42 protein-coding genes and 2 pseudogenes (1 of these 44 cut by a window edge) are annotated in these 50457 nt (G+C 73.0%); 32 read left to right on the forward strand and 12 right to left on the reverse strand.

The features are described 5' to 3' along the window. Together cbiQ and K313_RS0108195 are read left to right on the forward strand one after the other, a co-directional pair. A protein-coding gene (gene cbiQ, locus K313_RS0108190) for a cobalt ECF transporter T component CbiQ (protein ID WP_029211210.1) crosses the window boundary here: on the forward strand, positions 1-744 show its 3' portion. 60 nt of this gene lie to the left of the window's left edge; the window shows 744 of its 804 coding nt (coding positions 61-804); its start codon lies beyond the left edge, outside the window; it ends in the stop codon at positions 742-744. Beyond that, positions 741-1625, forward strand: coding sequence for an energy-coupling factor ABC transporter ATP-binding protein (locus tag K313_RS0108195; protein ID WP_029211211.1), 885 nt, complete (start codon positions 741-743; stop codon positions 1623-1625). The genes cbiQ and K313_RS0108195 overlap by 4 nt, the downstream gene beginning before the upstream one ends. Positions 1626-1867: 242 nt before the next feature. On the opposite strand, the gene K313_RS0108200 is transcribed toward K313_RS0108195, so the two are convergent. Both K313_RS0108200 and K313_RS0108205 read right to left on the reverse strand, forming a co-directional pair. Next, positions 1868-2824: an aminoglycoside phosphotransferase family protein gene (locus K313_RS0108200; RefSeq protein WP_156911242.1), complete on the reverse strand. Its 957-nt coding sequence runs from the start codon at positions 2822-2824 to the stop codon at positions 1868-1870. Beyond that, the gene (locus K313_RS0108205) at positions 2821-3948 is read right to left on the reverse strand and encodes a ferritin family protein (protein ID WP_029211213.1); all 1128 of its coding nucleotides are present in this window, start codon (positions 3946-3948) and stop codon (positions 2821-2823) included. Before K313_RS0108205 ends, K313_RS0108200 begins: the two co-directional genes overlap by 4 nt. Before the next feature lie 195 nt (positions 3949-4143). Between K313_RS0108205 and rimP the strand changes: the two genes are divergently transcribed. From rimP to truB, 7 genes and pseudogenes are all read left to right on the forward strand, one after another. Beyond that, a complete protein-coding gene (rimP, locus tag K313_RS0108210; protein ID WP_029211214.1) occupies positions 4144-4668 on the forward strand; it encodes a ribosome maturation factor RimP in 525 nt (174 codons plus the stop codon). Then, on the forward strand, positions 4668-5711 hold the full coding sequence (gene nusA, locus K313_RS0108215) for a transcription termination factor NusA (protein WP_029211215.1): 1044 nt from the start codon (positions 4668-4670) through the stop codon (positions 5709-5711). Before rimP ends, nusA begins: the two co-directional genes overlap by 1 nt. Before the next feature lie 73 nt (positions 5712-5784). Beyond that, entirely contained in the window at positions 5785-6102 is a 318-nt protein-coding gene (locus K313_RS0108220; protein WP_051274059.1) for a YlxR family protein, read from the forward strand. Positions 6103-6270: 168 nt separating this feature from the next. Beyond that, on the forward strand, positions 6271-9327 hold the full coding sequence (infB, locus tag K313_RS0108225; RefSeq protein WP_029211217.1) for a translation initiation factor IF-2: 3057 nt from the start codon (positions 6271-6273) through the stop codon (positions 9325-9327). Between the two features lie 220 nt (positions 9328-9547). Then, the gene (locus K313_RS0108230; protein ID WP_029211218.1) at positions 9548-10591 is read left to right on the forward strand and encodes a TRM11 family SAM-dependent methyltransferase; all 1044 of its coding nucleotides are present in this window, start codon (positions 9548-9550) and stop codon (positions 10589-10591) included. A 65-nt stretch (positions 10592-10656) separates the two neighbouring features. Continuing rightward, a pseudogene (rbfA, locus tag K313_RS24465) lies at positions 10657-11088 on the forward strand (30S ribosome-binding factor RbfA); the annotation flags it as partial. Positions 11089-11320: 232 nt separating this feature from the next. Next, entirely contained in the window at positions 11321-12289 is a 969-nt protein-coding gene (truB, locus tag K313_RS0108240) for a tRNA pseudouridine(55) synthase TruB (RefSeq protein WP_029211220.1), read from the forward strand. 21 nt (positions 12290-12310) lie between these two features. Here the strand turns inward: truB and K313_RS0108245 are convergent, their stop codons facing one another. Beyond that, positions 12311-12949 (reverse strand): GntR family transcriptional regulator, encoded by a 639-nt coding sequence (locus K313_RS0108245; protein WP_029211221.1) that lies wholly within the window; start codon positions 12947-12949, stop codon positions 12311-12313. Between the two features lie 97 nt (positions 12950-13046). Here K313_RS0108245 and K313_RS0108250 point away from each other — a divergent pair, with 97 nt between their 5' ends. The 7 genes from K313_RS0108250 (at position 13047) to K313_RS0108280 (ending at position 20358) form a co-directional block, all read left to right on the forward strand. Further along, on the forward strand, positions 13047-14387 hold the full coding sequence (locus K313_RS0108250; protein WP_029211222.1) for an MFS transporter: 1341 nt from the start codon (positions 13047-13049) through the stop codon (positions 14385-14387). Further along, positions 14384-15637 (forward strand): alpha-hydroxy acid oxidase, encoded by a 1254-nt coding sequence (locus K313_RS0108255; protein WP_376786238.1) that lies wholly within the window; start codon positions 14384-14386, stop codon positions 15635-15637. The genes K313_RS0108250 and K313_RS0108255 overlap by 4 nt, the downstream gene beginning before the upstream one ends. Positions 15638-15807: 170 nt before the next feature. Beyond that, a complete protein-coding gene (locus K313_RS0108260; RefSeq protein WP_029211224.1) occupies positions 15808-17652 on the forward strand; it encodes an AMP-dependent synthetase/ligase in 1845 nt (614 codons plus the stop codon). 138 nt (positions 17653-17790) lie between these two features. After that, positions 17791-18504: an FMN-binding negative transcriptional regulator gene (locus tag K313_RS0108265; RefSeq protein WP_029211225.1), complete on the forward strand. Its 714-nt coding sequence runs from the start codon at positions 17791-17793 to the stop codon at positions 18502-18504. A gap of 9 nt (positions 18505-18513) precedes the next feature. Beyond that, on the forward strand, positions 18514-19473 hold the full coding sequence (locus tag K313_RS0108270; RefSeq protein ID WP_029211226.1) for a bifunctional riboflavin kinase/FAD synthetase: 960 nt from the start codon (positions 18514-18516) through the stop codon (positions 19471-19473). Between the two features lie 79 nt (positions 19474-19552). Further along, complete coding sequence (locus K313_RS0108275) at positions 19553-20071, forward strand: DUF4442 domain-containing protein (protein ID WP_019284259.1); 519 nt, start codon at positions 19553-19555, stop codon at positions 20069-20071. Then, entirely contained in the window at positions 20068-20358 is a 291-nt protein-coding gene (locus K313_RS0108280; protein ID WP_029211227.1) for a hypothetical protein, read from the forward strand. The genes K313_RS0108275 and K313_RS0108280 overlap by 4 nt, the downstream gene beginning before the upstream one ends. Positions 20359-20452: 94 nt before the next feature. Here K313_RS0108280 and K313_RS0108285 read toward each other — a convergent pair whose 3' ends face one another. Then, the gene (locus K313_RS0108285; protein WP_029211228.1) at positions 20453-20974 is read right to left on the reverse strand and encodes a CGNR zinc finger domain-containing protein; all 522 of its coding nucleotides are present in this window, start codon (positions 20972-20974) and stop codon (positions 20453-20455) included. A 97-nt stretch (positions 20975-21071) separates the two neighbouring features. On the opposite strand from K313_RS0108285, the gene K313_RS0108290 reads away from it, so the two are divergent. Both K313_RS0108290 and K313_RS24865 read left to right on the forward strand, forming a co-directional pair. Beyond that, positions 21072-21668, forward strand: coding sequence for a LysE family translocator (locus K313_RS0108290; protein WP_084412611.1), 597 nt, complete (start codon positions 21072-21074; stop codon positions 21666-21668). 6 nt (positions 21669-21674) lie between these two features. Next, positions 21675-22097 (forward strand): annotated as a pseudogene (locus K313_RS24865) (cupin domain-containing protein); the annotation flags it as partial. 313 nt (positions 22098-22410) lie between these two features. Here K313_RS24865 and K313_RS22280 read toward each other — a convergent pair. The 3 genes from K313_RS22280 to K313_RS0108310 are packed head-to-tail and all read right to left on the reverse strand — an operon-like array spanning position 22411 to position 26102. After that, complete coding sequence (locus K313_RS22280; protein WP_084412601.1) at positions 22411-23280, reverse strand: SGNH/GDSL hydrolase family protein; 870 nt, start codon at positions 23278-23280, stop codon at positions 22411-22413. A 27-nt stretch (positions 23281-23307) separates the two neighbouring features. Further along, positions 23308-24885 (reverse strand): AAA family ATPase, encoded by a 1578-nt coding sequence (locus tag K313_RS0108305; protein WP_029211232.1) that lies wholly within the window; start codon positions 24883-24885, stop codon positions 23308-23310. Then, positions 24882-26102 carry a toxic anion resistance protein gene (locus K313_RS0108310; RefSeq protein ID WP_029211233.1) on the reverse strand — a complete coding sequence of 407 codons (1221 nt, stop codon included), beginning with the start codon at positions 26100-26102 and terminating at the stop codon, positions 24882-24884. The genes K313_RS0108305 and K313_RS0108310 overlap by 4 nt, the downstream gene beginning before the upstream one ends. Before the next feature lie 91 nt (positions 26103-26193). On the opposite strand from K313_RS0108310, the gene K313_RS0108315 reads away from it, so the two are divergent. From K313_RS0108315 to K313_RS23905, 3 genes are all read left to right on the forward strand, one after another. Then, on the forward strand, positions 26194-28290 hold the full coding sequence (locus K313_RS0108315) for a TIGR03960 family B12-binding radical SAM protein (protein ID WP_029211234.1): 2097 nt from the start codon (positions 26194-26196) through the stop codon (positions 28288-28290). Positions 28291-28471: 181 nt separating this feature from the next. Then, positions 28472-28933, forward strand: coding sequence for a GNAT family N-acetyltransferase (locus K313_RS0108320; protein WP_029211235.1), 462 nt, complete (start codon positions 28472-28474; stop codon positions 28931-28933). A 74-nt stretch (positions 28934-29007) separates the two neighbouring features. Then, positions 29008-29172, forward strand: a complete 165-nt coding sequence (locus tag K313_RS23905) for a hypothetical protein (RefSeq protein ID WP_169516831.1) — start codon at positions 29008-29010, stop codon at positions 29170-29172. Between the two features lie 34 nt (positions 29173-29206). On the opposite strand, the gene K313_RS0108330 is transcribed toward K313_RS23905, so the two are convergent. Then, a complete protein-coding gene (locus K313_RS0108330; RefSeq protein WP_029211236.1) occupies positions 29207-29743 on the reverse strand; it encodes a YbaK/EbsC family protein in 537 nt (178 codons plus the stop codon). A 72-nt stretch (positions 29744-29815) separates the two neighbouring features. On the opposite strand from K313_RS0108330, the gene K313_RS0108335 reads away from it, so the two are divergent. The 3 genes from K313_RS0108335 to K313_RS20520 all read left to right on the forward strand — a co-directional run bounded on the left by K313_RS0108335 (position 29816) and on the right by K313_RS20520 (position 34855). After that, positions 29816-32686 carry an FAD-binding and (Fe-S)-binding domain-containing protein gene (locus K313_RS0108335; protein ID WP_029211237.1) on the forward strand — a complete coding sequence of 957 codons (2871 nt, stop codon included), beginning with the start codon at positions 29816-29818 and terminating at the stop codon, positions 32684-32686. 155 nt (positions 32687-32841) lie between these two features. Continuing rightward, on the forward strand, positions 32842-34077 hold the full coding sequence (locus K313_RS0108340) for an MFS transporter (protein WP_029211238.1): 1236 nt from the start codon (positions 32842-32844) through the stop codon (positions 34075-34077). Further along, positions 34052-34855 (forward strand): helix-turn-helix domain-containing protein, encoded by an 804-nt coding sequence (locus K313_RS20520; protein WP_084412613.1) that lies wholly within the window; start codon positions 34052-34054, stop codon positions 34853-34855. Before K313_RS0108340 ends, K313_RS20520 begins: the two co-directional genes overlap by 26 nt. A 36-nt stretch (positions 34856-34891) precedes the next feature. On the opposite strand, the gene K313_RS0108350 is transcribed toward K313_RS20520, so the two are convergent. The 4 genes from K313_RS0108350 to K313_RS0108365 form a co-directional block, all read right to left on the reverse strand. Beyond that, entirely contained in the window at positions 34892-35809 is a 918-nt protein-coding gene (locus tag K313_RS0108350) for a sulfite exporter TauE/SafE family protein (protein WP_029211239.1), read from the reverse strand. 186 nt (positions 35810-35995) lie between these two features. Then, positions 35996-36787 (reverse strand): GNAT family N-acetyltransferase, encoded by a 792-nt coding sequence (locus tag K313_RS0108355; protein ID WP_029211240.1) that lies wholly within the window; start codon positions 36785-36787, stop codon positions 35996-35998. Positions 36788-36989: 202 nt separating this feature from the next. Next, entirely contained in the window at positions 36990-38369 is a 1380-nt protein-coding gene (locus tag K313_RS0108360; RefSeq protein ID WP_156911244.1) for a hypothetical protein, read from the reverse strand. Next, the gene (locus tag K313_RS0108365) at positions 38366-39142 is read right to left on the reverse strand and encodes an ABC transporter ATP-binding protein (protein WP_084412615.1); all 777 of its coding nucleotides are present in this window, start codon (positions 39140-39142) and stop codon (positions 38366-38368) included. The genes K313_RS0108360 and K313_RS0108365 overlap by 4 nt, the downstream gene beginning before the upstream one ends. A 154-nt stretch (positions 39143-39296) precedes the next feature. Between K313_RS0108365 and K313_RS0108370 the strand changes: the two genes are divergently transcribed. The 8 genes from K313_RS0108370 (at position 39297) to K313_RS0108405 (ending at position 50362) form a co-directional block, all read left to right on the forward strand. Next, positions 39297-40064 (forward strand): TIGR03936 family radical SAM-associated protein, encoded by a 768-nt coding sequence (locus tag K313_RS0108370; RefSeq protein ID WP_084412603.1) that lies wholly within the window; start codon positions 39297-39299, stop codon positions 40062-40064. 375 nt (positions 40065-40439) lie between these two features. Then, the gene (locus K313_RS24190) at positions 40440-44507 is read left to right on the forward strand and encodes an Rne/Rng family ribonuclease (RefSeq protein WP_029211244.1); all 4068 of its coding nucleotides are present in this window, start codon (positions 40440-40442) and stop codon (positions 44505-44507) included. A gap of 226 nt (positions 44508-44733) precedes the next feature. Then, positions 44734-45042, forward strand: a complete 309-nt coding sequence (rplU, locus tag K313_RS0108380; RefSeq protein ID WP_029211245.1) for a 50S ribosomal protein L21 — start codon at positions 44734-44736, stop codon at positions 45040-45042. A 46-nt stretch (positions 45043-45088) separates the two neighbouring features. Continuing rightward, positions 45089-45343 carry a 50S ribosomal protein L27 gene (gene rpmA / locus K313_RS0108385; RefSeq protein ID WP_019284283.1) on the forward strand — a complete coding sequence of 85 codons (255 nt, stop codon included), beginning with the start codon at positions 45089-45091 and terminating at the stop codon, positions 45341-45343. A gap of 108 nt (positions 45344-45451) precedes the next feature. Next, on the forward strand, positions 45452-46975 hold the full coding sequence (obgE, locus tag K313_RS0108390; RefSeq protein WP_029211246.1) for a GTPase ObgE: 1524 nt from the start codon (positions 45452-45454) through the stop codon (positions 46973-46975). 6 nt (positions 46976-46981) lie between these two features. Then, entirely contained in the window at positions 46982-48115 is a 1134-nt protein-coding gene (gene proB / locus K313_RS0108395; protein ID WP_029211247.1) for a glutamate 5-kinase, read from the forward strand. Positions 48116-48295: 180 nt separating this feature from the next. Further along, on the forward strand, positions 48296-49594 hold the full coding sequence (locus K313_RS0108400; protein WP_029211248.1) for a glutamate-5-semialdehyde dehydrogenase: 1299 nt from the start codon (positions 48296-48298) through the stop codon (positions 49592-49594). Between the two features lie 66 nt (positions 49595-49660). After that, positions 49661-50362, forward strand: coding sequence for a class I SAM-dependent methyltransferase (locus tag K313_RS0108405; protein WP_240483959.1), 702 nt, complete (start codon positions 49661-49663; stop codon positions 50360-50362). Positions 50363-50457: the final 95 nt, after the last annotated feature.

Here is a 50457-nt window from a genome sequence, read left to right on the forward strand (position 1 = left end):
GGTGACAAGGCGCTGCTGAGCCTCGGGCTGGTGCTCGTCGCGCTGGTCCTGCCGCCGTGGCCCGCGTCGCCCCTGGTGGCCCTGACCAGCGTGATCGTCATGGTCGGGCCAGCGCGGGTGCCGCCGTCCCTGGTCCTGCGTGCCCTGCGCGCGCCGATGGCCTTCATCGTCGCCAGCGGGCTCTCGGTGGCGGTCAGCGTCGGCGCCCAGGCACCGGGCGAGGGAGGGGCCGGGCCGTCGGCATACGGCCGATGGGGTCCGCTCGCGGTCACCCCCGAGAGCCTCGAGGCAGCCGTCGGGCTGACCGCGCACGCCGTGGCCGGCACGCTCGCGGTGCTCGTCCTCGCCAGCACCACACCCATGGTCGACCTGCTCGCCGCGCTGCGCCGGCTGCGCGTCCCGGACGCGTGCGTGGAGGTGGCGTCGCTGACCTACCGCCTGCTGTTCGTCCTCATGGACGCCGTGCGCTCGATCCGCGAGGCCCAGGCCGGACGGCTCGGCTATCACGGGCATCGCGCCTCGCTCCGCTCGGCCGGGATGCTCACCGCCGCCGTGCTGACCCGGTCGTGGGACCGGGCCCGCCGGATGGAGGAGGGGCTCGCGGGTCGCGGCTACGAGTCCGCGCTGGTGACCCTGCCCCGCGAGCAGCAGCGGTCCGGTGGTTTCGTCGCCGTGAGCCTGGTCGTGCTGGCGCTCCTCGTCGCGTCCTCGATGGCGGTCTCCACGCTGGGGGGCGGGTCGTGAGCCACCGCGACGACTGCCGGCACCCTCCGCTCGCCGGGTCGGCCGAGCGGCTCGTGGCACGTGGGCTGCACGCCGCCTATCCCGGCGGACCTCCCGTGCTCGTCGGGGCGGACCTGCTGGTCAGGGCGGGGCGTCGCACGGCGCTGCTCGGCGCCAACGGCTCCGGCAAGACGACGCTGCTGCGCTGCCTGGCCGGTGGCCACCAGCCGTCGGGCGGTGAGGTGGCGGTCGACGGGGCACGGGTCGACTACTCCCGCAAGGGGCTTCGGTCCCATCGGCAGCGCGTGCAGCTCGTGCTGCAGGACCCTGACGACCAGCTGTTCAGCGCCGACGTCACCCAGGACGTGTCCTTCGGGCCGATGAACCTCGGGCTGCCCGTGGGTGAGGTGCGCGAGCGGGTGGCCGAGGCGCTCGCCCTGCTCGGCATCGAGCACCTGGCGGACCGGCCGACGCACCAGCTGTCCTACGGCGAGCGCAAGCGGGCCGCCACGGCGGGGGCCGTCGCCATGCGCCCGGCGGTGCTGCTGCTCGACGAGCCCACGGCGGGCCTGGACCCGGCCGGCGTCGAGGAGATGCTCGGCGCGCTGGCCCGGCTCGAGGAGCACGGCACCACCGTCGTGCTCGCCACCCACGAGGTCGACCTCGCGCTCGCGTGGGCCGACGAGGCCGCGGTCGTCGTGGACGGCGCGGTGACGCAGGGCCCGGTCGAGGACGTCCTCGGCGACGACCTGCTCGTCGGCCGGGCCAGGCTGCGTCGACCGTGGGCGCTGGAGCTCGCCGACCGGCTCGCGGGGTCGGGCCTGCTCGAGCCGGGCGTGCGGCCGCGCGACGTGGACGGGCTGGTCGCCGCGCTCGCGGGACGGACCGCGTCCACGGCCTGAGGCCCGCACGCCTCCCGCCTCCCGGCACCGACGGGGCTGGTGCGTCGAGGGGACGCAGCTGGCTGGTGCGTCGAGGGGACGCAGATGTCGGTGCGTCGAGGGGACGCAGATGTCGGGGACACGCCGTGCAACGCGACGTTCGAGACCCCTCGCCGTCCGCCGATGCCGCCCGCCGATGCCGCCCGCCGATGCCGCCCGAGCGCCCCAGCCCGCGCCAGAGGGCGCCCGGTCAGCGCGGCCGGTCAGTCGCGCATGGCCTTGATGATCGCGACGGCCTGGGTGATCCGGTCGTGGCCACCCGGCTCGCGGGCGGCCCACCACGCGTTGTCCAGCTCGCGCAGGATCGTCCACGCGCGGGCCCGGGCGGGGTCGATGCCCGCCGCGTCGCACGCGTAGTCCACGCGGAACCGCAGGTGGTTGCGCAGGTTGTGCGCGCGGGCCGCCTCGTCCCAACGGTTCCACAGCAGCGGGGCGACGGTGAGGGCGAGCTCGCCGGCGACGGGCTTGGGGTCGATCGCCAGCCAGCCGTCGACCGTCCCGGCACGCGTCGTGCCCGGGTCGGGCACGCGCAGGACGTTGGCGTCGTGCAGGTCGCCGTGCACCAGCCGGGCGTCGACGCCGGGGTCGGCCGCGAGCTCGGCGGCCAGGTGGAGGCCCTGGTCCACGACGCGGGGCGGGACCGGTGGGGGTGAGGTCGTCAGTCGTTCGCGGATGCGCCCGCACCAGGCGCTGGCCGTGCCGAGACGCGCGATGGCGGGTCGGTCGAGGAGGGCGTGCAGGCGTCCCACCGTCTCGCAGGCGTCGAGGACGGGCTCGCGCCCCAGGTCTCGCTCCGGGTCGAGCCGTTCGAGCAGCAGGGCCCAGCGCGCGGGGTCGGCCGCCAGCAGCCGCACCGCGCCGGACCCGTCCCACGCGCGCAGGGCCAGGTGCTCGTGCGCGGCCTCCGCGTGCGGCCAGCTCACCTTGAGGGCGGCCGGTGCTCCCCGGCGCAGGACGGGTATGACGACCGCGCACTGCCCGTGGCGGGGTCGCCCGTCCACGGCGAGGTCCTGCTCCGCGAGCAGCTCGTCGAGGACGCCGGGCAGGCGTCGCAGCCAGGTGTCGCCGTCGACCGCGTCCCGGACCGACTCGTCCGCCGGGCGGCCGGCCATCAGGGCGGTCAGCGAGGGAGGGACGAGGTCGCGGGTCGTGTCGCTCACGAGGCCAGCCCCGGGAAGGCCCGCAGCGGCACCCCCCACGCAGCCCCGGCCGTCACGGTGTCGACGACCAGCCGGGTCGTGGTGGTCACCGCCTCGGACGACCCCGATCCCGCGGACCACGTCGTCCCGCACGCCGTCTCGAGCGTGGTGAGGGCGTGGGTGACGAGCCGACGGGCGGCCGCCGCGTCGCGCACGGGGAAGGGCAGGGGATAGCCGGCCGGCGGCGCCCCGGTCGAGGCGCCCCGCGACTTGAGGCGCACCACGACGCCCGCCACCCGGTCCAGCTCTGTCGCGAAGGGGGCGCGGGCCTCGGCCGGCGTGCGGGCGGCGGCCACCTCCAGGTGGTAGCGCGCCCGCCGGTGCGCCGCCAGCAACCCGGCGTCCGCGGGCGAGGCGGTCTCGCCCCAGGCCGGCCAGGACGGGGGCGCCCCCAGGACGGCGGCCAGGCGCGCCCGGCACGCCGCGAACGACGCCAGCAGCGGCAGCTGGCCGGCGTGGGCCGTCGCGAGCTCGGCCAGGGCCGCCGGTGACACGGCGCCGGCCTCGGCCCGGGCGACGGCAGTCCGGTCGGGCGGGGCGGTCGGCGTCGACCCGTTCGGTGTCGACCCGTTCGGTGTCGACACGGCGGAGGCCGACGCCGACGCCGACGACGCGGCCGACACCGTCGACCCCGCCGACGATGCAGCCGACGCCGACGACCCTGTCGCCGCAGCCGACACCGTCGACCCCGCCGACGATGCAGCCGTGGAGGAGGCCGTGGGGGAGGCCGCGGGGGAGGTGCGTTGCGCGTCCGGCACCCGGCGGTCGCGCAGCACCTGGTCGAAGGTGCGGGCCTGGACGGCGTGCAGGCGCGATGCCGTCACCCCGTCACCGGCCAGGCCGGTCGTCATACGGCCGAGGTCGGTCGACGCGCGCCAGGCGGCGAGCAGCAGCGCCTCGTCCTCGGTCGGCTCGCGGGTGGGGATCAGCGGCACGCGAGGGGCGTCGTCCTCCAGCCGGACCCGGCAGGCGGTCAGCAGCGCGAGCGGGGCGAGGGAGGCGGCCGTCAGCAGCGCGCGCCGCGAGGGCACCCCGGCGACGTCGCGCGGGGTGAGCGGGGCGGGCGGGGACGACCGGTCGACCATGGCTGCGATCCTGCCACCCGGGCACGGGGCGCGGACGACGTGACACAGCCCGAGAGCACCGGACGCGTGCTGTCATCCCGCTCGCCCGCTCGATAGAGTTCCAGCAGGGCCGATGGCATAGGGTGTGGACTTTGCCGGGCCCCGCGCACAGACGTGCCGCGGCGCAGGCGCACATCACCGAAAGCGGAGGCAACGATGGTCACCCGGAGCACCGAGCAGGACGTCCGCACGCTGCTGGACCCCGCGCTCGCCGAGCTGGGGCTCATGGTCGAGCAGCTCACCGTGCAGCAGGTGGGCAAGCGCCGCCTCGTGCGACTGACCGTCGACACCGACCTGGTGACCACGCCACCCGCCGACGAGACCACGGCCGTCGAGCCGCTCGACCTGGACCTGGTGGCCGACGCCACCCGACGCGTGAGCGAGCTCCTCGACGAGTCCGAGGTCATGGGCGAGCAGCCCTACGTCCTCGAGGTCGGCTCGCCCGGCGTCGACCGGCTGCTGACCGAGCCGCGACACTTCCGGCGCAACGTCGGTCGGCTCGTCAAGGCCTCGACCCCCGACGGCCAGGTCACCGGGCGCGTCGTCGCCGCCGGCCCCGAGCAGGTCACCCTCGAGGTCACCACCAAGGGTTCGTCGTCGACCCGGCAGCTCGCCTATCCCTACATCGCCCGCGCCCAGGTGCAGGTCGAGTTCACCCGCGCGACCGAGGAGAAGAACTGATGGACATCGACATGGCGGTCCTGCGGATGCTCGCCACCGAGCGCGAGATCCCGCTCGAGGTGCTCGTCAAGACCATGGAGGACGCGATGCTCCTCGCGTACTCCAAGACGGAGGGGGCGGCCCGCCGTGCCCGCGTCGAGCTCGACCGCAAGTCCGGCAAGGTGACGGTCTGGGCCCTCGAGGACCTCGAGCCCGTGGCCGAGGGCGAGCCGCGCCCCGAGCCCAGGGAGTATGACGACACCCCCGCCGACTTCGGGCGGGTCGCCGCCTCGACGGCGCGCCAGGTCATCCACCAGCGCATGCGTGACCTCGAGGACGAGTCCGTGCTCGGCGACTTCCGCGGCAAGGAGGGCGACATCCTGTCCGGCGTCGTCCAGCAGAGCTCCAACCCGCGGGTCGTCCAGGTGGCCCTCGGTGGGGGCGTGGAGGGCGAGCTGCACGTCTCCGAGCAGGTGCCGGGTGAGCGCTACGTCCACGGCGACCGCATCCGCTGCTACTGCGTGAGCGTCAAGCGGGGCAACCGCGGCCCGCAGATCATGTTGTCGCGCACCCACCCCAACCTCGTCCGCAAGCTCTTCGCCCTGGAGGTGCCCGAGATCGCCGACGGCACCGTCGAGATCGCGGCGCTGGCGCGCGAGGCCGGGCACCGCACCAAGATCGCCGTCATCGCCAAGGCCCCCGGCGTCAACGCCAAGGGCGCCTGCATCGGGCCGATGGGAGCCCGCGTCCGCGCGGTCATGACCGAGCTGCACGGCGAGAAGATTGACATCGTCGACTACTCCGACCAGCCCACCGAGTTCGTGGCGTCCGCCCTGTCGCCGTCCCGGGTGCTGTCCGTCGAGGTCGTGGACCCCAAGCTGCGCGCCGCCAAGGTCGTCGTGCCCGACTACCAGCTGTCGCTCGCCATCGGCAAGGAGGGGCAGAACGCCCGCCTCGCCGCCAAGCTGACGGGCTGGCGGATCGACATCCATCCCGACACCCCCGTGGGTGGCCGGCAGGCACCGGCCGACCCGGGCCCCGCCGACGCCGAACCGGGTGCCTGAGGCTCCCGGCCCGCCCGGCGAGCAGGGCTCCCCGCACGGCACGGTGCGACGACACGCCCGGGGACACGGTAGGATGGATCAGTCCGGTCGCACGACCACCACGACCTCGCCCGCCCCGGGTCCCGCCCGAACGTGCGTGGGCTGCCGTGGTGTCGGTGACCGGGCGGCTCTCCTGCGAGTGGTGGCGGAGCCGGACGAGCGTGGATCCCTCCACGTCGTCCCGGACCCGCTGCGACGCAGGCCCGGACGTGGAGCCTGGCTCCACCCGGACCCGGCCTGCCTGGAGCTCGCCGTGCGCCGCAAGGCGTTCGGGCGTGCCCTCCGTGCGGACGTCATGACCGACGTCGCCGCGCTGCGGGCGTGGGTGGAGAGCGAGCACGACCGGCCCTGACGGCACCCGTCGCCGAGGCCGTGACAGCACCGTCCGAGAACCGAAAGCGGGTTTGACGCTATGAGCACCCGATGAGTACTCAGCGATGAGCATGCCCCAGCACTAACGACGGTCCGTGACCGGCGGAGGACCTCTCCGCGCCCGCCCGGACCGAGATCAAGGAGAATTGTGGCTAAGGTCCGGGTCTACGAGCTCGCCAAGGAGCTCGGAGTCGAGAGCAAGGTTCTGCTCGAGCACCTGAAGAACCAGGGAGAGTTCGTCCGCGCGGCGTCCTCCACCATCGAGGCGCCGGTCGTGCGCCGCATCCGGGAGTCCTTCCCGGCCGAGCTCGCCGGCGGTTCCGGCGGCTCCCCCAAGACTGCCGCGGCGGCCCCCAAGCCTGCTGCTGGCACCCCGTCCCGTCCGACGCCGGGACCGGCCAGGAAGGCCGCCGCCCCCGCCGAGGAGAAGCCGGCGGCCCCGGCTGCTCCGGCTGCCCCGTCGTCCGCGCAGGAGACGCCGGCAGCCCCGGAGGCTCCCGCCGCCGACACCCCCGCTCCGGCCAAGGCCGCCCCGAAGGCGCCCGCAGCCGAGGCACCGGCGCCCGCCGCCGCCCCTGCTCCGGCAGCCGCTGGCGCAGCCCCCGGCCCGCGGCCGGCACAGCCTGGTCCCCGACCGGCTGCTCCCGGCCCGCGCCAGCCGCAGACCTCCGGCCGCTCCGGCGGCCAGGGTGGTCAGGGCGGTCGTCCCGGAGCTCCTCGCCCCGGCAACAACCCGTTCGCGTCCTCGCAGGGCATGGGTCAGCGTCCCGAGCGCACCGAGCGTCCGGAGCGCACCGACCGCCCTGAGCGCACCGACCGCCCCGAGCGGACCGACCGTCCCGAGCGGACCGACCGCCCCGAGCGGACCGACCGTCCCGCTCGTGACGGCGGCGCACCTCGTCCCGGCGGGGCTCCGCGCCCCGGTGGTGGTCAGGGCTCGGCCCGTCCCGGCAACAACCCCTTCGCGCCCTCGCAGGGCATGCCTCGCCCCCAGGCGCCGCGTCCCGGTGGCCAGGCCGGCGCTGCCGGTCCTCGTCCGGGTGGCCCGCGTCCCGCGGCGCCTCGTCCCGGCGGTGCCCGTCCCACGCCCGGCGCCATGCCGAGCCGTTCGTCCGTGCCGCGTCCCGGTGAGCGTCCCGCCCGTGGTGGCGGCGGCGGTCGTCCCGGTGCGCCCGGTGGTGGCGGCGGCGGCTTCGGCGCGCGTCCCGGTGGTGGCGGCGGCTTCGCCGGCCGTCCCGGTGGCGGTGGTCGTCCCGGCGGTGGCGCCGGTCGCGGCGGCACCCAGGGTGCCTTCGGTCGCGGCGGCAAGCCCGCCCGCGGACGCAAGAGCAAGCGCGCGAAGCGTCAGGAGTTCGAGCAGATGCAGGCGCCGTCCATCGGTGGCGTCTCGGTGCCCCGTGGCGACGGCTCGACCGTCGTGCGCGTGCGCCGCGGCTCGTCGCTGACGGACTTCGCCGACCGCATCAACGCCAACCCGGCGTCGCTGGTCACCGTGCTGTTCCACCTCGGTGAGATGGCGACGGCGACGCAGTCGCTCGACGAGGACACCTTCAAGGTGCTCGGCTCCGAGCTCGGCTACGACATCCAGGTCGTCTCGCCGGAGGAGGAGGAGCAGGAGCTCTTCGCGTCCTTCAACATCGACCTCGAGGGCGAGGAGTACTCCGACGAGGAGCTCCAGGCCCGTCCGCCGGTCGTGACCGTCATGGGTCACGTCGACCACGGAAAGACCCGCCTGCTGGACGCGATCCGCAACGCCAACGTCATCTCGACCGAGGCCGGCGGCATCACCCAGCACATCGGTGCCTACCAGGTCGCCGTGCAGCACGAGGACCAGGAGCGCAAGCTCACGGTCATCGACACCCCCGGTCACGAGGCCTTCACGGCCATGCGTGCCCGTGGTGCCAAGGTCACCGACATCGCGATCCTCGTCGTGGCCGCGGACGACGGCGTCATGCCGCAGACCATCGAGGCGCTCAACCACGCCCAGGCCGCGGACGTGCCGATCGTGGTCGCCGTCAACAAGATCGACGTCGACGGCGCCAACCCGGCCAAGGTCCGCCAGCAGCTGACCGAGTACAACCTCGTCGCCGAGGAGTACGGCGGCGAGACGATGTTCGTCGACATCTCGGCCAAGCAGGGTCAGAACATCGACCAGCTGCTCGAGGCGGTCCTGCTCACCGCGGACGCCGCCCTCGACCTGCGCGCCAACCCCGAGACCGACGCCCGCGGCGTGGCCATCGAGGCCAACCTCGACCGTGGTCGCGGTGCGACGGCGACCGTCCTCGTCCAGCAGGGCACCCTGCGGGTCGGCGACGCGATCGTCGCCGGATCGGCCCACGGCCGCGTCCGCGCGATGCTCGACGAGCACGGCAAGCAGGTCAAGGAGGCGACCCCGTCGCGTCCCGTCCAGGTGCTCGGACTCGCGTCCGTGCCCCGCGCCGGCGACACCTTCGTCGTCGCGCCGGACGACCGCACCGCCCGCCAGATCGCCGAGAAGCGCGAGGCCGCGGACCGCCAGGCCAGCCTGGCCAAGTCCCGCAAGCGCATCTCCCTCGAGGACCTCAACGAGGCTCTCGCGGCCGGCAAGGTCGAGACGCTCAACCTCATCCTCAAGGGTGACGCGAGCGGTTCGGTCGAGGCGCTGGAGGACGCCCTCCTGCAGATCGACGTGGGCGAGGAGGTCGACCTGCGCATCATCGACCGCGGCGTCGGCGCGATCACGATGAACAACATCAACCTCGCCGTCGCCTCCAACGCGGTCATCATCGGCTTCAACGTCCGCGCCGAGGGCCAGAACGCCGAGTACGCCGACCGCGAGGGCGTCGAGATCCGCTACTACTCGGTCATCTACCAGGCGATCGAGGAGATCGAGGCGGCCCTCAAGGGCATGCTCAAGCCGGAGTTCGAGGAGGTGGAGCTCGGCACCGCCGAGATCCGCGAGATCTTCCGCTCCAGCAAGTTCGGCAACATCGCCGGATCGATCGTCCGCAGCGGCGAGATCAAGCGTGGCGCGAGGGCTCGCATCACGCGCAACGGGGTCGTCGTCTCCGAGAACGTCGAGGTCGCCGGCCTCCGACGCTTCAAGGACGACGTCACCGAGGTGCGCGAGGGCTTCGAGTGCGGCATCAACCTGGGGTCCTACAACGACCTCCAGCTGGGTGACCTCATCGCGACGTACGAGATGCGCGAGAAGCCTCGCGACTAGTGAGCTGGTGAGACTGCGGGGACGAGCGGGCCGGACCTACCATCCGCCGCTCGTCCCTCGCGGCTCCCGGCCTCTGCCTTCATAGTCGGGCGGAGGTTGGGCGGTGGCTGGCGTCGGGCCCTGTCGGGACGGGACGGGCTGGGTCTGGCGGGAGCAGCGAGGCACGAGCTGCGGATGGAAGGCCCGTCCCGACAGGGCCCGACGGACACGAAGGACGACGATGAACTCCTACCTGGCGCTCGTGGCGCCTTCGCACAACCGGGTGTATGCCGATCGGGCGCCCGCCCTCATGGCGGCCGAGCTGCGTTGTGTCGCTGATGCGCTCGTGCCGGACGGCGTCATGGACGTCGCGCCGGTCGAGGTGGCGGGGGTCGACTACCTCGGGTTCGAGACGGCGGCGCCGCTGACCGGCGACCCGCTCCGCGCGGTGTCGGCGCTGTCCGGCATACAGGCCCTGTATCTGCGCGAGGGCGACGAGCACGCTGCCCTGCTGAGGCCGGTCGCGCTGGAACGACCGGACCGGTTCCCGAGCGACCTGGTCACGATCCTGAAGTACCAGGGCAAGACCAACGAGCAGTTCACCCGGCTGCTGCTGACCGTCACCGCCATGGCGACGGCGTGGCCCGAGCGCTACCTCGACGGCACCATGACGGTCCTGGACCCGATGTGCGGTCGCGGCACCACGCTCAGCACCGCCATCACGCTCGGGCTCGACGTCACCGGCATCGACCTGGACGCCAAGGACCTCGAGGCCTACCAGGCCTTCCTCAGCACCTACCTGCGCCAGCACCGGGTCAAGCACAAGCTGACCTCCGGAGGCATCCGCCGCAACGGCAAGACCCTCGGGCGCCGCTTCGACGTCGAGCTGGCCGCCGACAAGGACGACTACAAGGCGGGACGCGTGCAGCGCGTGACCTACCTGGGAGTCGACACGACCAGGCTGCAGGGCCTGCTGCCCGCCGGGCAGACCAACGTGATCGTCACCGACACGCCCTACGGCGTCCAGCACGGCAGCCACGGCGACCGCCTGGCCCGCAGCCCGCTCGACCTGCTCGACGAGGCGCTGCCCGGGTGGGTCCGGGCGCTGCGCACCGGGGGCGCGGTCGGGCTCGCGATCAACCGGCACGTGGCCCCCCGCGACGACGTGACCGACCTGCTGGGGCGACATGGCCTCACCGTGGTCGACCAGGGTGGTTACGGTGGACTCCGTCACCGCGTCGACGCCTCCATCGACCGCGACATCGTGGTCGCCCGCAAGGGCTGACCCACGCACCACGCCCGTCGGCACCCCCGCCGGCGGCGTCCGACCCATCACGAAGGGGCACTCTCATGGCAGACCCGGCACGCGCCCGCAAGATCGCCGACCGCATCAAGGTCGTCGCGGCCGAGTATCTCGAGTACCGCCTCAAGGACGAGCGCCTCGGCTTCGTCACCATCACCGACGTCCGCGTCACCGGTGACCTGCAGCACGCCTCGATCTTCTACACCGTCTTCGGCTCCGACGAGGAGCGCGAGGGCACCGCCGCCGCCCTGCAGGACAACCTGGGCCGGATCCGGTCCTACGTCGGCAAGGCCCTCGGCATCCGGCTCACCCCGAGCCTGGAGTTCATCGCCGACGCTCTGCCCGAGACGTCCTCCCAGCTCGAGGACGCGCTGCGCAAGGCACGCGAGCGGGACGAGGAGCTGGCCCGCCAGCGCGCGCAGGCCGCCTACGCCGGTGACGCCGACCCCTACAAGAAGCCCGTGGGCGCCGACGACGAGCTGTCCGGGGTGGGCGCGGCACCTGCCGACTCCGCCGGCGACGTCACCTCCGCCAGCGACGTCACCTCCGCCAGCGACTCGGACTCGGTGGACGGCTACATGGCCGTGCCCCCGCCCGCGTCCGTCAAGGACGGCGGCGTCGACGCCGAGGAGGCCTCCCAGCTCGAGGACGTGGCCGCGCTGGACCTGGTCGACCAGGAGGAGGACGCCGCCCAGGGCACCGGGCGTGCCGATGGCTAGGAGCCGTGACGCCGACGGACCCGACGGCCTGCTCGTCGTGGACAAGCCGGCCGGCTGGACCAGCCACGACGTGGTCGGGCGGGTCCGCAGGCTGGCCGGCACCCGCAAGGTCGGTCACGCCGGCACGCTCGACCCCATGGCCACGGGCGTCCTCGTCCTGGGGCTGGGGCGCGGCACCAGGCTGCTGACCTTCCTGGTGGGCTGCGACAAGGCCTACGACGCGACGATCCGCCTGGGCCAGGCGACGGTCACCGACGACGCCGAGGGCGAGGTGACGGCGACCACGCCGGTGGACGGTGTCACCCCCGAGCGCGTGGCGGCCGCGGTGGCCGGGCTCACGGGCGCCATCGAGCAGGTCCCGAGCGCCGTGTCGGCGATCAAGGTCGACGGGCGCCGCTCCTACGCCCGGGTCCGGTCGGGCGAGGACGTCGAGCTGCCCGCGCGCCCGGTCACGGTGTCCCGCTTCGACATCCACGACCAGCGCGTGGCGGGGGAGACGGCATACGACCTGGACGTGAGCGTCGAGGTCTCGTCGGGCACCTATGTGCGCGCCCTGGCGCGCGACCTCGGCTCGGCCCTCGGCGTGGGTGGTCACCTGACCGCGCTGCGCCGCACCCGCGTGGGCGGCTACGCCCTGGACGTGGCGGCGGACCTCAAGGGCCTGACGGCGGCGTATGACGCCGCGCGCACCCGCCTCGGCGTGGACCGGCTCGACCGCGCGGACCTGCCCGCCCTGCCGCTGCTGGACCTGGCGACCGCGGCGCGCGCGCAGTTCCCGGCGCACGAGCTCACGGCCGAGGAGGCCACGGCGCTGGGCTACGGCCAGCGGATCGGCTCCGGGGTGCCGGGGGAGGGCGTGGTCGCGGGGTTCGCCCCGGACGGTCGCCTGGTGGCGATGCTGGACGAGACGCGGGCGCAGGCCCGCAGCCTCGTGGTGCTGGCCCCGGCCGAGCCGCGCTGACGACGCGTCACCAGCCGGGCATCAGCGATAGAACGCCGCGATCATCGCGCTCTCGGCTTCGGTGAGGTGGTCGCGCATGATCCGCTCGGCGGCGGCCGGGTCGGCGGCGCGGATCGCGTCCAGGACGTCGGCGTGCGCGGCGTGCTCGCTGTCGGCGGCGATGTAGGTCGCGAGCGGGGGCAGCAGGGCGTGCGCGCGGGTGGTCTCGTCGAACAGGTGCGACAGCGTCGCCTCGGCCCGGCGGTTGCGGGCGGCGGCGGCGATCCGCCGGTGGAACAACGACGCGGCACGGACGGCCTCCGCGTGCTCCGAGGCGGACACCTGCTGCTCCAGGAGGCCCTCGAGGTCGGTGACCAAGGCCGCGGTCACCCCGGCGGCGGCCGCGGCGGCGACCATGGGCTCGACGGCCCGGCGCAGCTCCATGACCTCGCGGATGTCGTGGAAGCCCATGCTGCTGACGGTGTAGCCGCGGCGGGGGATGACGGTGACCCAGCCCTCGACGGCGAGCATCTGCAGGGCCTCGCGGACGGGGGTCTTGGAGACGGAGTACTCCTCGGCGAGGGACTTCTCGAGGAGCAGGTCGCCCGGGTGCACGTCGGTCGCGACGATCCGCGCGCGCAGCTCGTCGCGCAGCCGCTCGGACATGGACTCGTGGGACATGGGGCCATCCTGGCAGATCCACCGGCCGAGAACCCTTGCGGATCTCCGTCATATATCTGCAGTATGTCTATCGACACCCCTGAACCAGGAGCTGACAATGACGTCTGCGCGCTCTGCTGCACCCCCCACCGCCCCGCCGGACCGGCTCACCCCCGGCGCCCGCAAGGCCCTCGTCGCCTCCATGGTGGGCACCCTCATCGAGTGGTACGACTACGCCCTCTACGGCGCCGCCGCGGGCCTGATCATCGGCCCGCTCTTCTTCCCCAACAGCCTCTCGGCCGCGGGCGACCTGGCCGCCTTCGCGACCTTCGCCGTCGGCTTCCTCTTCCGCCCCCTCGGCGGGCTGATCATCGCCCACATCGGTGACCGCGTCGGGCGCAACCCCGCCATGATCCTCACGATCGCGCTCATGGGACTCGCCACCGTCGGGATCGGCCTGCTGCCGACCGCGGCCACCCTGGGCATCTGGGCCGCCGTGCTGCTCGTGCTCCTGCGCATCCTGCAGGGCTTCGGGGCCGGCGCCGAGCTCGCGGGCGCCCTGACGGTGGTCGCCGAGTTCGCGCCGCCGCGCCGCCGCGGGTTCTACACCGCCATCGTGCTGTCCGCGCCGCCCGCCGGCACGCTCCTCGCCACCCTGGCCTTCCTCTCCGTGTCGTCGGTGCCCACGGAGACGCTGCTGGGCGGCCTGTGGCGCGTGCCCTTCCTCGTGTCGGCGGTCCTGTTCTTCCTCGCCCTGTGGATCCGCCGCCACATGGACGAGACGCCGGAGTTCGCCGCCGCCCAGCGCCGCCAGGAGCACCAGCGCAAGCAGGCCGTGCCGGCGGCCGAGCTCCTGCGTGGCTCCTGGCGCCAGGTGCTGCTGGCCTTCCTGTCCGTCACCGGGCACAACGCCAACAACTACATCCTCGCGGCGTTCTCGCTCTCCTACCTCACCAAGCAGGCCGGCATGGCCAAGCCCGAGGCGCTCCTCGCGGTCTCGATCGCCTCGCTGTGCGGCGTCCTCGCCTCGCCCGTCGGCGGCCTGATCGGCGACCGGATCGGGGCCGGACGGGCCATGGGGATCGGCGCCGCGATCGGCGTGCTCTACGCCTACCCGTTGTTCCTGGCGATGCAGACGGGCGACCTGCTGATCGTGACCCTGGCGCTGTGCTTCGGCTACGGCGTGGTGCTGGCGCTGACGTCCGGTGCGCAGGGCGCCTTCCTCACCAACCTGTTCCCCGCCCGCTACCGCTTCTCCGGGGTGGCCGTCGCCCGGGAGCTCAACGGCGCGATCGTCGCGGGCAACACGCCGCTGATCGCGGCGGCGCTCATCTCCGCCGCCCACGGCGGGGTCCACCTGGCGGCCGGGTTCCTCGCGCTGTGCTTCGCCGTCACCCTGCTCGCGGTCCTGCTGGCCCGCGGGTCCGCCGACAACCCCCGCACCGAGGTCGCCCCGTGAGCCTGCCCACCGATCCACGCCGTATGCCGCGCCGCCTGCCTCGTCCCGCCGAGCTGCGACCGCTGGTGCGCTTCACGGCGCCGAGCCGCGACCTGACCGGCGCCCGCCTCGCCCGGGCCGCCGACGTCGGCGACCTGCGCCGCATCGCCCGGAGGGTCACGCCGAGCGGCCCCTTCGACTACGTGGACGGCGCGGCCAACGGCGAGGAGGGCCTGCGCCGCAACTGGGCGGCCTTCCGCCAGGTCGAGCTGCGCCCGCAGGTGCTGCGGCCGGTGCCCGCGGTGGACCTGTCGGTCGACGTCCTGGGTGGCCGCAGCAGCCTCCCCGTCGGCATCGCCCCCACCGGGTTCACGCGGATGATGCACACCGAGGGCGAGGTCGCCGGCGCCCGGGCCGCGGCGAGGCACGGCGTGCCGTTCGCGCTGTCCACGATGGGCACCACCTCCATCGAGGCGCTCGCGCAGGCGGCGCCGGACACGCGGCGATGGTTCCAGCTCTACCTCTGGAAGGACCGGCGCGAGGACTGCCTCGAGCTCGTGCAGCGGGCCCGCGCGGCGTCATACGACACCCTCCTGGTGACCGTGGACACCGCCACCGGCGGGCTCCGGCACCGGGATGCCCGCAACGGGATGACGATCCCGCCCACGCTGACCTGGCGGACCGTCCTCGACGCGTCCTACCGCCCCCGGTGGTGGTGGGACTTCCTCACCACCGAGCCGCTGACCTTCGCGTCCCTGACGGACAGCACGACCGCCACGTCCGCCGTGATCGGCTCGATGTTCGACCCCACCCTGGGCCTCGAGGACCTCGACTGGATCCGGTCGGCGTGGCCGGGATCGTTGGTGGTCAAGGGGATCCAGTCCGCCGACGATGCCCGCATGGTCGTGGACCGGGGCGCCGACGCGGTCTATCTCTCCAACCACGGCGGTCGTCAGCTGGACCGGCCACCGGTGCCGCTGCGCGAGCTCCCGTCGGTGCGGGCGGCCCTCGGGCCCGACGTCCCGATCATCCTCGACTCGGGGATCACCTCGGGCGCCGACGTGCTCGCGGCGCTGGCGCTCGGCGCCGACTTCACCATGATCGGCCGGGCCTACCTCTACGGCCTCATGGCCGGGGGAGAGCGCGGCGTGGACCGGCTGCTCGAGCTGCTCACCCGCGAGATGGCCACGACCATGCAGCTGCTCGGGGTGGGCTCGGTGTCCGAGCTCGGACCCGAGCACGTCCGCCTCGACTGGCTCGAGCAGCGCTGAGGCTCGGCCGGGCTCCCGCCCGACGGGCTCCCAGGCTCGACCGGCGCCACGGCGCCGAACAGGGGAGAGTGTGAGATGCGTCCTTCCTTTTCGCGACGCGAACAGGCACACTCGCCCGAAAGCTACTCGTGGGTCACCCCGCACCCATCCCTCGACGTGGAGGAGAAGACATGCCCCTGCTGTCCGCCAAGGACGAGAAGGTCGACTGGCCGGTCATCGACAACCGCATGGAGAGCGTCGCGCACGTCTTCCGTGACCGGGCCGCCAAGACCCCGGACGGAGCCGGCTTCCAGTACTTCCGCGGCGACGAGCTGCAGACGCTGACCTGGCGTCAGGTCAAGGACCGGGCCTACGACCTCGCGGCCGGGCTCATCGTGCTCGGCGTCCAGCACGAGGACCGGGTCGCCGTCGCCTCGACCACCCGGCTGGAGTGGGCCCTGGCCGACCTGGCCATCATGTGCAGCGGCACCGCCACCAGCACCGTCTATCCGACGACCATCGCCAGCGAGGTGGCGTTCATCATCGCCGACTCCGGCAGCCGGGTCGTCTTCGCCGAGGACGACACCCAGGTCGCCAAGGTGCGCGAGCAGCGCGACCAGCTCCCCGACGTGATGAAGGTCGTGACCTTCGACGGGACCCCGGACGGCGACTGGGTCATCACGCTCGACGACCTCGCCGAGCTGGGCCGGACGGCACTCGCCGAGGACCCGCAGCTGGTCGACCGCCGCATCGACGGCATCTCGCGCGAGCACGTCGCGACCCTCATCTACACCTCCGGCACGACCGGCCGTCCCAAGGGTGCGATCCTCACCCACGACTGCATCGTCTACGAGGGCGCCGCGGTCGACGCGGTCCAGCTCGTGACCCAGGACGACCTGCAGTACCTCTGGCTGCCGCTCTCGCACGTCATGGGCAAGCTGCTGCTGGCGCTGTCCTTCCAGGTGGGCTTCCCCACCTGCATCGACGGCCGCATCGACAAGATCGTCGAGAACATGGAGATCGTGAAGCCCACCTTCATGGGTGCGGCACCGCGGATCTTCGAGAAGGCCTACGCCCGCATCAGCACGGTCCTCATGGAGGGTCCGCCGCAGAAGGTCAAGATCGCCACGTGGGCCCTCAAGGTCGGCCGCCAGGTGGCCGAGCTGAAGGAGCGGGGCGAGTCGATCCCCGTCCCGCTGCAGCTGCAGCACCAGCTCGCGGACCGTCTGGTGCTCAGCAAGGTTCGCGCGCGCTTCGGCGGCCGGATCAAGTCCATGGTCTCCGGCTCGGCCAAGCTCGACCCGGAGATCGCGCGCTGGTTCGCCGCGTGCGGACTGCTCATCACCGAGGGCTACGGCCTGTCCGAGACGAGCTCCGCCTCCTCGGTCAACCGTCCCAACCCCGGGAGCTACAGCTTCGGGACGGTGGGGTGGCCCGTGCCGGGCACGCAGTTCAAGACCGCCGAGGACGGCGAGATCCTGATGAAGGGGCCGGGCGTCATGCGCGGCTACCACAACGCCCCCGAGCTGACCGAGCAGGTCTTCACCGACGGGTGGTTCCACACCGGCGACATCGGCGAGATCGACGACCGCGGCTTCATCCGCATCACGGACCGCAAGAAGGACGTCTTCAAGACCTCTGGCGGCAAGTACGTCGCGCCCTCGCAGATCGAGATCCAGTTCAAGGGCCTGTGCCCCTACGCCAGCCAGTTCATCGTCTACGGCAGCGAGCGCAACTACGTCACCGCCCTGATCGCGCTGGACGAGGTCATGATCATGCCCTGGGCCCAGGAGCACGGTCTGGCCGGCAGGTCCTATGCCGAGGTGGTCGCCTCTCCCGAGGCCGAGCAGCTGATCCAGGGGTATGTCGACCAGCTCAACAGCGGGCTCAACCGCTGGGAGATGGTCAAGCGGTTCTCGATCCTGCCTCGCGACCTCACCGTGGAGGACGGGGAGCTGACCCCGAGCCTCAAGCTCAAGCGCAAGGTGGTCTCCGACCGCTTCGCCGACCACATCGAGCGCAACTACAGCGCCTGAGGTCATCACCGCCGCCCAGCGGCCGGGCGAGCCCTCGTGGCTCGCCCGGCCGTTCGCCGTCCCCGCCCGCGTGCGGGTTCTGCGCTGGGAGCGCGGGGTTCGCACGGTGCGGGTGGACGCGCCTGAGAGCATGGGGCCATGTACGTCCCCGCGCACTTCGCCATGACCGACGACCAGGTGCGCGAGCTCCTGCGCACCTGCGAGATGGGCGAGCTGGTCACCCATGGCGAGGACGGGCTGCACGCCACCCCGCTGCCGTGGCTGTATGACGAGCAGGCCGGGCCGCTCGGCACGCTGGTCGCCCACGTCGCCCGCACGAATCACCAGTGGCAGCATGTGAATCCGCAGGTGGGGTCAGGGGCGGTGGCGCGTTCGTCCGAGGCCATGGTGATGCTGCGCGGCCCTGACCACTACGTGAGCCCGGGCTGGTTGCCGTCCAAGGCCGAGCACGGTCGGGTCGTCCCGACGTGGGACTACCTGACGGTGCACGCCTACGGACCGCTCGTGGCCGTCGACGACCCGGATCGGGTGCGTGACGCGGTGACGCGGCTGACGGCGCGCCACGAGACCGGGCGCCCGGAGCCGTGGACGCCGGACGAGGCGCCCGCCCCGTGGCTCGAGGGGCAGCTCCGGGCCATCGTGCGCATCGAGGTGCCGATCACGCGGTGGGTCGCCAAGGCGAAGATGTCGCAGAACAAGACGCCCGCCGACGTGGAGGCCGAGATCGCCGCGCTGCGTGGGTCGGGGAGGCAGGAGGCGGCGGCATACAAGCAGGCTGTCTCCCTGCCCGCGGCGCAGCGACGGGCGCAGGTGCTGGCCGACGTGGGCCGGCGCCGTCGCCCGGGAGACTAGAGTTGGGACGTGCATCGATGGAATGACCTGTCCCAGATCCCCGCGGACCTCGGCCCGACGGTCGTGACGCTGGGCAACTTCGACGGCGTCCACCGGGGGCACAAGGCGGTCCTGCAGGCGGTCCTGCAGCTGGCGTCCGAGCGCGGCGCGCAGACGGTCGCGGTGACCTTCGACCCCCACCCGGTCGCGGTGCTGCACCCGGAGCGCGCGCCCGCCCCCGTCACGTCCCTCGAGCACCGCCTCGACCTGATCGAGCACGTCGGTCTCGACGCGGTCCTCGTGGAGGAGTTCACGCACGAGCTGGCGCTGATGTCGCCCGAGGACTACGTCCGCACCGTCTTCGTCGACGCCCTGCACGCGTGCGCCGTGGTCGTCGGCGAGGACACCCGCTTCGGCCACAAGAACTCCGGCGACGCCGCGACGCTGCGCGAGCTCGGCGCCCGCCACGGCTTCGAGGTGATGACCGTCGCCGACCTGGGGGAGGGCCAGCGCTGGTCCTCGAGCCTGGTCCGGCAGCGGCTGGGCGACGGCGACGTCGCCGGGGCCGCCGCGGTGCTGGGGCGCCCGCACCGCGTGATGGGCACCGTCGTGCACGGCGATCACCGCGGCCGCGAGCTCGGCTACCCGACCGCCAACCTGAGCCAGGACGCGCAGGGGATGATCCCCGCGGACGGCGTGTATGCCGGATGGCTGACCCGGGTCGCCCTGGACGACGACGACCAGGAGCGCGTGCTGCCCGCCGCGATCTCGGTGGGCACCAACCCGACCTTCGAGGGCACGCAGCGACGCGTCGAGGCCTATGTCCTGGACCGCACCGACCTCGACCTCTACGGCGACCAGGTGGCGGTCGAGTTCGTCGAGCGGCTGCGCCCCACGCTCAAGTTCGACTCGGTCGAGGAGCTCCTGGCGGTCATGTCGGACGACGTGGCTCGCTGCCGCGAGGTGCTCTCGTCGATCGTGCCGGCCTGACCTCGCCTGCTGCGCGCGACGGCGTGGCGCGACGTGGTTCGTCCTGGCACGGCTACCGGTGAGTAGGTAGGGTCTGCCCATGCCGTTGCCCCGACGCCTCCCGCGCACCTACGCCGACCTCACCGCCTTCCTCGGGTCGGCCGAGGCCATGCGGCGGTTCATGAACCTCTGGCCGCCATTCCTGTGCTCCAGCATCCACATCACGGCGATCAGCGAGGACTTCCGCCACGTCGCCGTGCGCCTGCGCAAGCACCGGCTCACCGCCAACTACGTGGGGACGCAGTACGGCGGGTCGCTCTACTCCATGACCGACCCCTTCTGGATGCTGCTCGTGCTGCGCAACCTCGGCTCGGACTACGTGGTGTGGGACAAGGCCGCCGAGATCGAGTTCGTGGCGCCCGGCCGCACCGAGGTGTCGACGGAGTTCCGGCTCACCGAGGAGCACCTCGAGCAGATCCGCCGCGAGACCGCCGACGGCGCCAAGTGCCTCGTGTGGTTCGACAACGAGGTCGTGGGGACCGACGGCTCGGTGGTGGCCCGCGTGCGCAAGCAGGTCTACGTCCGGCGCAAGCGCGACCGCGGGGCCGTCACCGGTTGAACGCCGCTCACGGGCTGGTCGCCGAGCTCACGGGCAACGCGATGAGGTCCTGCGAAGACGTCAGCTACTTCCTGCAGAAGTGGCCAGGGATGATGATCTACGTCGGAGCCCACGTCCCAGGCTGCGGCAGCTTCAACCACGCGGACGACGTCCAGTTCGACGAGGTGCGTGTCATCGGCACCAAGCCCGCATCAGGCGGCAGTGCTGCCAGCCGGTCACGGGTGGAGTACGAGTCGCAGCGGGTCTCGCCATTCCTGCCGACGAGGCAGAGCTGTCCGACGTGGTAGCGACAGCAGCCCTCCGCGAAGCGACGCTGGGGACAGGAACCGCACCGAGAGCTAGATGTACTGACCGGACACGTTGATCGGCCTGGGAGGCGGGTCAGGCCCGCTGGCGTGCCCGGTGTCTCCGCACGGCCTCCCGGCTCGCACAGCGTGGTGAGCAGTAGCGCTGGGTTCCGTTGCGGGAGACGTCGACGATGACACGCGCGCATGGCTGGGAAGCGCAGCGCCCAAGCCGGTCGATTCCCCTGGTGGTCAGATGCAGGGCCGTCCCGACCGCAAACACCGACTGCAGCACCAGAGCCACGTCGTCGTCGACGTCGCGGTAGTGAAGATGCCAGCCCTCGCCGTCGTGGTCGGTCAGGCGCGGGTAGGCGGACACCCCGGCCATCTGCGCGTTCAGCAACGCGGCACGCTCGTGAGGGGTGGGTGCATCCACCACCGCCAACCAGCCGTCCACGACCTGACGACACCGATCATGGTCTCCGGCCTGTTCGGGGAACGGCATCGTCATCCCGAACTCGCGGGTGCGCGCCACGATCCCAGCGTGGTCGGCGGGCCAGTCGTCGGCGAGGGACTGTGCCAACAGCACGGCATACTCACCGTAAGGGTTGAGATGCATAAGGTCATTACATCAGGGTCGAGCCATGACATCGCACGCGCTACTTCTCCCGCTCGCCCCCGGTTCCATGGCTGGGATGGCCGTGACCGCCCTGGTGATGGTCCTCACGCCCGGGCCCAACATGATGTACCTCGCCTCGCGCAGCATCGGCCAAGGGCGACGCGCCGGGCTGGTGTCTCTGGCCGGCACCGCGCTCGGCTTCATCGTCTACATGCTCATGGCTAATGTCGGCCTGGCGATCGTGTTCGTCGCCGTGCCCTGGTTGTTCATCGGTTTCAAGGCAGCCGGTGTCGCCTACCTCGGCTGTTTGGCCTGGCAGTCGCTGCGCCCTGGCGGGGCTGGGGTGTTCGAGGTCCAGGACCTTCCCCGCGACTCCGACTGGCAGCTGTTCCGGATGGGGCTGGTCACCAACCTGCTCAATCCCAAGGCCGCGATCATGTACCTCACCGTCATCCCGCAGTTCATCGACCCCGCGCGCGGTCATCGCCTGGCGCAAGGCATCGCCCTGGGCCTGGAGCAGATCATCATCAGCATGAGCGTCAACGCGCTCATCGTGCTGGCCGCCGGCAGCATCGCCGTCTTCCTGACCCGTCGACCCTCATGGACCGTCTGGCAGCGCCGGATCACCGGCACCATGCTTGGCGCCGTCACCCTGCTCCTGGCCCGCGAAGTACCGGCGCGGGCCAGGACTTGAGCCCCGATGTCCCACACGAACGCCGCATCGACGCCCCGCCATCGTCTGATCATCGGCCGTCTCGTCGCCGACGAGGCACCCCTCACCCTGGTCCAGCAGGTGCACGGCCGGTCGTGGTTCTGTCCGGAGAGCGCCCGTCCGACGGTGCTCGGCCCCGGCGACGCGGTGGTCGTCCGAGCGCCCGTCACCTACACCCTGTCCACGGACGTGGACGCGCCACCGTCGATCGTGATCGGGCCCGGGCTGGGGTGCTCGGGATCAGACGGCCGGGACCTCTCGGAGGAGCTGGCGGCCGGGGTCCGGACCTGGGGCAACGACCCGGACGGCGAGGACTGCCTGCTGGTGGGCACCTATCGCAGCGACGGCGAGGTGGGGCGGCTCCTGCTGCGGGCCCTTCCGGCATACCTGGTCGTCCGCTCCCCGGCCCCGCCCGGTCGTGCAGGCCTCGGTGCGGCACCTGCAGGAGAGGCCGGGGGAGCCCTGGACGGTCGAGCAGCTCGCGCGCACGGTGGGCGCGATCGCGCACCGGGTGGGCTACGCCAGCCCGTTCAGCTTCAGCGCGGCCTTCAAGCGGGAGTATGGCGGCAGCCCCCAGGCGTGCCGGACCGGCGAGGACCAGCCGGACCGACTTCGCGGACGACGCGCGGCGGGCCGCAGCGTCGAGGCCTGGGAGGTCAGCCCGTCGGCCGCGTCGAGGTGGGATGACGGTGCGCCCCCACGGGCCGGAGCTCAGCGCCGGAGCTCAGCGCTGGAGCTCGGCCTCGACGGCCTTAACGATGACGCGCTGGCCCTGCTCGTCGGGGTGCTCGCCGTCCTCGGCCAGCAGTCGGGTGGGGTCGACGCTCCCGTCGGCCTTGAACGCCGCATAGGTGTCGACGGTGCCGGCGCCGCGCTCGTGGGCCGCCTCGGCGAGCTCGGCGTTGACCCGACGGGTGAGCCGGTCGGTCCAGGCGTTGAAGGAGGAGGACTCCTCCTCCTTGGCCACCGCGCCGTCCACCGAGACGTTCCAGTAGGTGGTGAGGTAGACCCGGACGCCCGAACGGTGCGTGGTCTCGTCGATGGCGGTCAGGGCGGTCCGCACGTCGGCGCCGACGGCCTCGGCCTTGCTGGCGATGCAGGCGTCGTCGCAGTCTCGGTCGGACGTCTCGGTGAACGTCTCGACCACGTCGTTGGCGCCGATCGTGATCAGGACGACGTCGGCGTCGTCGAGGGCCTTGCGGGTGTCGGCGTCGGTCCTGACCTGCTCGATCAGGTCGGGGGTGGTCAGTCCGCTCACGGCGAGGTTGGCCGACGTGACGGGGGCGCCGGGGCGGGAGAGGTCGGCGGCGACGATGTCCCCGAACGACCGGCCACCCGTCGCGGCACCCTCGGCGACCGAGTCTCCGAGGGTGACGACCTTGTGGATCGGGGCACCCATGGGGGTGGGGGTCGGCGAGGACGACCTGGCCGCCGCCGCGCCGGACCCGCTGACCCCGGTTGCGTTGACGCTGGACCCGCCGGCGCGGGACTGCGCGTGCGCACCCGGGCCGGGCAGGCACGGGTGCCACACCACGGCAGCGGTCACCAGACCGGCTGCGGTGGCCACACCGAGGGGGAGGGCGTGTCGACGCATCACCAAGGATACCCAGCCCGGCTGGGCTCAGACGGTGAGATCCACGCCCTCGCGCTCGTCCAGGTCCTCGACCTCGATCGTGCGCAGCTGCTCGACGGAGGGGTCGTCCTCCTCGCGCAACCGCCAGGCGTGACGCCCGATGGCTCCCTCGAGGGTGTTGCGGGCGAAGCGCCCGTTGCCGAAGGACTCGCCGCGCGGCGTCGCGGCCAGGATCTCGCGGAACCGCGTGATCGCGCCCTCCGACAGGTCGTAGTCGTTCTTGGCCGACAGGTCCTCGATGATCCCCACGAGCTCGTCGTCGGTGTAGTCCTCGAACTCGATGACCGTGTTGAACCGGCTCTGCAGCCCGGGGTTGGTGCGGATGAACTCCGACATCGGCTCGGGATAGCCCGCCACGATGACGACGAGGTCGGCGCGGTGGTCCTCCATCTCCTTGACCAGGGTGTCGATGGCCTCCTTGCCGTACTGGTCGCCGTTGAGCGCGTAGGCCTCGTCGATGAACAGCACGCCGCCGAGCGCGGAACCGACGACCTCGGAGGTCTTGGTCGCGGTCTGCCCGAGGTAGCCCGCCACCAGCTCGGAGCGGTCGACCTCGACCAGCTGCCCCTTGCTCAGCAGCCCGAGCGCCCGATAGATCCCGCCGACGAGACGGGCGACGGTGGTCTTGCCCGTGCCCGGGTTGCCGGTGAAGACGAGGTGTCGCGTCAGCGTGGCGGACCGCAGCCCGGCCTTCTCACGCTTGGCCTCCATCTGCAGCAGGGCGACCTGGCGGTGCACCTCGCGCTTGACGCGGGCGAGCCCGACCAGGGCATCGAGCTCGGCCAGCAGCTCGTCGACGGACTTCTCCGGCTCGGGGGGCGCCACCGGCTCGGCCGGCTCGCTCGGGGTGGTGGGAGCGGCGCGGGGGGCGGACGGCTGCTCGGGGATGCCGGGTGCGCCCGGGCCGGACGGGGGAGGGCCGGCCGGTATGCCGGGTGGCGTCGGCGGGGCAGGGTGCGGGGCATCGCCCACGGACGGGGGTCGCAGCCCGCGCAGCGCCTGCAGGGTCGCCGCCTCGAGCGCCCGCAGCTGCTCGCGGACGGAGTCGGACGACGAGGACGGTGGCGACGCGGATGCTCGCGGCGAGCCGGCGACCCCGGGTGGGGTCGGCGCGTCCGGCATACGGCCGGGTGGTGCTGCCCCGACGGCAGAACCCGGCGCGCCCGCCGCGGCCAGCTGGGCACCGGCGGAGGTGGTCGCGCGACCGACGGCCCCGGAGTCGGCCCCCGGCAGGGTGCACGCGGCCGTGGCGACCTCGACGAGGGCGGACGCGTAGGCCGCGGCGTGGGGCGAGCCGTCGGCGAGCAGGCCCGTCAGCAGGGTGGACGGGGACGACGCGAACCGGCGCCCGCGCGGCGCGTGCTTGAAGAACTCCGACCCCGACCGCCCGAGCTCCGTGGCCCAGGAGGTGTGGACGGTGCTGCCCGGACGTGAGGTCTGGAGCACGGCCGCCGACAGGGCCAGGCCCTCGTCACGGACCCGCTCGGCGTCCAGCCCCGCCGCGCGGCCCGCCTCGACCAGGGCGTCGATCGACGCCCGCAGACCGCCGGGGCCCGACCCGCTCACTGGCCGAGGTCGAGCGAGCCGGCGGCGCGGCGCTCGTCGGTCTGGCGGACGCGAGCGAGGTACTCCTGGCTCTTGGACACCTCGCCCTCGAGGGTGCCGATGGTGGTGGCCATCGTGTCCAGGGCCTCGTTGCGGAAGCTGTCGATGGCGTCCATGGTCGTGTAGATGTTCTGGAAGGCCGCCTGCAGCTGCGGCAGCCCGATCGTCGCCGACGCCGCCTGGCGCTGGATCTCGACGGAGTTGTCGCGCAGCAGCTCGGAGGTGCGCTCGATCATCGTCGAGGTCGTCGCGTTGAGGGCGGTGATCTGCTCGAGGACGAGCTTCTGGTTGTTGAGGGCCTGGGCCACGATGACGGCCGTGCGCAGGGCGCTGACGGTGGTCGTGGAGGCGCGGTCGACGCCCTTGATCAGCTCGATGTTGTTCTTGATCACGATGTCGATGGCCAGGTAGTTCTGGATCGACACGGCGAGCTGGGTGAGCAGGTCCTGGTGCTTCTGGCGGACGTAGAAGAGCACGTCCTCGCGCAGCGCCTTGGCCTTGTCGGGGTCGGTGACGTCCAGCTCCGCGATCTGCGCCGCGACCTTGGCGTCGAGCCGCTCCGCGACGTAGATGTACTGGTTGAGCAGCCCCATCGTGGTCCAGAGCTGGGTCTTCTCCTGGTTGAGCGCGACGTTGTCCTGCTGCAGCTCGGCCTGGCCGTTCTTGAGGGCCTGCAGGATGCCGTCGAGGTGGCCCTGCGCGGACTCGTAGCGGCGGAAGTAGTCGGTGACCTTGTCGCCGAAGGGGATCATCCCGAGGAACTTCTTGGAGCCCCGGGCCTGGCTCGGGTCGAGGTCCTCGACCGTGCGGCGCAGGTCCAGCAGGGACTTGCCGACGCCGGACTCCTGGGACAGGCCGCCCTTCTGCAGAGCCGTGACCGGGGTCTTGAGCAGGCGGTTGGACGACTCCGCGGCCTTGCGGATCTCGGCGTCACCCATGGTGCGCACGTCGGCAGCCTTGGCCTCGAACTCCGGCGACTTGGCCTGCGCGCCGGTCAGGGCCGAGAGGTAGTCGTCGACCTTGGCGTCCAGGCCCGGCATGGCGGACGGGTCGACCGCCGGCGCCATCTTGGGGGCCTGCGTGGCCTGCACGGGCGCGGGGGCGGGCGGGGCCTCGAGGCGCAGGGCGGGCTCGGTGGCGGCTGTGGTCGCGGGAGGGGGCGTGAGCGGCTCGGTCATGGGGTCTCCTCGATCGGTCCGGTGGTCTGGCTCCACCCTGTCACGAGTCGGCAGATCCTGGGTGGACGTCTTCGTCTCTTACCCTTGAGTCATGCCCATCACCCAGAACGCCCCCGGCGCCGTGCGTCACGAGACGCCTGGCGCCTCGTACTACGAGGCCCTCGAGCCGTTGCTGGAGCGGGTCAGCAAGCCCATCCAGTACGTCGGTGGCGAGCTCAACTCCACCGTCAAGGACTGGCACTGCGGCGGCCACGGCCCGGGCGGCGAGGACCTGACCGTGCGGTGGGCCCTGATGTACCCCGACGCCTACGAGATCGGCGTGCCCAACCAGGGGATGATGATCCTCTACGAGGTGCTCAACGAGCGCCCCGACGCCCTCGCCGAGCGGACCTACTCCGTGTGGGCCGACATGGAGGAGCAGCTGCGCTCCGCCGGCATCCCGCAGCTCACGGTCGACTCCCACCGCGCCGTGCGCGACTTCGACCTCTTCGGGATCTCCTTCTCCACCGAGCTGGGCTACACCAACCTGCTCGCCGCCCTCGACCTCGCCGGCATCCCGCTGCACGCGGCCGACCGCGGCGAGGACGACCCCATCGTGGTCATGGGTGGCCACGCGTCCTTCAACCCCGAGCCGATGGCGGACTTCGTCGACTGCGCCATCGTCGGTGACGGCGAGGAGGCCGTGCTGCGGGCGACCGACCTGGTCCGCGCCTGGAAGGCCGCCGGGCGACCGGGCGGGCGCGCCGGCATACTGCTGGAGCTCGCGCGGACGGGCGGGGTCTACGTGCCGAGCCTGTATGCCGTGACCTACCGCCCCGACGGTCAGATCGAGGCGGTCACGCCCACCGCCCCCGGGGTCCCGGAGCGGGTGTCCAAGCACACCGTCATGGACCTCGACGCGTGGCCCTATCCCAAGCAGCCGCTGGTCCCGCTCGCGGAGTCGGTGCACGAGCGGATGTCCGTCGAGATCTTCCGCGGGTGCACGCGCGGCTGCCGCTTCTGCCAGGCCGGGATGATCACCCGCCCCGTGCGCGAGCGGTCCATCACCGGCATCGGCGAGATGGTCGAGCGCGGCCTGGCCGCAACGGGTTTCGAGGAGGTCGGGCTGCTGTCGCTGTCCTCGGCCGACCACACCGAGATCGCCGACATCACCCGCGGGCTCGCCGACCGCTACGAGGGCACGCAGACGGGCCTGTCGCTGCCGTCGACCCGCGTCGACGCGTTCAACATCGACCTGGCCAACGAGCTGACCCGCAACGGGCGGCGCTCCGGCCTGACCTTCGCGCCCGAGGGTGGCTCCGAGCGGATCCGCAAGGTCATCAACAAGATGGTGTCCGAGGAGGACCTGATCAAGACCGTCGCCGCGGCCTACGGCGCGGGCTGGCGGCAGGTCAAGCTCTACTTCATGTGCGGGCTGCCCACCGAGACCGACGAGGACGTCCTGCAGATCGCCGAGCTGGCCAAGCGCGTGATCGAGACCGGGCGACAGGTGTCGGGCCGCAAGGACATCCGCTGCACGGTCTCCATCGGCGGCTTCGTGCCCAAGGCGCACACGCCCTTCCAATGGGCCTCGCAGCTCTCGCCCGAGGACACCGACGCGCGCCTGGCCAAGCTCCGCGAGTCGATCCGCTCCGACAAGCGGTTCGGCTCCTCCATCGGGTTCCGCTACCACGACGGCGAGCCCGGCCAGGTCGAGGGCCTGCTGTCCCGCGGCGACCGGCGCACCGGCCGCGTCATCGAGGCCGTCTACCGCGACGGCGGGCGCATGGACGGGTGGAGCGAGCACTTCTCCTACGAGCGGTGGATGCGCTGCGCCTCCACCGCCCTCGAGGGGACCGGCGTCGACGTGGCGTGGTACACCCAGCGCGAGCGGGACGAGGACGAGGTCCTGCCCTGGGACCACATCGACTCCGGGCTCGACAAGCAGTGGCTCTGGGACGACTGGCAGGACGCGCTCAACCTCAACGAGGTCGACGACTGCCGCTGGACCCCGTGCTTCGAGTGCGGCGTGTGCCCCCAGATGGGGACCACGATCGAGACCGGTCCGACCGGCCGCACGCTCCTGCCCCTGTCGGTCGCCAACCCCGGGACGGCCGCGCTGCGCGCCGCGTCGGTGGGCGTGCCGTCGGCGTCGGGCGGCGAGGGCGCCGGGATGCGGGTCTCGACCGACGACGGCTCCGACGTCTGACCGCCACTCGCTGGTTCTCGCCGCTCGGCTCGTAGCCCCCGCTCGCAACTCCCGCTCGCGCCATTGGTCACCACTGACGTTTTGGATCGTTCACAACCCCCGTCCAGCGTCCATTGGTGACCAATGGCGTGTGATCACGCGTGCGGGCGAGCTGACGACATACGGGCTCTAGGCTCGGACCATGGTCACCGTCGATCGCCTGCAGCCCCGCCGCGACCCCGCGGACCTCGACGTGCTCGTCGAGCTGCGAGCGGCGTGGGCCGCGGATCGCGGGCGTGAGGGGGACCTCGTCGAGCTGCGCCGGCAGCTCGCGGGTTGGGTTGCGGCGCAAGGGGAGTCGCGCCGCTTCTGGGCGGCGTCGATCGACGACGAGCCGGTGGGGATGGTCTCGTTGTTCGTCTACAGCCGTATGCCGGACCTGGCCCGGCCGCAGGGGCGGTGGGGCTATGTCGCCCAGCTCTACGTCCGGCCGCGGGTGCGGCGCCAGGGGATCGCCGTCGCGCTGATGAAGGCGTTGACCGAGCACGCGAGGGACGAGGGGCTGGACCGCCTCGTGCTGCACCCGAGCGAGATGTCGGTGCCGTTCTATGCCTCGCTCGGGTACAAACCGGCCGACGAGCTCATGCTCCTCCCGCTGCGCTGAGTCCGAGTCGCCGGAGGGCGGGTCGTCCAGGAACGGGGTTGTCCCGCCGGGAGCCACGCTGCGACGCTCGATCCATGGGGCTGCACATCGAGGACGACCGGATCGCGCAGGCGGGCGACCTCCGGGCCGGTCTGGGTGGTCTCTTGGAGTACGTCGACCGCGGCCGTCGACGCCCCGTGCTCGACAGCAGGACGGGGGACGAGATCATCGGTTATGACGACGACGGGATCCCTCGTTGACGGGCCGTGCCAGACCAGTCGACGGGGAGCGGGGTCAGGCGCGGGGGAGGGCGAGCGGCAGGGCCCGGGCGCCGGGCAGGGAGGCAAGAGCCGACCCCTCGACCAGGATCTTGGCCCCGCGCAGGCCACCCCCGATCACGACGGGACCCGCCGCGACGACGGCCTCGTCCACGAGGATCAGCCAGTCCTCGGGCAGGCCGATCGGCGTGATGCCGCCCTGGATCATCGCGGTCCGCGTCTCGGCGTCCTCCTGGTCGGCGAAGGACACCTTGCGCACCCCCAGCTCCTTGCGCACGACCTTGTTGATGTCGGCGCGGTCGGTGGCCAGGATCATGACGGCGGCGTAGGTGACCTCGTCGCCGCGGCGGCCCGCGACGACCACGCAGTTGGCGGAGGCGTCGGGCGCGACGTCATACGTCTCGCAGAAGGTCGCGGTGTCCGCCAGGTGCGGGTCGATCTCGGCGACGCGGGCGCCCGGGACCAGGTGCGCCGCGGCCGCGACGGGCGGTGCGACGAGGTCGGCGCGGTCAGCGAGGGGGAGCCAGGTCAGGTTTCCTTCGGCGCTCGGCATGGTCCGACGCTAACTGTCCCAGAGCGCGACCCGCCGGTGTCGTCTCGCCTGGTGATCGGGGAGGATGCCGGTATGACGACCGCCCTTGACCTGGTGCCGGAGCTGGAACGCGCGGGGGTGCGGGACATCCGTGCGGACGCGCTGACGCGGGGGATGTACTCCACCGACGCGTCGCTCTATCGGGTGGTCCCGCAGGTCGTCGTCTGCCCGCACGACGCCGCCGAGGTCGCGGCCGTGCTCGACGTGTGCCGCCGCACGGGGGTGCCGCTCACGAGCCGGGGCGCGGGAACGAGCTGCGCGGGCAACGCCGTGGGCCCGGGCGTCGTCCTGGACTTCTCGCGGCACATGGGGCGGGTGCTGTCGATCGACCCCGAGGCCCGCACAGCGGTGGTCGAGCCCGGAGCGATCCACGCGACCCTGCAGCGCGCGGCGGTGCCGCACGGCGTGCGCTTCGGTCCCGACCCGTCGAGCCACACCCGCTGCACGGTCGGGGGCATGATCGGCAACAACGCGTGCGGCAACCGCGCGCTGGGCTACGGCCGCACGTCGGACAACATCGCCGGGATGGTCGCGCTGACGGGCCCCGGGCACGAGCTGCGCCTGACGACAGGGGTGCTCGGTGACGCGCCGACCGTGTCGACGACCGGGGCAGGTGGCGCCGAGCAGGTCGAGGCGGTGCGCTCGCTCGTCGGCGCCAACCTCGCGACGATCCGCACCGAGATGGGCCGGTTCGGCCGCCAGGTGTCCGGTTATGCCTGCGAGCACCTCTTGCCCGAGCGGGGATTCGACCTGGGGCGGGCCCTGGTGGGCTCCGAGGGCACGCTCGCCGTCGTCACCGAGGCCACCGTGCGGCTGGTCACCGACCCGCCCGAGAAGACACTGGTGGTGCTGGGGTTCGACGACATCTACGCCGCCGGCGACGTGGCGCCCCTGATGAAGCAGCTGGGGGCCGTGGCCTCCGAGGGGATCGACCGCCGCATCGTCGACGTGGTGCGAGCACGACTGGGCGACAACGCCGTTCCCGACCTGCCCGAGGGCAACGCCTGGCTGTTCGTCGAGCCGGTGGCGGACTCGGTCGACGAGCTGCGTTCGCGGGTGGCCGATCTCGTCGGCGCCGTCGGGGCGCGCTCGCACCGGGTCGTCGAGGACCCGGTGGAGGGGCGGGCGCTGTGGCGGATCCGCGAGGACGGCGCCGGGCTCGCCGGACGCACCCCGCGCGACCGTCCGGGCCACGCGGGGTGGGAGGACGCGGCGGTGCCCCCGGAGTCCTTCGGCGCCTACCTGCGCGAGTTCGACGTGCTGCTCGAGCAGCACGACCTCACCGGCCTGCCCTACGGCCACTTCGGCGACGGATGCCTGCACATCCGGCTGGACTTCGACCTCGAGCGGCCCGGAGGCACCGACCGGTTCCGCGAGTTCCTCTATGCCTCGGCCGATCTCGTGGCCCGCTACGGCGGATCGGTGTCCGGCGAGCACGGCGACGGGCGGGCTCGCTCCGAGCTGCTGCCCCGGATGTACTCACCCGGCGCCATCGACCTGTTCCGCGGCCTCAAGGGCGCCCTGGACCCGGACGACTTGCTCAACCCCGGCGTGCTCGTCGACCCCGACCCGGTCGACGCCCACGTGAGGGTCGCTGCGGCGCAGCCGGTCTCGACGAACCGCGACCGGCTGGCCTTCCACTATCCCGCTGACGCAGGGGACTTCACGCAGGCCGTGCACCGCTGCACCGGCGTCGGCAAGTGCCGCGCGGACCACGCGCCGGGCGCCGTGTCGGTGATGTGCCCGTCATACCTCGCGACCCGGGAGGAGAAGGACTCCACCCGCGGCCGCGCCCGCGCCCTGCAGGAGATGCTGAGCCCGCTCTCGGCGATCAAGGACTGGCGCGCGCCCGAGGTGCACGAGGCCCTCGACCTGTGCCTGTCCTGCAAGGGCTGCGCCTCGGACTGCCCGACCGGCATCGACATGGCGACCTACAAGGCCGAGGTGCTGCACCAGACCTACCGCGGGCGGCTGCGCCCGCCGTCGCACTACGCGCTGGGGTGGCTGCCCGCGTGGTCGCGACTGGCGAGCAAGAGCCCGCGGATCACCAACGCGCTCATGGGTGCTCCCGGCGTGGCCAAGGTCGGCATGAAGGCCGCCGGCGTGGACCCGCGTCGTTCGCTGCCGCGGTTCGCCGAGCAGACCTTCTGCGGGTGGTTCGCCGAGCACGGCGCCGACCCGTCCGCCGAGGGATCGCCGGGTCGGCCGGTCGTGATCTTCGTCGACAGCTTCGTGGAGCACTTCTCGCCCCAGGTCGGGATCGACGCGGTGACCGTGCTGCGGGCCGCCGGCTACACGCCGATCGTCACCGGGCGCCAGGTCTGCTGCGGCCTCACGTGGATCTCGACGGGCCAGCTCGACAGCGCCCGGCGGATCCTGACCAAGGCGGTCCGCGAGCTCGATCCGTATGTCGTGCAAGGCATCCCGATCGTCGGCCTGGAGCCCAGCTGCACGGCGGCGCTGCGCCACGACGTGGTCGACCTGCTCGGCACGGACGCGTCGCGCCGCGTCGCCGGGGGAGTGCTGACGCTCGCCGAGCTGCTCGACCGCACCGAGGGCTGGACCCCGCCGGACCTGACCGGCGTCGAGGTCGTCGCGCAGCCGCACTGCCACCACGCCTCCATCCTCGGCTGGGGCGCGGACGCGGCCCTGCTGGAGCGCTCGGGGGCCGAGGTGGTCCGGCTGGGCGGATGCTGCGGCCTGGCCGGCAACTTCGGGGTCGAGCAGGGGCACTACGACGTGTCGGTGGCGGTGGCCGAGCAGCAGCTCCTGCCGGCGGTGCGGGAGGCGGGGCCCGACGCGGTGGTGCTGGCCGACGGGTTCAGCTGCCGCACCCAGCTCGACGACCTCGCGCGGCGCGAGGGCGTGCATCTCGCCACCCTCCTCGCGACCTACCCCCGGTAGAGGCATCGACCGGCCTTCGTTCCCCAGGCTGATGATCCTGCCCGCGGTAGGTCCGGCGCGTCCACGTCGACCGGCACCGGCACCGATTCGTGCGTCGGCAACGCACGTCTGGGCTGCTTGACCTTGACGCAGGGTCAACCCTCCACGAGGTCGGCATGACCTCACGATCCTCGCTCTGGATCTTCCTCACCGCCGAGGCGCTCTCGCTCTTCGGCAACGCCGCGATCGGGATCGTCCTGCCCTGGCTGGTCCTGTCGCGCACCGGCGACGCCTCCGTCACCGGCCTGGTCGCCGCGGCCTCCGGCATACCGTCCGTCGCGGCCGCCCTCGTCGGCGGCTGGCTCATCGACAGGGTCGGGCGCCGCCGGATGAGCGTCCTCGCCGACCTCGGCTCCGCCCTCGCCGTCGCCGGACTCGCCGTCGTCGACCACCTCACCGGCCTCACCGTGGCGTGGTTCGTGGTCCTCGGGGTGCTCGGCGCGGTCTTCGACGTGCCCGGTATGACGGCCCGCGAGACCCTCATGGCCAACGTCGCCACGGCCGGCGGCGTGCCGCTCGACAAGGTCGCGGGCTACCGGCAGGCGGTTTTCGGGGTGAGCTTCCTCGCCGGGCCGGCGCTCGCGGGCACGCTCCTCGCGGTCCTCGACCCCATCCGCGTGGTGTGGCTGACCGCGGCCTGCTCGGCCCTCGCCGCCCTCGCGACCCTGGCGATGCGGCTCGCCCCGGCACCCGCCCCCGCGCAGGACGACGACTCGCCCCGCAGCGGTTGGGCCGTGGTCCGCCGCAGCCCCGCCCTGGTCGCGGTCATCGTGCTGTCCTTCGCCTCCGCCCTGGTCGTCGCGCCCCTGCTCGCCGTCGTCCTGCCCGCGCACTTCCAGGGTCTCGGCGCGCCGGAGCAGCTCGGCCTCGAGACCTCGGCGTTCGCGATCGGGTCGATGGTCGGTGCCGTCCTCTACGCGGTGGCCCTGTCCGGGCGCCGCTGGCTGACCTGGGTGCTCTCGATCGCGCTGTTCACCGGGTCCTTCCTGCTCATCGCACCGCTCGTCGGCTTCTGGCTCGTCGCGGCCGGCATGGCGGCGGCCGGGATCGGCAGCGGCCTCATGGGGCCGATCTCGATGGTGGCGATGACCGAGCACGTCCACGACGCGGTCCGCGGGCGGGTGTTCGGGCTGCTCAACGCCCTCGCGCTGGTCGCCTCGCCCCTGGGTCTCGGCCTGATGGCCGTGCTGCTGCGCTTCCAGCCCCTGGAGGCGGCCGGCTGGGCGATGCTGGTCGCGTGGATCCCGGCCGCGGCCTACGGGATCCTGGCGCCAGGGCTGCGGGCGTTCGTGCTGCCGCCGGCCACACCAGAGGGGGAGACGACGCATGCTGACGATCGGGCAGCTCGCTGACTACGTGGGGGTGACCCAGCGCGCCATACGGCACTATCACCGGCTGGGTCTGCTCCCCGAGCCGGGCCGGGACCACTCGGGCTATCGGCGGTATGACGGGCAGGCCGTCGTCGACCTGACCCGCATCCGCACCCTGGCCGAGGCAGGCGTGCCGCTGTCCCGGGTCAAGGAGCTGCAGGACGCTCCGCCGGCCGAGACCAGGACGGCGCTCGACGAGATCGACCACGAGCTGGGGCGGCGCATCCGCGACCTGCAGGGCAACCGGCGCCGGTTGCGGAGGCTCGCGTCGGGCGATCCGCTCGACCCGGCCGTCCAGGCCTACCTGGACAAGGTCCGCACGCTGGGGGTGTCCGAGCGGATGGTCCGGCTGGAGCGCGACGGGTGGGTGCTCATGCAGGTGCTCTACCCACAGCTCGTGTCCCACTGGCTGCGGATCGGCGTGGACCAGCTGGACGACCCGCAGTTCCGCGACCTCTACCTCGTCACCGACGAGATGTACGACTGGCCGCCCGACGACCCGAGGATCCGCGAGGTGGCCGTGCGCAACGTCGACCACCTGCAGCGGCAGGGCTGGCTGGAGGCCGACCAGGTGGAGGTCGAGCACGGCGCGGCGGCCTATGCGCTGGTGCGGAGCTTCAACGCGGACGGTCGCCCGCCTGGGCGGCCCTGGCGGTGGAGATCGAGGCGGAGCTGGACCGCCGCGGCCTCGCCTGACCTATCTCAGGTAGTCACATTCGCCCGACTTCGCACGCCAGGTCGATGTGACTACCTCAGGTAGATCCGGCAGGGAGATCCGTCAGGTGGGTCCGGCGGGTCAGGCCGGGTCGAGCGCCTCGGCCCGTCGCACGTCAGCCTCGACGAGCTCGCGCTGCTCGCGCCGGTGCTCGCGCAGCGACCACGCGACGGCGCCGATCCAGACGGCGACGATGGCGGCATACGAGAGGTTCTGCACGGCGCCGGAGGCGTCGATCCAGTCGCTGCGCAGCAGGGTCCGCGCGTTGGTGAGCACGATCAGGCCGCCGACGGCCGAGCCGAGGAGGCGCGGTGGCAGGTGCCGGACCAGCCAGGCGGCGATGGGGGCGGCGATCAGGCCGCCGATCAGCAGGGCGAAGGCCATGCCGGGCACGATCGCGCCGCCGCCGAGGCCGAGGAAGAAGCCGATCGACGCCGCGATGGCCACGAGGAACTCCGAGGCGTCGATCGACCCGATGACCTTGCGCGGCTCGAGGCGACCGCTGGCGAGGATGGCCGGCGTGCCGACGGGGCCCCAGCCGCCGCCACCGGTGGCGTCGACGAAGCCGGCGACGAAGCCGAGCGGCGACAGGAACCGGCGGCGCAGCGGCTTGCCGAGGTGCTGGGTCGTCACGCTCTGGACCGTGAACCGCACGAGGATGTAGACGCCGAGGGCCAGCAGCACGAGCGACATGATCGGGGCGGCGACCTCGGTCGACAGCCAGGACAGGACCGTCGCGCCGAGGAAGGCCCCGATGGCGCCGGGGATGCCGATGCGACCGACGACCTTCCAGTCGATGTTGCCGAACTTCCAGTGGCTGGCGCCGGAGGCGAGGGTCGTGCCGATCTCGGCGAGGTGCACGGTGGCGGAGGCGGAGGCGGGGTTGGTGCCGGCGGCCAGCAGCAGCGTCGACGACGTCACGCCATAGGCCATGCCGAGGCTGCCGTCGATGAGCTGGGCGATGAGACCGACGATCGCGAGGATGATGATGGAGGGCATGCGGGGGCTCCTGAGGACGTGCGGTGGACGAGGGGCGGGAGCGGGTCAGCGACAGAGCTGACTGGCAACCCGCTGCAGGTCCACGTGCCGGCGCACGACGCGAGTCAGGTGCATGGCGTGGTCCTCGGGAAGGGCGGCATGCGAGGAGACTAGGGCGGCAACGCTTATGGGGTCAATAACTTCGGATTATGTCTCACGATCTGGTTTGCGGTATGCCGCAACCACCTGCACGTCGTCCCGGAACCCCACGGAGCGATAGAGCCGACCGGCGTCGTTGGTCGACTCGGTGACGATCACCCACTCGCGCGCCCCGCGCTCCGCCGCCCAGCGTGCCGCCACCCCCAGCAGGTGCCCCGCCAGGCCGCGCCGCCGGTGCTCGGCCACCGTCCCCACCGACTGGTAGCGCGCCCGCCGCCCCAGCGCGACGATCCCGAGGTCCGCCGCCAGCAGCCCGTCGTCCGTGAAGGCGCCGAAGAAGGCCGCGCTCCCCGCTGCCGCGAGGCGTCGTCGCGCGGCGATCTGCGCCACGGTGAACGCGTCGTGCTCGCGCGGGTCGTAGTCCCCGGTGCGGGCGTTCTCGTCGGCGGCGGCCCGGCGCACCTGGGCCCAGTCGTCTGGCAGCAGCGCCCGGACGGCATACCCCTCGGCCAGCGGCCGCTGCTCCGGCAGCTCGGTCGTCGTGAGGACGGCGTCGGTGCCGACCTCCAGCCCGTGCACGGCATAGGCAGCGGGGTGGGGGAGCCGCGGCAGCCCGAGCGCCACGTGCCCGGCCTGGGGGAACGCCCTGGCGAACACCTCGAGCCAGCGCCCCGCGTCGTCGGGGTCGCCGGTCGTCACGTGCACGTAGTTGCCCCAGTGGAAGTCGGGGTTGTGCGGCGAGCGCACGACGAGGTGGTCCGCGCCCACCTCGATCCGCGACCCCTGGAGCAGCAGGATCTCCAGGTCGGTGCGCGGCCCCGCCGCCAGTGCGCTGAGCATGCCCCTGACCCTAGGGCGCGAGGGGACGATCCGGTATGCCGACCGCCCGGCGTCTCGTCGTGGTGCTGCGCGGCGGCGAGGCGCGCGGGCCGTGAACTCACATGCACAACGACGCATCGGCGCAGGTCGCCTCATCGATCGGGCCCGTTGTGCGTGCGAGTCGCGGCAGGCAGCCGACCCGGGCCGGCGGCGGCCAGCGGGATCAGGCCATGGCCACGGCCTCGCGCACCAGGCCGTCGCTGGCGCGGACGGACGCCAGGGCCACGACGAAGGACCCGACGATCGATGCCGCGAACAGCACCAGCGCCCCGGCGTTGAAGGCCGTGGCGGCGGCCGGCGCCATCAGCAGGCCGCCCTGCAGCGTGGCCAGCCCGACGCCCACGGTGAGCGGCAGCGTGACCTCGCGGCGGCGCACGGCCCGCAGCTGCGACAGGGGAGTGCCGGCGAGGGCCTGCGCCTGCAGGGTGCCGCGCTGGTCGTAGACGCGGGTCGCGTGGACGACGCCGCTGGACGTCACGGCGACGAGCGCGAGGATCGTCAGGGCGACGGCGCACCCCGTGACGAGATCGTCGGCGAGGTGGGGCGTGGCCGGGTCCGGACGGGCGGAGAACGCCGAGGCCATCGCGCCGCCGCACGCCGCCACGATGACTCCGAGGCAGAGCGCGCCCACCGAGCGCCACGTCGTCTGGGGGTCGTCGGCGATGCGCCTGGCGGCGAGCAGGGTCGTGGGGCGGCGGGCCGCTCGGGCCGCGATCCGGGCGCTGACCTGCACGAACCACGGCCCGACGACGTTGACCGTCGCGACCATGGCGACCATCGCGAGCACAAGCACCCCGGTGCCGGCCTGCCCGAGCAGCTGGAAGCCCAGCGTCCAGACCGCTGCCACCACGAGGGCGAGGACGAGTCGCAGGACCGACTGCGCCCGAGGGGTATGCCGGGCCGCCACGCCCAACGGCGTCACGACGACGCGAGCCAGGGTCGACCCGGCGGCGCCCAGGGCGAGCAGGACCACGCCCAGCGCGACGGCGAGGACGATCGGGACGCCCAGCCACAGGTCCCCCGCCCCGAGCGCCCTTCCGTCGAAGCGGAGCAGCCCGACCGGGACCAGGGCGACGGCATAGGCGGCCACGCCTGCACCGGCACCGACGGCGGCCTGCATCCCCGCCTCGAGGAGAGTCAGCGCGGTGACCTGGCCCGACGTGGCTCCCGCCAGGCGCAGCGCGGCCAGGCGCTGGTCGCGGCGCGCGAGGGCCAGCCGGGCGGCAACGCCTCCGAGGGTCAGGATCGGCACGACCAGCAGGGCCGTCGCCACGACGGCGAGCACGACGTAGATCGCGGCGGGGTCGCCGACCTCCGGGTCCAGGCCGCCCGCCCGCCGCGCGAAGGCCTGCAGCCCGCCCGCCGTCACGAGCAGCGCGGCGGTCGCGACGGCGAAGGCCAGGACCGACAGCACCCCCGTCAGCGAGTCCTGGGCCTGGCGCCCGCGCGCGACCATCCGGGAGATCGTCCACACGGTGCGCAGCGACCCCACGCCCGACGTGCTCGCGCCTGCCCGCTGCGCACTCCTGCGGCGCGCGCTCATCGGGTCACCTCGTCGCTCTCGACGCGTCCGTCGCGCAGCCGCACGACGCGTCGGCACCAGCCGGCGACGTCCGGGTCGTGGGTGACGACCACGAGCGCCGCCCCCTGCGCCGCGCATGCCGTCGTCAGCAGGTGCATGACCTCCTGGCCGGTGGTCTGGTCGAGCGCGCCGGTCGGCTCGTCGGCGAAGACGACCCCCGGCGACCCGACGAGGGCCCGCGCGATCGCCACGCGCTGGGCCTGGCCGCCGGACAGCTCGCCCGGGCGGCGGCGCTCGAGTCCCTGCAGCCCCAGTGGCGCGAACCAGTCCCGGGCCCGCACCTCGGCCTGGCGCCGCGCGGTCCCCGCGAGCATGAGGGGCAGGGCGACGTTCTCGATGGCGGGGAGCTCGGGCAGCAGCTGCCCGGACTGGAAGACGAAGCCGAAGTCGCTGCGCCGCAACCGGCTGCGGGCCGCGTCGCCGAGCCGGGCGAGGTCCTTCCCCCGCCACGAGACGGTGCCCGAGGTCGGGGTGACGACCCCGGCGAGCAGGTGCAGCAGGGTCGTCTTGCCGGAGCCGGAGGGTCCCATGACGGCGACGGACGATCCCGGCGCGATGGCGAGGTCGACGCCGGCCAGGGCGGGTGGCGCCTCGTCCCGCGTGGGTCCGTAGGTCTTGACGAGCGCCCGGCCGACGAGCGCCGCCTCGGGGCTCTCGCTGCTCTCGGGGCTCCCGGTGCTCTTGCGGCTCTCGGGATGGTGGGTCTCGGCGCGTGGGGAGGTGGTGAGGTTCATGCCGTCGACCATCCCGAAGGCGCCGTGTCGCGGGCGTCGGACCACGGTGCCGACCTTTCGTCATACCGGGGTCTGAGCCGGAGGACCCACCGGAGGGGCCAGTGGGACCACGGGGGGACCAGCGGGGCGGAGGACTCCCGTAACCTTGGGCCTCATGGCTCGTCAGCGCACCCCCGAAGGTCCCCCTCCGCCTCCCGCGGTGCAGAAGATCCGGCTGCGCTACGCCAAGCGCGGGCGGCTGCGCTTCTCCTCGACCCGCGACTTCCAGCGGGCGCTCGAGCGGGCGCTGCGGCGGGCCGGCGTCCCGATGGCCTACTCCGCGGGCTTCCACCCGCACCCCAAGATCAGCTACGCCAACGCCGCGCCGACGGGCACCGCCAGCGAGGCGGAGTACTTCGAGATCTCCGTGACCGAGCCGGTCGAGCCATCCCGGGTCGCCGCCGCCCTCGACGAGGCCCTCCCGGACGGCATCGACGTCCTCGAGGCCGCCGACGCGCTGCCCGGGTCGCTCGCCGACCGGCTGCAGGCCTCGGAGTGGATCGTCGAGCTGCGCGGGCTCGACGCCGACCAGCGCGCTCAGGTCGAGCGGACCGTGTCGGCCTTCCTGGCGGCCGAGACGGTCGAGATCAGCCGTATGACGAAGAGCGGGAACCGCACCTTCGACGTCCGCTCGGCGGTGCTCGCCCTCGACCTGCAGGGTGCTGCGGGGCGGGCCGCGGCCAGCGGGGTCACCGTCAGCACGGATGCCCAGCTGCTGCGGGTGCTGCTGCGTCATACGACCCCGACGGTGCGACCCGACGACGTCATCACGGCGCTCGCCGCGACGGGGGAGGGCCTGCCGCAGGCCACCCCGCTGATGACCCGCCTGGTGCAAGGCCCCTGGTCAGAGGCGGACGCCACGGTCGGCGACCCGCTGCGCTGAGGGCCGACCGCGCCACGCCCGGTGGGCGGTCCCCGGGCCACCTGAGAGGTGGGGCGGGCGCGCTGTGCGATACTGCTAGAGGTCACGGTGCGACCCACTTCGTGCCGCTGACCCGACGACATCACGGCGACGTGCGGCGTCGCGACCGATCTGGTCGCCCGTCTCGCCCGACGACCGAGCCGACCGGCTCCGTCGACGTGATGGCGGCGGCACCACGTGAGTGACGCGCCTGGCGCGAGCCGCGCGGTGCAGCAGACGACTTCCGTCGTCGGGGCAACCTGCTCCGGTGACGACGACGACCGCGCACCACGCGGCGACGAGGCGCATCGCGCCGGCAGTGGGCGTGGCCTCGTGGTCGAGAAGGGAACGCCTCCGATGGCACCCGACAACGACACCTTCCCCGCCGACAACGCCGCCGAGGCCGCTGGGGCCACCGAGGGCGCAGAGACCTCGCCGTCCGAGCAGGCCGCCGAGCCTGCCGACACCACGGCGTCTGCGGAGACCACCGAGACCGCGGCGTCTGTTGAGACCACCGAGGCTGCGGCGCCCGCCAAGAAGGCCACCCGCGCCCGCAAGGCCGCCGCCACCAAGCGCGCGCCCCGCAAGGCCGCCAAGAAGGCGCCCGCCGCGGCCGCCGCCCCCAGCGACAGCGACTCCGGCGACAACGACTCCAGCGAGGCCAGCGCCGAGGCGCCCGCCGACGTCGCCGGCCAGGCGCACCGCCCCAGCATCAGCGACGCCGACGACCTGCTCGGCACCCCCGGCACCGATGCCGAGGAGGGCGACGCCCGCGCCGCCGTCGACGCCGTCACCGCTGCCGCGCCGGCCAAGAAGGCCGCCAAGCGCACCCGCCGGGCCACCAAGAAGGCCTCGGCCCCCTCCGTCACCGAGTCCGTCGCCGGCACCGACGCCGACGATGACGCGTATGACGCGCCCGGCCTCACCTCCGGGGTCCCGGACCACGCCGCCGAGCGCGCCGCCGCCCAGGCGGACGCCGTCGAGCAGGCCCCCGAGGTCGCCGCCGCAGCGGCTGACGTGGACGCCGACGACAGCGACGAGGAGGTCGTCGACATCGCCCTGGCCGTGCTCGACCAGGACCACCTCAACGACCTCATCAACGAGCTGCCAGTCCGCTCCGCCGACGACTCCGCCGAGCCGACCGTGTCGCCGTTCGGCCTGCTGTTCCAGGCGCCGGACCCCACGGTGGCCCGCCGCTCGCGGCGCGCCACCTCGCCGAGCGTCGACCCCTCCACCATCCAGCGCGACGAGTCCGACGACGCACAGGGTGCGCAGGACGACACCGACGACCTCGACGACTCGGGCTACGGCCGGCCTCGTGGCCGCGTCTCGCGCTCGCGGGACGAGCGGGACCTGCGTGGCCGGGACTCCCGTGGCCGCGACCTGCAGGACGACGCCGATGTGCAGGGCGGGCGTGGTGTTCAGGGCGACGACGACCGTGCCGAGCGGGACGAGCAGGACGACGACCAGGGTCCGCGCCGTCGCCGTCGCGGCGGCAAGGGCCGTCGCGGTCGCTCGGGCTCCGACGACCGTGGGGACGACCGGGGCGCCTCTGACGAGCAGGCCGACGGCGACGACGACAGCGCTGACCGCGGCGGCCGAGGTCGCCCCGGCGACCGTCACGACCGCCAGGTCGACGACGACACGACCAACACGACCGACACGACCGACACGACCGACGCAGACGACACCGACGACCAGGGCGACGACGGCGAGCAGTCCGGGGGATCCCGCCGCTCGCGCCGCCGCCGCGGCCGTGGTCGCTCCGGCGGACGCGCGGACTCCGACGGCGAGGACCGCAGCGACGACAAGGGCGACGACGAGTCGGACGACTCCGATGACGGCCGCAGCTCCCGCAACGGCCGGGACGACCAGGGCGAGGACGACGACGACTCGTCGAGCTCCTCGCGTCGGCGTCGCCGCCGTCGTCGCTCCGGCTCCGGCGGTGGCGACGAGGACCCGCCCGGCACCGTGACCAAGGTCCGCGAGTCGCGCCGCTCCGAGTCCGCCACGGGCATCAAGGGGTCGACCCGCCTGGAGGCCAAGAAGCAGCGCCGTCGCGAGGGCCGCGAGGCTGGGCGTCGCCGCACGATCATCACCGAGGCCGAGTTCCTCGCCCGCCGCGAGAGCGTCGAGCGCACGATGGTCGTCCGTGACAGCGGCGACCGCACCCAGATCGCGGTGCTCGAGGACGGCGTCCTCGTGGAGCACTACGTCTCGCGGGAGCAGTCGGCCAGCTCGACCAGCATCGCGGGCAACATCTATCTCGGGCGCGTGCAGAACGTCCTGCCGTCGATGGAGGCCGCCTTCGTCGACATCGGCAAGGGCCGCAACGCCGTCCTCTACGCCGGCGAGGTCAACTGGGACGCCGCCGGCCTCGAGAACGGCCAGCCGCGCCGCATCGAGAACGCCCTCAAGTCCGGCCAGACCGTCCTGGTCCAGGCCACCAAGGACCCGATGGGTCACAAGGGTGCCCGCCTGACCTCGCAGATCTCGCTGCCCGGCCGCTACCTGGTCTTCGTGCCCGGCAGCTCGATGACCGGCATCAGCCGCAAGCTGCCCGACACCGAGCGGGCCCGCCTCAAGCGGATCCTCAAGGACGTCATGCCCGCCGACGCCGGCGTGATCGTCCGCACCGCCGCCGAGGGGGCCAGCGAGCAGGAGCTGCGCGCCGACGTCGCCCGCCTGACCGCGATGTGGGACGACATCCAGACCAAGGCCGGCGCCCGCGGCACCAACGCCCCCGCGCTGCTCCACGGCGAGCCGGACCTCACCGTCCGGGTGATCCGCGACGTCTTCAACGAGGACTTCAGCTCGCTGGTCGTGTCCGGCCCCGAGGTCTGGGAGACCGTGAGCTCGTATGTCGAGTCCGTGGCCCTCGACCTCGCCCCGCGCCTCACGCGCTGGACCGGCGACAAGGACGTCTTCGTCGAGCACCGCGTCGACGAGCAGCTCGCCAAGGCGATGGACCGCAAGGTCTGGCTGCCGTCCGGCGGCTCCCTGGTCATCGACCGCACCGAGGCGATGACCGTGGTCGACGTCAACACCGGCAAGTTCGTCGGTCAGGGCGGCAATCTCGAGGAGACCGTCACCAAGAACAACATCGAGGCGGCCGAGGAGATCGTGCGCCAGCTGCGGCTGCGCGACATCGGCGGCATCATCGTCGTGGACTTCATCGACATGGTGCTGGAGTCCAACCGCGACCTGGTCGTGCGTCGACTGGTCGAGTGCCTGGGTCGCGACCGCACCAAGCACCAGGTCGCCGAGGTCACCTCGCTCGGGCTGGTCCAGATGACCCGAAAGCGGGTCGGGACCGGGCTCATCGAGTCCTTCTCCACCACGTGCGAGCACTGCAACGGCCGCGGGATCCTCATCTCGTCCACGCCGGTCGCGCCCGGCACCGAGTCCGGTGTCGACCACTCCCACGACCAGGGCGGACGCCGTGGTCGCAAGGGCAATGGCGGCAACGGATCCGGCAACGGCGGCTCCAGCAACGGCTCGAACGGGTCCAACAACGGTGGGTCCGGCAACGGCGGGTCCAACGGGTCCAACGGCAACGGACGGGGACGGGACGACGCGGCCAAGGCCGAGGACTCCGGCCCGACGCCGGCCCAGATCGCGGCGGCCGCACACGCAGCGGCGATGGCGGCCTCCAAGGCCGTCGTCGACGACGAGCAGCCGGCCTCGCCCGACGAGGTCGCGCGGGCGATCGACGACGCCATGGCCTCGGTCCTGGGCGACGAGCCGGACGCGGCTGCCGCTCCGGTCGGCGCCGTCTCCGACGCCTCCGACGCCACCGGCGTCACCGACGCTCCTGAGGAGGAGCGCCCCGCCCGGGGCCGCCGCTCCGCCCGCAAGGGCCGCGCCTCCAAGGCCGCTGCTGGCGCGCCCGCTCCGGCACCCGTGCCGGCATCGACCCCCGCCGAGGCCGGCCCCGCCGCCACCCCGGCAGGGGAGCCCGACGCCGGCGACGAGGCCGCTCCCGGATCCGACGCCGAGTCGGCCGCCAACGCCGCCGACGACGCCGCGGCGAGCACCGACCACCCCGGCCTCGGCTGGGGTCCCGAGGACACCTCCGGCACCGGCAGCTCCGACCCCGGCAGGTCCGGGGCGGGCACCTCCGGCGCCGGGTGGGGCTCGGACAGCGTCGTCGGCGACGTCGACGCCCCGGTCGAGGCGATCGCGGCAGCGACGTCCTTGCCCGAGGCGGCCCACGAGTCGCCCGCCGAGGCAGAGGCCACGCCCGAGCCCGAGAAGCGCCCCCGGCGACGCCGCGGTCGCGTGGTCGCCCCCGCGGGTCCGCCGAAGCCCCTCGAGACGGGCGGTTCGGCATACGAGCCGGTCGGCCGCGGGGAGGACACCGGCGACACAGAGAGCACTGGGGCCCCGAGCACCGAGGCCTCCGAGGGGACTCCGCAGGCCTGACCCGCCACGGCCCGCGGACGGGGCCGGCAGCGGGACCAGCAGCACGAACCGCCGGGGCGGGGGAGCGAGGCCAGGATTTGGCCGCAGCGCCCCCGCCCCGGTAGTCTGATACGTCGGTGCGTCCACCGTCCCCCGCGTTGCCCAGGCGAAGTGCCAGGCGCGATCGGAGGCCGGTCACGAAGCGACGACCGGTTTCACATCCTCATCAAGAGAGCGAGTCTGCAACGTGTACGCGATTGTTCGCGCAGGCGGGCGCCAGGAGAAGGTCTCCGTGGGCGACGTCCTCATCGTCGACAAGGTGACCACCAAGCCTGGTGAGTCCTTCGAGCTCCAGCCCCTCCTCCTCGTCGACGGTTCCACCGTCACGAGCGATGCGGCGCAGCTGGCCAAGATCAAGGTGACGGCCGAGGTCGTCAAGGCCACCAAGGGCCCCAAGATCACGATCATGAAGTACAAGAACAAGACGGGCTACCGCAAGCGCCAGGGTCACCGTCAGCCGACCACCCAGATCAAGGTCACCGCGATCGAGGCCTGAGCCTCATCGCCCCACAGCTCACGCAGACACGAAGGCAGGCTTAGTCATGGCACACAAGAAGGGTGCATCCAGCTCCAAGAACGGTCGCGACTCGAACGCTCAGCGCCTCGGCGTCAAGCGCTTCGGCGGCCAGGAGGTCAACGCCGGCGAGATCATCGTCCGCCAGCGCGGCACGCACTTCCACCCCGGCGCCAACGTCGGCCGCGGCAAGGACGACACGCTGTTCGCCCTCGCTGCCGGTGCCGTCGAGTTCGGTACCAAGCGCGGCCGCAAGGTCGTCAACATCGTCGCCGGCGAGTGACGCACCGCTGAGCATCTGCTCAGCACACACACATGTTTGCGCGAGGGTGCAGGCCACGAGCCTGCACCCTCGCGTGGTTTCACTGCTGACGAGAGAAGGACCAGGGACATGGCGAGCTTCGTCGACCGGGTGACGCTGCACGTGCAGGCGGGCAACGGTGGTCACGGCGTGGCCTCCGTCCACCGCGAGAAGTTCAAGCCGCTCGGTGGCCCCGACGGCGGCAACGGCGGTCGCGGCGGATCGGTCGTGCTGCGGGTCGACCCGCAGAAGACCACGCTCCTGGACTACCACCACACCCCGCACCGCAAGGCCGGCAACGGCAAGCCGGGCGAGGGTGCCGAGCGCAACGGTGCTGACGGCGACGACCTGGTGCTGGGCGTGCCGCAGGGCACCGTCGTCAAGGACAAGCAGGGCCGGCTGCTCGCCGACCTCGTCGAGATGGGCGGGGAGTATGTCGTCGCCCAGGGCGGTCGCGGCGGTCTCGGCAACAAGGCGCTGGCGTCCACCCGGCGCAAGGCTCCCGGCTTCGCCCTGCTGGGTGAGCCCGGCGACGAGCACGACGTCGTGCTGGAGCTCAAGACGCTCGCCGACGTCGCGCTGATCGGCTTCCCCTCCGCGGGCAAGTCCTCGCTGGTCTCCGTCCTGTCCAGCGCCCGCCCCAAGATCGCGGACTACCCCTTCACCACGCTGGTGCCCAACCTCGGCGTCGTGACGGCGGGCTCCGCGCGCTACACGGTCGCCGACGTGCCCGGGCTGATCCCCGGGGCGCACGAGGGCAAGGGCCTCGGCCTGGAGTTCCTGCGCCACGTCGAGCGCTGCTCGGTGCTGGTGCACGTCGTGGACTGCGCCACCCTCGAGCCCGACCGCGACCCGATGTCCGACCTCGAGGCGATCGAGCGCGAGCTCAGCCTCTACGTCCCCGACGAGACGCTCGGTGGCAAGGCCCTGACCGAGCGCACCCGCATCGTCGTGCTCAACAAGGCCGACGTCCCCGAGGCCGAGGAGCTCGCCGAGTTCGTCAAGCCCGACCTGGAGGCTCGCGGCCTCGAGGTGCATGTCGTCTCCGCGGTGGCCCGCACCGGTCTCAAGGAGCTGACCTACGCCCTGGCGCGCCACGTCGAGGCGGCCCGCGCCGAGGTGGAGCAGGTCGAGACGCGGCGCGTCGTCATACGCCCCAAGGCCGTCGACGACACCGGCTTCGTCGTCCGCAAGGAGAACACCTCCGACGGGGTCATCTATCGCGTCGTCGGCGACCGGCCCGCGCGCTGGGTCCGTCAGACCGACTTCAGCAACGACGAGGCCGTCGGCTACCTCGCCGACCGGCTCAACCGGCTGGGTGTCGAGGAGCAGCTGTTCAAGGTCGGCGCGGTCGCCGGCGACACGGTCGTGATCGGCGCCGAGGACGACGCGGTCGTCTTCGACTGGGAGCCGACGCTGGCCGCCGGCGCCGAGCTGCTCGGCCGCCGCGGCACCGACCTGCGGCTCGAGCAGGCCGAGGGGGCCCGCCGAGCCACCCGCGCCGAGAAGCGCGACGAGCTCGCCGACCTCAAGGCCGCCCGCCGCAAGACCGCCGCCGAGCTGGACGCCGAGCGACGCTCGGGCCACTGGGCGACGCTGCGCGACGAGGACTGACCTGCCGTGGCCGAGAGCGCTGGGAGCGGCGGCACCCGCGAGCGGATCGCCGACGCCGAGCGGATCGTCGTCAAGGTGGGGTCGTCCTCGCTGACCGGCGGGGACGGAGACCTGGACGACCTGGCCATCGGCCGGCTGGTGGACGCGCTGGCCCGACGCTGGCGCGACGGCGCGCAGGTCGTGCTCGTCTCGTCGGGGGCTATCGCCGCCGGGCTCAACCCGCTCGCGCTGCCCAAGCGCCCCCGCGACCTGGCCACCCAGCAGGCCGCCGCGGCGGTGGGGCAGGGCGCCCTGATGGCGGCCTACACCACGAGTTTCGGGCGGCACGGGGCCCGCGTCGGGCAGGTGCTGCTGACCGAGATGGACGTGACGCGGCGCTCGCACTACGTCAACGCGCGACGCACCCTGGTGCGGCTGCTGCACCTCGGCGTCGTGCCCGTCGTCAACGAGAACGACTCGGTGGCCACGCAGGAGATCCGCTTCGGCGACAACGACCGGCTCGCGGCCCTCGTCGCGCACCTGGTCAAGGCCGACGCCCTGGTGCTGCTCTCCGACGTCGACGCGCTGTATGACGGACCGCCGTCGCGCCCCGGCGCCCGCCGGATCCCGGTGGTGCGCGGCGAGGCGGACCTGGCGGACGTCGTCATCCGTGGCTCCGGCAGCAAGGTCGGCACCGGCGGCATGACGACCAAGATCGAGGCCGCCCGCATCGCCACCGGCGCCGGCATCCCCGCGCTGGTGACGTCGGCCGCGCTGGCGGCGGAGGCGCTGGGCGGCGAGGACGTGGGGACGGTCTTCGAGGCGCCGGAGGTGCGTCCGCGGGGCCGCCTGCTGTGGCTGCGGCACGCGTCGACGGCACGGGGTCGGCTCGAGCTGGACGCGGGGGCCGTGGACGCCGTCGTGAGCCACCGCCGTTCGCTGCTCCCCGCCGGGATCGTGGGCGTGAGCGGCAGCTTCGACGAGGGGGATGCGGTGGACCTGGTCGCGCCGGACGGGCGCGTGGTGGGGCGCGGGCTGGTCAACTACGCGTCGTCCGAGCTGCCCGCGATGCTCGGCCGCAGCACCCACGATCTCGGCGACGAGCTGGGGGAGCAGTACCGTCGCGAGGTCATCCACCGCGACGACCTCGCCCTCCTCTGACCCGCCGCCGGTAAAGGCATCGACCGGCCTTCGTTCCCCAGGCTGATGCCTCTGCCGCCGGTAAAGGCATCGACCGGCCTTCGTTCCACCGGCTGATGCACCTACCTCAGGTAGGCGCATCGACCCGGGTTGGACGAGACGGCGGCGGCGTCATACGAGCCGGTGCGGTTTGATGGAGCCATGACAGCCCAGCCCGCCACGTCCATCGATCCCGGTGCCCGCGAGCTCGTCTCGGGGCTCGCCGCACGTGCCCGCGCCGCCGCCCGCGAGCTGGCGCTGCTGCCGCGCGGCCGCAAGGACGAGGCGCTGCGCGCCATGGCCGACGCGCTCGTCGCCGCCACCGACCGCATCGTCGAGGCCAACACCATCGACGTCGAGCGCGAGTCCGCGGCGGGCACCCGGGCCAACCTGCTGGACCGCCTCACCCTCACCGAAGCCCGGGTCGCCGCGGCCGCCCAGGGCCTGCGCGACGTCGCCGGCCTGCCCGACCCCGTCGGCGACGTCGTCCGCGGCAGCACCACGCCGACCGGGTTGCAGGTCAGGCAGGTTCGCGTGCCGATGGGTGTCGTGGGCATGATCTACGAGGCGCGCCCCAACGTCACCGTCGACGCCGCCGGCCTGGCGCTCAAGTCCGGCAACGCGGCCATCCTGCGCGGCGGCAGCGCGGCGGAGCACACCAACCGCGTCCTCGTCGAGATCCTCCGCGAGACCCTGCGCACCCTCGGGCGCAACCCCGACGCCGTCCAGCTGCTCGACGCGCCCGGCCACGACGCCGTGCGCGCTCTGATGACCGCCCGCGGGGAGGTCGACCTCCTCATCCCGCGCGGGGGAGCGGGTCTGATCCAGACCGTCGTGACCGAGTCGACCGTCCCCACGATCGAGACGGGGGTGGGCAACTGCCACGTGTATGTCGACGCCGGCGCCGACCTAGAGATGGCGGAACGCATCACCCTCAACTCCAAGACCCACCGCACCAGCGTCTGCAACTCAGCCGAGTCGCTGCTGGTGCACGAGGCCGTCGCCGACCAGGCCCTGCCCCGGATCCTGCGATCCCTTGGACAGGAGGGCGTCGTCATCCACGCCGACCCGGCTCTCAAGGACGTGACCGAGCAGGCGGGGGCGCGCTGGGTGGAGGCGACCGACGAGGACTGGGCGGTGGAGTACCTCTCGTTGGACATGGCGGTCCGCGTCGTGCCCTCCCTCGAGGAGGCGATCGAGCACGTGCGCCGCTGGTCGAGCGGTCACACGGATGCCATCGTCACCGACGACCGCTCTGCGGCACGGCGATTCGTCGACGAGGTGGACTCGGCCGCGGTGATGGTCAACGCCAGCACGAGGTTCACCGACGGCGCTGAGCTGGGCTTCGGCGCCGAGATCGGCATCTCCACCCAGAAGCTCCACGCCCGCGGCCCCATGGCCCTCGAGGAGCTGACGAGCACCAAGTGGGTCGTGGAGGGCGACGGACAGGTCCGCGTCTGACGGCGCGATCTGCACGCCCCGGCGCCGTGGTTCCTCTAGGTTGGTGCCATTCGACGATGAGAGGACGTGCCGCACGTGGAGGGTCACGAGGTCCGCAAGCTGGCCAGGCTGGAGGACGCGCACTGGTGGTACCGCGAGCGGAGGCACATCCTCGCTCGCCTGATCTCCGGTATGACGCCCGGCCGGGCCCTGGACATCGGGGCCGCCGGGGGAGGCAACACCCGCGTGCTGATCGAGCACGGGTGGCAGGCCGTGGCGCTGGAATACACCCAGGACGGCGCGCTGGCAGCGGACGAGCGCTCGGTGCCGGTGATGCGGGCCGACGCGACGAACCTACCGGTCGAGGCCGGGTCGCTGGACCTCGTCATGGCCTTCGACCTGCTCGAGCACCTGGTGGAGCACGACGCCTGCGTGCAGGAGGTGCACCGGGTGCTCAAGCCGGGCGCTCCGTTCCTCGTGGCCGTGCCCGTCGACCCCAAGCTCTGGTCCGACCACGACGTCGCGGTGGGTCACGTGCGGCGCTATCACCGCGCCGAGATCCTGGACCTGCTGCAGCGCAACGGTTTCGAGATCGAGCGGCGCTTTGCCTGGAACGTCCTGCTGCGGCCGGTCGTGTCGATGCGTCGCCGCACGAGCCAGGGCAGCGACCTGCAGGACACCCACTGGGCGGTCAACGCGGCGCTGCGGGCGGTCATCACCGTGGAGCGTTACCTGCCGGTCAAGGACTTGCCGGGGGTCAGCGAGTTCGTCGTCGCGCGTCGGCGCTGATGCCCCTACCCCCGGCGGGATCATCAGCCTGGGGGACGAAGCCCGGCTGATTGCCCCTACCCCCGGCGGGATCATCAGCCTGGGGGACGAAGCCC

Origin of the sequence: Arsenicicoccus bolidensis DSM 15745 (genome assembly GCF_000426385.1) — a bacterium.
Classification (GTDB): domain Bacteria; phylum Actinomycetota; class Actinomycetes; order Actinomycetales; family Dermatophilaceae; genus Arsenicicoccus; species Arsenicicoccus bolidensis.

What these genes read in the sequence shown, in the direction of transcription:
- K313_RS0108205 (WP_029211213.1), bottom strand. Translation starts at nt 3,948, where the DNA reads ATGGTCGACCGGTCGTCCCCGCCCGCCCCGCTCACCCCGCGCGACGTC.
- rimP (WP_029211214.1), top strand. Translation starts at nt 4,144, where the DNA reads ATGGTCACCCGGAGCACCGAGCAGGACGTCCGCACGCTGCTGGACCCC.
- nusA (WP_029211215.1), top strand. Translation starts at nt 4,668, where the DNA reads ATGGACATCGACATGGCGGTCCTGCGGATGCTCGCCACCGAGCGCGAG.
- K313_RS0108220 (WP_051274059.1), top strand. Translation starts at nt 5,785, where the DNA reads ATGGATCAGTCCGGTCGCACGACCACCACGACCTCGCCCGCCCCGGGT.
- K313_RS0108230 (WP_029211218.1), top strand. Translation starts at nt 9,548, where the DNA reads ATGAACTCCTACCTGGCGCTCGTGGCGCCTTCGCACAACCGGGTGTAT.
- truB (WP_029211220.1), top strand. Translation starts at nt 11,321, where the DNA reads ATGGCTAGGAGCCGTGACGCCGACGGACCCGACGGCCTGCTCGTCGTG.
- K313_RS0108245 (WP_029211221.1), bottom strand. Translation starts at nt 12,949, where the DNA reads ATGTCCCACGAGTCCATGTCCGAGCGGCTGCGCGACGAGCTGCGCGCG.
- K313_RS0108250 (WP_029211222.1), top strand. Translation starts at nt 13,047, where the DNA reads ATGACGTCTGCGCGCTCTGCTGCACCCCCCACCGCCCCGCCGGACCGG.
- K313_RS0108260 (WP_029211224.1), top strand. Translation starts at nt 15,808, where the DNA reads ATGCCCCTGCTGTCCGCCAAGGACGAGAAGGTCGACTGGCCGGTCATC.
- K313_RS0108265 (WP_029211225.1), top strand. Translation starts at nt 17,791, where the DNA reads ATGTACGTCCCCGCGCACTTCGCCATGACCGACGACCAGGTGCGCGAG.
- K313_RS0108275 (WP_019284259.1), top strand. Translation starts at nt 19,553, where the DNA reads ATGCCGTTGCCCCGACGCCTCCCGCGCACCTACGCCGACCTCACCGCC.
- K313_RS0108285 (WP_029211228.1), bottom strand. Translation starts at nt 20,974, where the DNA reads ATGCATCTCAACCCTTACGGTGAGTATGCCGTGCTGTTGGCACAGTCC.
- K313_RS0108290 (WP_084412611.1), top strand. Translation starts at nt 21,072, where the DNA reads ATGGTCCTCACGCCCGGGCCCAACATGATGTACCTCGCCTCGCGCAGC.
- K313_RS22280 (WP_084412601.1), bottom strand. Translation starts at nt 23,280, where the DNA reads ATGCGTCGACACGCCCTCCCCCTCGGTGTGGCCACCGCAGCCGGTCTG.
- K313_RS0108310 (WP_029211233.1), bottom strand. Translation starts at nt 26,102, where the DNA reads ATGACCGAGCCGCTCACGCCCCCTCCCGCGACCACAGCCGCCACCGAG.
- K313_RS0108315 (WP_029211234.1), top strand. Translation starts at nt 26,194, where the DNA reads ATGCCCATCACCCAGAACGCCCCCGGCGCCGTGCGTCACGAGACGCCT.
- K313_RS0108320 (WP_029211235.1), top strand. Translation starts at nt 28,472, where the DNA reads ATGGTCACCGTCGATCGCCTGCAGCCCCGCCGCGACCCCGCGGACCTC.
- K313_RS23905 (WP_169516831.1), top strand. Translation starts at nt 29,008, where the DNA reads ATGGGGCTGCACATCGAGGACGACCGGATCGCGCAGGCGGGCGACCTC.
- K313_RS0108330 (WP_029211236.1), bottom strand. Translation starts at nt 29,743, where the DNA reads ATGCCGAGCGCCGAAGGAAACCTGACCTGGCTCCCCCTCGCTGACCGC.
- K313_RS0108335 (WP_029211237.1), top strand. Translation starts at nt 29,816, where the DNA reads ATGACGACCGCCCTTGACCTGGTGCCGGAGCTGGAACGCGCGGGGGTG.
- K313_RS0108340 (WP_029211238.1), top strand. Translation starts at nt 32,842, where the DNA reads ATGACCTCACGATCCTCGCTCTGGATCTTCCTCACCGCCGAGGCGCTC.
- K313_RS20520 (WP_084412613.1), top strand. Translation starts at nt 34,052, where the DNA reads ATGCTGACGATCGGGCAGCTCGCTGACTACGTGGGGGTGACCCAGCGC.
- K313_RS0108350 (WP_029211239.1), bottom strand. Translation starts at nt 35,809, where the DNA reads ATGCCCTCCATCATCATCCTCGCGATCGTCGGTCTCATCGCCCAGCTC.
- K313_RS0108355 (WP_029211240.1), bottom strand. Translation starts at nt 36,787, where the DNA reads ATGCTCAGCGCACTGGCGGCGGGGCCGCGCACCGACCTGGAGATCCTG.
- K313_RS0108360 (WP_156911244.1), bottom strand. Translation starts at nt 38,369, where the DNA reads ATGAGCGCGCGCCGCAGGAGTGCGCAGCGGGCAGGCGCGAGCACGTCG.
- K313_RS0108365 (WP_084412615.1), bottom strand. Translation starts at nt 39,142, where the DNA reads ATGAACCTCACCACCTCCCCACGCGCCGAGACCCACCATCCCGAGAGC.
- K313_RS0108370 (WP_084412603.1), top strand. Translation starts at nt 39,297, where the DNA reads ATGGCTCGTCAGCGCACCCCCGAAGGTCCCCCTCCGCCTCCCGCGGTG.
- K313_RS24190 (WP_029211244.1), top strand. Translation starts at nt 40,440, where the DNA reads ATGGCACCCGACAACGACACCTTCCCCGCCGACAACGCCGCCGAGGCC.
- rpmA (WP_019284283.1), top strand. Translation starts at nt 45,089, where the DNA reads ATGGCACACAAGAAGGGTGCATCCAGCTCCAAGAACGGTCGCGACTCG.
- obgE (WP_029211246.1), top strand. Translation starts at nt 45,452, where the DNA reads ATGGCGAGCTTCGTCGACCGGGTGACGCTGCACGTGCAGGCGGGCAAC.
- K313_RS0108400 (WP_029211248.1), top strand. Translation starts at nt 48,296, where the DNA reads ATGACAGCCCAGCCCGCCACGTCCATCGATCCCGGTGCCCGCGAGCTC.